This window comes from Streptococcus sp. SO4, from assembly GCF_030440055.1.
GTDB lineage: Bacteria > Bacillota > Bacilli > Lactobacillales > Streptococcaceae > Streptococcus > Streptococcus nidrosiense.
Map to the genome: position 1 here is coordinate 57672 of NZ_JAQFJI010000003.1, position 57410 is coordinate 115081.

Here is a 57410-nt window from a genome sequence, read left to right on the forward strand (position 1 = left end):
AGATAAGAAAGAATATTCTTTTCAGTCATCGCTCCAATGGAGAATTTACTAAATTCTCTGTCCAATCCAGCTTGACCAGCTAAAACTTCCGAGCCTGTAACTTCTGCAATTTCTGCGAACGTTAATTTCTCAATAGCTACTTTTTTTGACTTTACACGTACTGTTCCACTTCGAGGACGTGTTTCAACAAGTCCCCTATTTTCAGCTTCTTTGATAGCCCGATATGCCGTACCATCACTTACTCCCAGCCGATTTGAAATACTACGAACACTGACACGCTTCCCAACTGGTAATTCTTCCAAGTAGGCTAATATTTCTTGGTGTTTACTCATTTAGATTTCCTTTTGTATAACGGAATTCTAGATAATCCCGCATCTTTCGGGTATAACGATCGCTACCTTTAAAACGACGATAAAGAACAAAATCTGATTTTTCTGCTACTTTCTGACTAGCAACATTTTCTAGATGTGTCACAATCGAAAGTTGCTTCAATGCAAACTCGTTCATGGATAAATCTCGTAATTTGGTAACTGCTTCAGTCATATAACCCTGAGACCAATAGTCTTTCTTTAAAAAATAGCCAATTTCTGCTTCTTTCTTAATTTCATCAAGTTTTTCAAACTTGATAGCTCCAATCATTCGTTGCTCTTTTTTATCACAAATAGCCCAAATTCCCAAAGGTGATTTCATAAAATAATTGGCAAGAGCATACTGACTTTCTTCAATACTTGCTTGTGCAGGAAAGATAAATTGAAGATTTTCAGGATCTGATGCAAGTTGATGAAAATCATCTACATCTGTAAAAAAGAAGGGACGGAAATATAAACGTTCCGTCTCATAGAAAGAAAATTTTGCTAATTTAGTCCAGATATTCATTGCAATCCTCAAAGTGCTAATCTTCGATTAGCTCAATATCTGCTCCAAGATTACGCAATTTTTCGATAATATTCGAGTAGCCTCGAAGGATGAATTCAACATTGGTAATCTCTGTTTTTCCTTCAGCCATCAAGCCAGCAATAACCAAGGCAGCTCCAGCACGTAGGTCTGTCGCCTTAACTTTTGCACCCTGCAAAGGATTTCCACCCTTATAAAGGATGTGGTCGTTTGTTGTTGAAATATCTGCGTTCATTTTGGCTAATTCAAAAACATGGTTGACACGTTTTTCATAGATTGTATCAATCAATGTGCCACGACCTTCTGCTTTTAATAGCAAAGGAGTAATAGGCTGTTGAAGATCTGTTGCGAAACCTGGATAAGGAGCTGTCTTGATATTAACAGCCTTTAGATTTGTTTGCTCTTCTACGAAAATACTGTCTTCAGAAACAGTCATGTGAACACCCATTTCTTCAAGTTTAGCAATAAATCCTTCTAAATGCTCATAAAGTACATTATTAATTCGAATTCCATGGCCTACTGCAGCAGCCATTGAAATATAAGTACCTGCTTCAATACGGTCTGGGATGACTTGGTGACGTGTTCCATGAAGGCTATCTACACCATCAATAGTAATCATATCAGTACCTGCGCCACGAATGTGAGCTCCCATATTGTTTAATAATGTAGCCACATCAATGATTTCAGGTTCGCGAGCAGCATTTTCAATAACTGTTCGACCTTTGGCTTTTACTGCTGCTAGCATCGTATTGATTGTCGCACCAACACTAACAGTATCCATATAGATATGCGCACCATGTAGACTTGATCCTTGGGTTGAGAGGTTCATATTATCTCCCTCGTAGGTTGTCTTAGCTCCCATAGCTTCAAATGCTTTTAAATGCAAATCAATCGGACGTGGTCCTAGGTCACACCCTCCAGGCAAACCTACAGTTGCTTCACCAAAACGTCCTAGAAGACTACCGTAGAAATAATATGACGCACGCAAGCTATTAATTTTACCATAAGGCATTGGTTTATTTTGAACACCACGAGGATCAATTTCAAGAACATCGTCATAACGCTTGACACTAGCTCCCATGATCTCCATAATCTCAATAAGACTAGCTACATCAGAGATGTCTGGAACACAATCCAAAATCACAACATCATCTGATAAAATAATGGCAGGAATCAAGGCAACGACACTATTTTTAGCGCCACTAATCGTAATTTCACCTTTCAATGGTCTCCCACCGTTAATGACAATTTTTTTCATTTTATACTCTTTCACTATTTATTAAGAAGGTCTCACCCTATATTATACCATATTTCTTACTAATAGCCAATCCTATAAAATAATTAAGCCTAGAACTATCTTGATATTAAAGACGATAACTTTGGTTATATCAGTTAGAATTATCATACTTATCAAAGCTAGTAAAAATCTTCCTCACCTGTATTTTTAAAGCTTGTAATAAAATAATTACTGCACATTTTTAGTTAGTGATTTGTTAAAGAAAGAATGGCTTTATAAGTATATGCGATAGTATATACACTTTTATAAAATAAGAAATTAATACTCTTCGAAAATCAAATTCAAACCGCGCCAACGTCGCCTTGCCGTACTCAAGTACAGCCTGCGGCTAGTTTCCTAGTTTGCTCTTTGATTTTTATTGAGTATAAACCGATGATATTGTACAAAAATTTTACATAAAAATCATTCTGGGTACCAAAATGGGTATCAAAACAAAAAAATAGGCTCTCCGAAAACTCAGAAAGCCTTATTTAATGCTACTTAGAGCGATTATTTTGCGATTGGGTAAACAGAAACTTGTTTTTTATCGCGACCTTTACGTTCAAAGCGTACTACGCCTTCAACTTTAGCGAACAAAGTATCGTCTCCACCACGTCCAACGTTTACACCTGGATAGATGTGTGTACCACGTTGACGGTAAAGGATTGATCCACCTGTTACAGTTTGTCCGTCAGCTGCTTTAGCTCCAAGACGTTTTGCTTGTGAATCGCGTCCGTTTGATGTAGAACCTCCACCTTTTTTGTGGGCGAAAAGTTGCAAGTTGTTAAGAGTCATTTTTAACATAATGTTTTCCTCCGTGTTAGTTTTCTGTGATAACTCTGGTTTGGACGAACTCAGAAGAGTCCTCCGATAAGGTTGCCATACCCAAGAAAAATGATTCAAAAAATAACTGCGTCATTTCTCTCTGGTGTGAAGGAAGGTCTCTAGGAATTTCAACCATCAGATAGCCACCTTCATCTTCGTTTAATTCTAAGATTGGTTCATAGCCTGCAAATTTCTCAATCGAATTGATAAAGTTAATGGCAAGCGTAGAAACCGATGCACACACGACATCAAAGCCGTATTCGCCACTCTCGGCGTGTCCAGTAATTTCCGCACTCCTCAGCTCGCCATCTTCGGCTCTCTCAAAGACTGCTTGTATCATGTGTTCTCCTTAAAATTAAGCGTTGATTGCGTTGATGACAACTTTTGTATATGGTTGACGGTGACCTTGTTTACGGTGGCTACCTTTTTTAGGTTTGTACTTGTAAGTAACAACTTTCTTTTGTTTTCCTTGTTTTTCAACAGTTCCAACTACAGTAGCTCCAGCAACAAGTGGAGTTCCGACAACAGTGTTTTCACCACCAACAAGAACAACTTCGTTAAAAGTAACTTCTTGACCAGCTTCAACGTTCAATTTTTCAACGTAGATTGCTTGACCAACTTCAACTTTAACTTGTTTTCCGCCAGTTTTGATAATTGCGTATGTGCTCATTATGCACCTCCTATGATTTTTTGGGGTTTCCCCGTATTTTTGTGAAGACTCGCCTAGCATCGTGGGACGAACCACTTAAAAGAAGAGCTCTAAGTATAACAAAGAATAAACTAGGAATTGAGCCAAAGACATAACTTATGTTAGGCAAGGCGATAATGACGAAGTTTAAATTTGTTATACGACGAGCAACGATGTTCGTGCGGTTGCACAGGACTGTGCATAGTCAACTCTTCAAGTATAGCATGATTCCTAGTTTTTGACAAGTATTTATCATCGAATTTAAACTTTTTCTCTTATTTTTTTCCTCCAAGATGCAAAAAGCATACTTAGATAAAAAAAACTCATCATGATTGGAATCCCTAAAATTGTTTTTTCTTCATAAAAAATACTCAGATAAGCTGATACAACAACCCCAAGCACAAAACTCGACAGCAAGCTAACAAAGATGAGACCTTCTCTTAAAAAAGGTGTATGTTTTGTGCGAACATATTCGCCAAATGCTAACATAGTTCGTTTGATATTTCCAGTCATAAAAGCATTGTTGTATGCAATTCCTGAAACTTCTCCGAAAGCTGTTGTTACAAGTCCCATACAAAATGCTAACGGTGGCACTATGTATATATTATCAACCGTCAAGGGAACAAATCCTATAATCAAAGATAAAATTGCTAGTGGAATAAGGGATAGAATTGGTTTTCTTACAATCCTCAACTTTTCTTTATAGACTGTCAAGAGGAAAACACCTACCATAAAGGAAATCAAGGTCATTACCTTTGCACTGGCATCTGAAACATTGTCTTGAATGAGACCAACGGAAAGGAAAACGACATTCCCCGTTTGGCCTGCAACTAGAGTATTCCCACGTATGATAAAGGTATAGGCATCTACATAACCCGCACAAAAAGTCAAAAAAAGCGCCAATCTTTTTGAATGACGAGAAATTTTTCTCATAGGTAATAATCTCATACTACACTCCTATTTTTTCTGAATCTATTGTACCATTTTTTGAGGAAAATTCGAAGTGTCAAATAAAAGAATTGTCTCCCTTTGGCTAGTTTAGTCTATCTGTGATATAATGAAAGCAGTCATTACTTGTAGAAAAGGAGATTTCATGCTTAAACTCGGTATTATCGGTACTGGTGCAATCAGTCACCACTTTATAGAAGCTGCTCATACTAGTCAGGAATTCCAGTTAGTGGCTGTTTATTCAAGAAAGCTCACGACTGCTCAGCAATTTGCTAGTTCCTATACAGATGTTAGTCTATTTGATAATTTAGAGGATTTCTTCCAGTCTGATTTTGATATTGTCTATATCGCAAGTCCCAATTCTCTGCATTATACTCAAGCCAAGCTTGCTCTAGCATCAGCTAAACATGTTATCCTTGAAAAACCAGCGGTGACTCAACCACAAGAATGGCAGGATTTAGTTGAAATAGCTCAAGAAAATCAATGTTTTATCTTTGAAGCAGCAAGAAACTATCATGAGGAAGCCTTCACCGTTATTAAAAACTTCTTAGCAGACAAACAAGTTTTAGGTGCAGACCTCAACTATGCCAAGTATTCTTCTAAGATGCCAGCCCTTCTTTCCGGAAACACTCCGAATGTATTTTCAGACCGTTTTGCTGGTGGGGCTCTCATGGACTTGGGAATTTATCCGATCTATGCTGCGGTTCGCTTGTTTGGAAAGGCACTTGATGCGACCTATCAAGCTCAGCAACTATACAACACCATTGATTTAAATGGAGATGGTATCTTATCTTATCTTGAATATCAAGTTCACATCAAGGCTGGTAAAAACATTACTTCTAATCTGCCTTGTGAAATATATACAACAGATGGAACATTGACGCTCAACACTATTGAACATGTTCGATCAGCTATTTTTACAGATCATCAAGGTAATGAAACACATCTACCTATTCAGCAAGCACCTCATACCATGACTGAGGAGGTCGCTGCTTTTGCTAACATGATCAAACAGCCAAACCCAGAACTTTACCAAGCTTGGTTAGAGGATGCGTCACACGTCCATAACCTAATTTACACTATGCGCCAGACTGCTGGCATTAGATTTGAGGCAGAAAAATGAAAACCAAACTACCTACAGAATGGCTAGAGCTAACCGAACAACTCGGCTTTCAAGAATTCACCCCCATTCAAACTCAGCTTTTTGATCCGATTTTAGACGGTCAAACCCTCCTTGGAGTCAGTCCAACTGGTACAGGAAAAACTTTAGCTTATCTCCTACCAAGTCTTCTCCGTCTCCAAAAGAAAAAAGCGCAGCAACTATTGATTTTAGCACCAAATACTGAACTGGCTGGTCAGATTTTTGAGGTAACTAAAACTTGGGGTGAAGCAATTGGCTTGACTGCTCAACTATTCCTTTCTGGTTCGAGTCAGAAACGTCAAATCGAACGACTAAAAAAAGGCCCAGAAATCCTTATTGGAACTCCTGGTCGTATCTTTGAATTGATCAAATTGAAAAAAATCAAGATGATGAATGTGGAAACGATCATTCTTGACGAGTTCGATCAGTTGCTAGATGATTCTCAAATTCACTTTGTTGAGAAAATCACTCACTACGCACCTCGTGACCACCAACTCATCTATATGAGTGCCACTACCAAGTTTGACCGAGATAAGATTGCGCCCAACACGCGCACCATTGACCTTTCAGATCAAAAGCTAGACAACATTCAACACTTCTACATGCAAGTAGAGCAACGACACAGAGTAGATATGCTTCGTAAACTGGCACATGTCGAGGATTTCCGTGGCCTAGTCTTCTTTAACAGCTTGTCAGACCTTGGAAGTGCAGAAGAGAAATTACAGTATCGCGATGTTTTAGCTGTTTCACTAGCTAGCGATGTCAACGTTAAGTTCAGAAAAGTTATTCTCGAAAAATTCAAAGACAAGCAACTAACACTGCTTCTTGCAACAGATCTTCTAGCTCGTGGTATCGACATTGATAGCTTGGAATGCGTGGTTAACTTTGACGTTCCTAGAGATATGGAAACTTACACTCACCGCGCTGGCCGTACTGGACGTATGGGCAAAGAGGGCTATGTAATCACGCTTGTAACACATCCCGAAGACATCAAAAAGCTGAAGAAATTTGCAAGTGTACGTGAAATTGTCTTGAAAAATCAAGAACTCTATATCAAATAGAGGCTGGGACAAAAATCCCAACCTCATTTTTTATTAGCAAAAAAACTTTGACCTGCTAGTTGATTTGGAACTTCGAAATCGAAACTTTATCTACTGATTTCTCCTCCACCGGCTTTCTTATCCCCAGGTAATTTCTAAGCGATAGTTTGCAAATGGAGTTCCTTCTTTGTTTTGTAGTTGATAGGCTAGTTCAATCTTTTGTTGTTCAACTTGATAATGGCTTGTTTGAATGATAAACTCCTGTATCCCCATTGGTGTAGGAATATAGGCTAAACTATCAGCTTCCTTCAGAAAACGCATGATGGTCTTAGGGTTGGAAAATCGAGACATCACCAACTCTGTATCATTAAACTTGAGTACCACTTTTTCCTTCTCTTCATTGTAAAAAAGGAGATAGGAAAAATCACCTTTCTCGCGTAACTCAACGTCATAAAGTTGGTCGATCACTTCCAATTGTTCATCAAATTGGATGGTATTTCTCATTCGAATCTTCACTTCAAGTCCTCTTTCTACACTCTTATCCTACTATTTTACCAAAAACTGTAGCTTTTTGCTATAATGGTTTTATGAATGAAAAAGTATTTCGTGACCCTGTTCACAATTATATCCATGTTGATAATCAGATTATCTATGACTTAATCAATACCAAAGAATTTCAACGGCTTCGTCGTATCAAGCAGCTCGGCACATCTAGTTATACCTTTCATGGTGGAGAACATAGTCGTTTCTCTCACTGTCTGGGTGTTTACGAGATTGCACGTCGCATCACCGAGATTTTTGAGGAAAAGTATCCTAAGGAATGGGATCCTTCGGAGTCCCTCCTAACCATGACTGCAGCACTCCTTCATGACCTAGGACATGGTGCCTATTCGCATACTTTTGAAAATCTCTTTGATACCGATCATGAGGCGATTACGCAGGAAATTATCCAAAGCCCCGAAACAGAGATTCACCAGGTTCTTTTACAGGTAGCTCCAGATTTCCCCAAAAAGGTAGCTAGTGTTATAGACCATACTTATCCAAATAAGCAGGTGGTCCAACTGATTTCGAGTCAAATCGATGCAGATCGTATGGACTATCTCTTACGTGACTCCTATTTTACAGGGGCTTCTTATGGGGAATTTGACCTAACACGTATCTTACGAGTTATTCGCCCTATCGAAAACGGAATTGCCTTTCAACGAAACGGGATGCATGCCATCGAAGACTATGTTCTTAGTCGCTATCAAATGTATATGCAGGTTTATTTCCATCCTGCTACACGTGCTATGGAAGTCCTTCTGCAGAATCTTTTGAAACGTGCTAAAGAACTTTATCCAGATAATAAGGACTTCTTTACACTGACATCCCCGCATCTACTGCCATTTTTCGAAAAGAATGTGACCTTGACTGACTATCTGGCTCTGGATGATGGTGTGATGAATACCTATTTCCAGCTCTGGATGACTAGTCCTGACAAGATACTAGCAGACCTGTCACAACGTTTTGTCAATCGCAAGGTCTTTAAATCCATTACCTTTTCACAAGAAGATCAAGAACAGCTTGCATCTATGAGAAAACTGGTTGAAGATATCGGCTTTGATCCAGACTACTACACAGCTATTCATAAGAACTTTGACCTTCCTTATGATATCTATCGTCCTGAATCTGAAAATCCACGAACGCAGATTGAGATTATACAAAAAAATGGAGAACTAGCAGAACTCTCTAGCCTGTCTCCTATCGTTCAATCCCTTGCTGGCAGTCGCCACGGAGATAATCGTTTTTATTTTCCGAAAGAAATGTTAGACCAAAACAGCATCTTCGCAAGCATTACCCAGCAATTTTTACACTTGATTGAAAATGATCATTTTACACCAAATAAAAGCTAAAAGAGGAAATTTATGAGTATTAAACTAATCGCTGTCGATATCGACGGAACCCTTGTCAACAGTAAGAAGGAAATCACTCCTGAAGTATTTGCCGCTATTCAAGATGCCAAAAAAGCTGGTGTCAAAGTTATGATTGCAACTGGACGTCCTATCGCAGGAGTTGCCAAACTTCTAGATGACTTGAAATTAAGAGATGAAGGTGACTATGTAGTGACCTTCAACGGTGCCCTTGTTCAAGAAACTGCTACAGGACATGAAATTATCAGCGAATCCTTGACTTATGAAGATTATCTAGATATGGAATTTCTCAGTCGCAAGCTCGGTGTCCATATGCACGCTATTACCAAGGACGGCATCTATACTGCTAATCGCAATATCGGAAAATATACCGTTCACGAATCAACCCTTGTCAGCATGCCAATCTTCTATCGTACACCTGAAGAAATGTCTGATAAGGAAATCGTCAAATGTATGTTTATCGATGAGCCTGAAATTCTGGATGCCGCTATTGAAAAGATTCCTGCAGAATTTTATGAGCGCTACTCCATCAACAAATCTGCTCCTTTCTACCTTGAGCTCCTTAAAAAGAATGTAGACAAGGGGTCAGCTATTACTCACTTGGCTGAGAAACTAGGATTGACCAAAGATGAAACCATGGCTATCGGAGACGAAGAAAATGACCGTGCCATGCTCGAAGTCGTAGGTAACCCAGTTGTTATGGAAAACGGAAACCCAGAACTCAAAAAAATCGCCAAATACATCACCAAATCTAATGACGAATCTGGCGTTGCTCATGCCATTCGAACTTGGGTGTTGTAGAAAGAATAGACAGAATAGACAAAAACCGCTCTGCTGAGCGGTTTTTACTATGTTAGAACTCAATTTCAAGTATTGGTTGTACAGTTACTTAAATTTTGAGAGTAGAAAAACTGTATTTGATGGGAGAATTAACACTACTATAAATCAAAGACATTTTCATGATCCATTTTATTCCATAGTCATTGACCAAAATATAATTTTTGGTCAAAATTTGGTCATGTTTTGGTCAAAAAGACAAAAAATACTAAATTATTTTTAAAAATGAATGTAAAATATGGGCAAGCTTCTTTATTAGATTGCTTCAAAAAAACAAAAACAGAGCCAGCAGCTATTTCTAGTTGCTGGCTCTTTCATTTTATTTTACAGTTGCTAACTTCACTTTAGGGACAAGGAAATATAGTGGAATGATATTCAAGATAAATACTCCAATAAAGAGTGCCACATCTTTGACATCAATACTCGTTGAAGAACTTAGAGCATTCACGATATTGGTGTAATAGTACCCTGGGAAAATCATTTGAGCTTTACTAATAAATTCCATGAATCCTCCTTCGGCACCAAGAGATGCAAATGGAATAATTGTCATAGAAGCTAAAATAATTACTGGGAAGCTAACCGTATCAATAATTTTCTCATCGAGTCTAACTCCAATTACAAAACCAATAATACTAAAATAAATCCCCATAACGCTTAGCAAGAAAAATTGAACGACTAATTGACTATTTAGCGGAAGGCTAAAAAAGATAACGCCAACCGCTAATACCACAACAAAAATTAAGGTGTTTAGCACCAATTGTAAGAGAGTTTGGTCAAGTAAATAATTTTTTACGGTATATTTAGAAAACTTTGATTCGAATGAGTAAAAATCGATATTTGACGAAATCCGTTTGCTAAAGGTAGCGAGACTATTCCCGATAATCCCAATAAACACTGCAATCCCCAGCATTATATTGGGTGTGATTCCTTGTTGAATATTGTATAGAAATACATACCATGCCACTGGAATAAAAATTGTAAATAATAAAAATCTTTTATTATCAAGGACTTGTTTTAATTGAATGAGTTTCATAATCATTATCCCTCCATTTTCACTTGTTCTCTATAGAACTGTTCGATTGTTTGGCCATTGTGGTGAATATCCTCTACACTTTTCTGTGCAGCAATACGACCATCCTTTAAAATCAGGACTTTTGTAAAGAAATGATCAATTTGGTTAAAGTCGTGAGTGACGACCACCGACGTAAAGTTTTGCTCTTCTAAAAGATGCCAGAAATTATCAACAGACTCTAAATCCATACCGGTAGTTGGTTCATCAAGAAAGATTAGTCGAGGTTCATTTAAAATTGTTAATAATAATGAGAGCCGTCTCTTTTGTCCGCCAGAAAGCCCCAACACATATTGATTCTTAAATTCCGCTAATTCCACCATTTTCAGTAATGCATCGATATCGATATTTTCTAATTGATTCATATAGCATTTGAGCAATACTAAATCTCCCACTTTCAAATCATCAATCAAAATATCTCCTTGTGGCATCATGCCGATTTCCGTTTGAAAATCAAGGGGTGTTTCGATGCACCCTGCATTTGCTTCTAGTTGACCTGCTATAATCTTTAGTAGTGTACTTTTTCCTGCTCCGTTATTTCCAAGTAAGGCAACTTTATCTCCCTCTTCTATCGTGAAGGAAACACCTTTTAAAACCTCTTTATTTTTAAATGATTTTTTGATTTCTGATACTTTAAACATATAAGCCTCCAGGCGTTTGTATTATTTATGAATTTAGTTTACTATATCTGCTTCCACAGAAAATCAAATTATCAAAAACGGTCACTGAAATGTCACAAACGGTATTTTTTATCATGAAAGCACAAAAAAACTAAATAGCAATCACTATTTAGTTTAGATAAATTCTTTTATTGAATAAAAGTAATTGTTTGAGAAAATTGGTAGTTTGCACTTTTAGTGCTGATTGAACATTTTGGATAACGTTCCATGATTTGTTGTACATTATAGAGTCCAAGACCACGTTCGTCTCCTTTTGTGGATACACCGCGTTCAAACAAATGGGTCACATCCACCTTCTCAGCATCAGTCGTATTTTCAACCACCAAAATCAATGCCATCTCACTCTTAATTAATGCAACGGAAAGTTTAGCGTGTTTAACATTCTGACTAGCTTCAATCGCATTATCACAAAGAATGGATAAAATCGTTATGAAATCTAAAATTTCTATTTGGAAATCATCTAGCGGTTCTTCCACCTCAACGGTTATATCTATTCCTTTATTTTGCGCCTCTAATAACTTCGCAGACAATACACTTTTAACAGCATCATTCTTAATATTACTTAGTCGTGCGATATCAAATTTCTTATCGTAAAATGACTTTCCACTCTCTTTCAGAACATCCTCATAAATACGTTGAATTGAATTCAAGTCTTGATTTTCAATCCCTAGTTTCAAACTCGTTAAAATATTTAGATAGTCATGTCTAAAACTGCGAATTTCACTGTAAAGAGATTCCACATGATGACTATAATTCGATAATTCTTTTAACTGGCGGTCCTTCTGCGCTACAATTTCTTGTTCGAGTTTTTCTTTCGAACTTGCATTGACATATAAGAGCATAATGAAAAATAAAATAATATATAGATTATTAAGCTGTCCTCTCCACATATCTGCATCTGACAATTGATTTCTTAAAATAACAAACAAAGAAACCAGTATGATATAGAGTATCATCGATAGATTAATAATCAGTAAAATCGTATTAAAATATTGACGTTTAAATCCTTCTTTTAAATCTTTAAAGTCAATCTTTAACGAATGAATAATGAGTAGATATGCTGGGAAAATGAGCAATTCAATCAGAATATCATATCCGCTAATCGTCGCTTCATTAAATACTGTAATTCCTAACATCGGAAACACATTATAGCCTAGCATACGTCCAAATAGACTTTCCACAATAACTGGATACAATCCATAAAACAGATTCATCATCCGATTCTGACCTTTATTAATATAAAAGCAATAGGCAATATACATAATAAAAGAACCAAAATAAGCGATTGGTGGCACTACGATAAAGAGACCAACAAAGGCCACTGGTATTATCAAGAACCATTTCCATTTGATTGGAAATTCACTAATCTGTTTAAAAATCAACATCTGTGCCAGTATTTTTAAATAAACATTCGCTACATTTAAAAATAATTCCATAAAATCATCCTAACAATTTAGTGTCTTTACTTTTTCAAGCAGTCCTTTATATTTCATACGGGAGATCAAACAACTATCATTATTTTCGAAAAAAGCAATCTTTTCTTCTTTATCGATTTTTACAATATTAGCCGGATTTACCACAAAAGACCGGTGACAACGATATAAGCGTGGATCTGTTTTCTCTATCTCCGTAATTGTTGCATAGAACTCTAATCGCTCATCTTTTGTATGTAAAATCACCTTATGAATCGTTGGTGAAGTCTCAAAGTATAAAATATTGTTGAACGGTACTTGAACATGAGCCATCGCAGTCTCGAAAGTAAAAGCATCTTCAGAAACTGTTGTTCCAGCTTTTTCAATCGTATATTCGATAGCGGAACAAATACGCTCTGCAAATTCTTCTTCCGAAAGTGATTTATCAATAAAATCAAGTGCGGCTACCTTGTACTTGAAGGTAATTGGCATAAACTCTGAATGAGTCGTGACAAACACGATTGTCGCATTTGGATCTTTCTTTCGAATTTCTTTTGCGATATCCAGGCCTTTCTTTTCTTCCCCTTTAATTTCAATGTCTAGGAAGAATATTTGATGTGATCCTCTTTCAGTGATTGCTTCCACTAATTGATGAGGTTTGCCAAAAATCTTCGGAGGTTTACATTGTAATGATTTTTGAGCAATCAGTTCTTGAATCACATTCTCGATACGAGATTGCTGCAACAACTCATCTTCTAATACGAAAATACTTAACATTAGCTTTCCTCCTTTAGGACAGATGCCGAATACGACAGATTTCTATCCTTTTATGACATTTTCAAAATGAATACTTTCACTCCATGTACAATAAATTCGATTGGAGGAAAAATATGATTCAATGGATACAATATTATTGGTTACTTCTGGTTCTGAAAAAATATATCAGACAACATAAACTACCTGTAACCATTCATTCTACATTCCCAATGATACAACTTCACACCAAAAGGAATTGGTTTTATTTTATCACAATTACTGCTCCTTGTAAGTTGTCAACCACGGTAAATCGAATTCGACGACAGCATCTTCATGCAAAAATTATTCTAGTTGCTCCCAACGTTAACTACTCTGAAATCTTCAAAGCTCATCTAGAACTATTTGGAATTGTGGATACAAAACAACCACTATTTATGGTGATTGATGAATTGAATGAGTATTTAGAGTTTTTATTTCAACCTAAATTTGATTAAATTCTTGAAAAAATCATGGGGAATCTAAACTCTTTTCTAAAGACTTTTCACTTTTTAGGTATTAAAAAAAATTGAGGAACATTGATAAATCAACATTTCTCAACTTTAAAAGCAACAAAAAATGCCCCCTGCCGGAATCGAACCAGCAACTACTCCTTAGGAGGGAGTTGTTATATCCATTGAACTAAGGGAGCTAGAGAAAAACTCTGCCGAATGAGCAGAGTTTTTTGGTCGAATTAACGACGGATTTCTTTGATACGAGCTGCTTTACCTTGAAGAGCACGCAAGTAGTACAATTTCGCACGACGTACTTTACCGTAACGAACAACTTCGATCTTCTCAACACGTGGAGTGTGGATTGGGAAGATACGTTCAACACCTACACCGTTAGAGATTTTACGAACTGTGTAGTTTTCTGAGATGCCAGCACCTTTACGTGCAATAACAACACCTTCAAAAATCTGGATACGTTCACGGTTACCTTCGACAACTTTCGCGTGTACACGAACAGTGTCACCAGGACGGAATGATGGGATATCTGTACGAAGTTGACCTTCTGTCAAGCTTTGGATTAATGGATTCATTTTATTCTCCTATCTTTGTCAATCTTGAGGAAGCTTCCTCAGCGGATAAACTGTATTTTTGTGCGTCCATTACACACAAGATACAGTTTACCAAATTTCTTAAAAAAAGTAAAGAAATTTACAGTAAAATTCCTAAAAAAATAACAAGCAAACCACCTAAGTAGGTCAAGAGAAAATAACTGTAAAAGACCTTCTTATCAGCCAAGAGTTTTTGGAGTTCATCATTCAAGGTTGAAAAAGTGGTTAGACCTCCACAAAATCCTGTGGCAAGGATAAGATAGACTTCTTTAGACTCCACATGATTGTAAAATAATCCGATCAAAAAACAGCCCAGTAGATTAGCTATAAGAGTTCCTAGAGGCAGTACTGAACCCTGATTATAACGTGAAAAGAAATAACGCACGAGAGCACCTAATCCACAAGCAAGTGCTAGATATAATACTACCATTTCTTCCTCCCTAAACAATAAGCCAATAAAAGTCCACCACCAATGCTCAGAACTAGATAGACTACTATACTTAGGTAAGAACCTCTATCCAGCAATTTCACGCCATCTAACATGAGGCTTGAAAAAGTCGTTAAACCCCCACAGAAGCCAGTTCCAAGCGCTAAAATGACACCTTTACTGCTTCCCTTATAAACCAAATAACCTTTGACAAGATAGACTAAGCAGAAAATTCCTAGATAGTTAGCAAAGAGAGTTCCCCATGGAAAATCTGGGCTAGCTGGCAACCATCTCGAAATCTGATATCGGACAAGTCCTCCTAGCATGGCAGCTAGAAAGATTCCTAATGGGTAAAATTGTTCTTTTTTCATTTGATGTTTTTATCCTGATAATCGCGCGAACGTTTGAGAATATCAGAAAAAGTCTCAACGATTGTCTCTTCGTATTTTTTATTGCTGACACGATTTCTGACCTTCTCAAAGATAGCTTCTTCTCTTTTAGTATCTAGAATAGCTTTTCCTGAAGCTTTTTTATAAGCAACTACCCCCTCAACTAGATGCATTCTTTCTTCTAAGAGTTTTACAATTTGGTCATCAATTTGATCGATTTCTCGTCTAATAATATCTAAATCCATAGAGTCTCCTTCATTATTTGAATGATTGTATCAAAAAGCTTCTAAATGGGCTAGTACATTCCTAAGGACAACTAACAAAAACTGCACTGACAACTTTCATCAGTGCAACTTCATGCTTATCCTACTTTAGCAGCCAATTCTTCTGCAAATTGTTCCAAGCGTTCAATATCTTCTTCTTCTGCAGAGAGGTCCACTTTGACACACTCTGATCCCTTTTCAGCTCCTGTTGCCACAAATACACGATCAAAGTCATCAACAGCTTTACAGAACTCATCGTAGAAAGTATCGCCTGATCCTACCACACCGTAGATTTTGCCACTCAAATTAAGATCTGCTAGGTCTTCGTAGAAGTCCATCATCTCATCTGGTAACTCTCCATCACCGTAAGTGTAGGTTGCAACGATTGCGATATCTGCTTCAAGAAAGTCAGATGCGTCAACAGTTGTACACTCATCAACATCCACCTCTAAGCCCAATTCACGCAATTTATCTGCTACAATATCTGCAATTTCTTCGGTATTACCGGTCATACTGGCAAATACAATTTTTGCTAATGCCATATCGTCCTCCTCCATTTATCTTTCTCCATTATATCACATCTTTTTCATTTTAAAAATAAAAACTCTTGTGCTACAATGAAATAAGAAAGAATTGAGGTCACTTATGGAAATTTGCCATCAAATTTTAGAAAAAATTAAAACATATGATACCATTATCATTCACCGTCATATGAAACCGGATCCTGATGCCTTAGGAAGTCAGGTTGGACTCAAAGCCCTTCTGGAACACCATTTCCCAGAAAAAACTATCAAGGTAGTCGGTTATGATGAGCCAACCCTAACATGGCTTACAAAGATGGATCAGGTAGAAGACAAGGATTATCAAGGGGCGCTTGCTATCATCTGTGATACAGCAAATACCGCTCGTATCGATGATAAACGTTATACTAATGCTGAAACCATTATTAAAATTGATCACCATCCAAATGACGAAGTCTATGGAGATCTTGTTTGGGTAGATACCAACTCTAGCAGTGCCAGTGAGATGATTGCTCTCTTTGCTGAAGCAACTAACCTAGAATTATCCGACTACGCTGCTAAAATGCTCTGTGCTGGAATTATTGGCGATACCGGCCGTTTCCTTTATCCATCAACTTCTGCACGTACCCTTCGAATTGCTAGTAAACTAAGAGAACATAACTTTGACTATGCTGAATTAACACGTAAAATGGACACTATGAGCTTTAAAATTGCTAAACTTCAAGGTTATGTCTATGATCACCTAGAAGTTGATGAAAATGGTGTCGCACGTGTCATACTGACTCAAGAAATTCTAAAAACATATCAAGTAACAGATGCAGAAACAGCAGCCATTGTTGGAGCTCCAGGCCGTATCGATACAGTTAATCTTTGGGGAATCTTTGTCGAACAAGCAGATGGCCACTACCGCGTACGTCTTCGCAGTAAATTCGTTCCAATCAATGGTGTTGCTAAAGAACATGATGGTGGAGGTCACCCACTTGCAAGTGGTGCTAACTCCTATAGCCTAGAGGAAAATGAAGTCATCTATCAAAAATTAAAAAACTTACTGAAAAAATAGATAAAAAGCTTGCCAAACTTATCAGAATCTGATAGACTAGTATGGTAACAATCTATGGCTCGCAAAGAGACCATGGCAGAAAGGAAATATTGCAAAATGAAAAAAGATATCCATCCAGAATATCGCCCAGTTGTCTTCATGGACACAACTACTGGTTACCAATTCCTTAGCGGTTCAACAAAACGCTCTAACGAAACTGTTGAGTTCGAAGGCGAAACTTACCCATTGATCCGTGTGGAAATTTCATCAGACTCACACCCATTCTACACTGGACGTCAAAAGTTCACTCAAGCAGATGGACGCGTGGATCGTTTCAACAAAAAATACGGTCTCAAATAATCATAAAAAGAACAGTTCCGACTGTTCTTTTTTTGTTTCTTCAAATTAGGAGTCAATCACAACTGCTGTACCACTACAAGTGACCATCAGCATACCATTTTCAGCACCTAAAGTTTCATAGTCCATTTTTATACCTATAATAGCATTTGCTCCACGTTCACTTGCACGCTCCATCATTTCTGCTAGAGCTTCTTCTCTTGCTTGAGTCAACTCTCCTTCATAACTACTAGCTCGTCCTCCAAAAACATTACGGAAGCCAGCAGCCATATCTTTGAACATATTAACGCCAGCAATCACTTCACCAAAGACGATTCCTTTGTAGGCTAGGATTTTCTTGCCTTCAATTCCCGTAGTTGAAATAATCATCTTCCTTTCCTCCTAATTTCTTTTAGATAATTGTAATCCCTTTCACTAACTCTGTCAAGAAATTCTATAAAGGGCTCAGTGGTTGAAAGGAAACTCTTCTCACCATCCTTGTTTGCTATCAATTTATTGCCAATTGTATGAATGGTGGCCTAAATCTTTTCTTTGCAAGCCTAACTTGAGATAAGCTTCTCAGCCTCACTATTCTTACCAAGAGTAGAGCTTAAAATCTATGACTGATATAGAAAATACTGTTCTTTCCTGCCCCTTTTTTGCCCCAAAACTACAAAAAAAGTCTATTGACCAAGCTAGAAAGCTTGATACAATAGGCTTTTTCTAAATTCATTATTTAACAGCGTCTTTAAGAGCTTTACCAGCTTTGAATGCTGGAACTTTTGAAGCTGCGATAGTGATTTCTTTACCAGTTTGTGGGTTGCGACCTTTACGTGCTGCACGCTCACGAACTTCGAAATTACCAAAACCGATCAATTGAACTTTTTCACCAGCTGCAAGGTAATCAGCTACTGCTGCAAATACAGCATCAACTGCTGCTGCTGAGTCTTTCTTTGTCAATTCTGTAGCTTCTGCTACTTTAGCGATCAAATCTTGTTTGTTTGCCATGTTAATAATTCCTCCAAATATTTTCTAATTAACAATTACAATCATATCCTAAATTCTCTTGTAGGTCAAGTCAAAAACGCTATTTCTTGCTATTTTCTTTATTTTTTTAGGACTCGTATCTGACCAAAATAGCCCAAGCATTTTCACCTGTATGGGTCTGAATAATAGAACCTGTTTCAAGTACAGAGATTGGTTTTTCAACGAATGGTTGTAAGATTTCTTTCATCTCTTCTGCCCAGTCCCGAGTTCCAGAATAGGAAATACCAATTTCTGCAACAGAACGCTCTGACAGTTTTGCAACTAGTTCATCCAGCCATTTCTTAAAGGTTTTAGCTCCACGTCCTTTAACGATTGGTTGCAATTCATCATCTTTCATCTGCATGACTACGCGGATATTTAATAGAGAGCTTAAAAGACCTGTCACTCGGCCAATACGACCACCTTTAACAAGGTTTTCCAAGGTAGAAACACCAATATAAAGCTCTGTGTTCTTCTTTACTTCTTCAACATGAGCCACAATTGTCTCAATGTCTTGTCCTTCTTGAGCTAACTTAGCTGCTTCAACTACTTGAAATTTTAGGGCTTGATCAGTAAAGGAACTATCCAATACGGTCACATTAGCCGTTGATAAACTTGCACCTTGCCGAGCTGCTTCGACAGTTCCTGATAAGGCATGAGACATATGAATGGCTAAAATTTGACTACCGTCTTTACTCAACTCATCAAAGATCTCAGCAAAGAGTCCAACAGGAGGTTGACTTGTTTTAGGCAGATTTTTACTCTCTTTCATCAAGCGAAGAAATTCCCCTTCTTCAAGATCAGCATCCGAATAAAGAACACTATCAATCATTACAGAGAGCGGAACGACGGTAATATTTAATTCTTTGACCACTTCTGGTTCAATGGTAACAGAAGAGTCTGTTACGATTTTTACTTGTGTCATAATTCAAATCTTTCTATGTTTCACTTTTTGAGTGAGTTTTTTCAATTTAACTATAACAATTATATCAAAAAAAAGCTAAAAATTCATACTGTATTTATTCATTTTTATGATGGAATTTATAGATTTTTAAATCTTTATTTTTATCAAAATAGTCGCCTGCTAAGACGACTACTGTTCATTTATCATAAACGTTCATACAATTCCTGCATCTGTATGTCATCAGGAACCAACTTGAGATAGTGTTGAATCTGTTCTTTTGCTTCTTCAAACCTTCCAAGTTCGCGTAATAGATGAATGTATTGCTCTAAAAACTCAGGATTTTCCTTGAGTTCTGGAACCAATGCCTGATAAGATTCATAGGCAGCATCCAAATCTTCAGTTTCTTGGTAACTCCGTGCAATCATCCACTTAGTCAAGAGATTTTCTGGCTCATATTCTTCTAAGGCTAGAATATCCTCATACCGTTCTTGCTCCTGATACATGGTTGCTAGTCGCAAGAGGATTTCTTCTTGGTCTTCCGCATCTTCTTGGGCTTGAAGAAGATAAGCTTCTGCCTGTTCAGGTTGATGCAATTCGTAAGATAATTGTGAAGCAAGGAGTAGTAAACGTGTTTCGAATGGATTTTTTTCCAAACCTTGTTGAGCTATCAGTAAGGCTTGCTCAGTCTGATGTTCCTTATGTAGAGCCTGACTATAACCATATTCATACCCTTCAAAATCTGGAGAAATAGTATCCAGCTGTTTAAAATATAAAACTGCCTTTTGATATTCCTCTTGATCAAAGTAAAGACTTGCTAATTCAAATGCAGTCTGATCTTCATACTCTAACTCTAAAGCTTTTTCTAAAAACTCTATGGCTGATTCAAACTTTCCAAGTCGAGCATAGGCAGTTCCAATTCGTTGATAGGTCGAAATCCCTGTCTGCTCATATATTTCACGATTATCCAGTTGAGCATAGCCCTTAATCGCTTCTAAATCATTTCCAAGTTCACTATCTAACTCTGCTAGTCCAAAAATCAATAAAGGATCATCAGAGTAATTAAGAGCTTCTAATAGCTTCTCACGAGCTACATCCGTCAATCCTTCCATTTGATAGAAATCAGCCTTTAAAACAAGCGCAGATACATAAGAATCGCTATTGGGTTGAATTTCTTCTAGATAGGCAAACGATTCTTCAATTTGTCCATCTTCGCTTGCGATACTAGCTAGATTGAGATTTACTTCTGGAAATGTTGGAGCTAGTTTTTCATAGATTTGACGAGCTTGTGGATAAAAACCAATGCCTTCAAGATAATAAGCCAGTTCCAGAAGAAGATCATCCGAGTCTTCTACCAAGGCTTTTTGAAAATAGTGATCAGCTCTTGTTAAATCTTTCTGATCCAAAGCTTCAAGCATTTCTTGACTATTGCTCACCTTCAACCTCCTCTTCTAACTCATACAGACCACTAACTTTTTTATACCATTCAAAAATCGCTGAAATAACAACTTTTGCTGAAGCATAAACAGGAATTCCTAGTAGGACTCCCCAAACACCAAACATAGAACCAGACGTCAACAAAACAAATAGAATCGTGATTGGATGGATGTTTAATTGACTACCTAGAATCAATGGAGATACAAAACGACCTTCAATCGTCTGCTCTACGATAAAAACGATAATAACTTTCAAGAGCATAACTGGTCCAGCAATTAAACCCAAGACCAGAGCTGGTAGCATGGCAAGGAAACTTCCAAGATAAGGGATAAGATTTAAAACCCCTGCAGTAATTCCAAGAGTCACTGCATATCTCAAACCAATAATCTTAAAGAAGATGATAAACATAATTGCTACGATAACAGCAACAGTAATTTGTCCTCTAACATAGTTAGAAAGTTGTTGGTTCACATCCGTTAGAACCTTACCTACTGGTTCTCTCAATTTATTTGGTAAGAATTGAGTGATATGATCTCTCAAACCTTTTCCATCTCTAAGGAGATAAAAGAGCATAAAGGGCATGATAATCAAAGCAACAATGACTTGTGACGTTCCACTAATAAGAGCACTCACCCAGTTCACAGCTTTTGATGAAATATTACTTGCCCAAGCAGTTGCTTGTGTTGAGAATTGAGCCAGAACCTGTTCTAGTTGAGGTCTAAAGTCATCTGGTAACCGCTTAGTTACAAGATCATCAATAACTCTGTCAGCATCTTCGAGATAATTTGGTACATTTTGCGCAAAAATAACTACTTGACGTTGAAGATTTGGAATCGCAACTGCCAGACCAATAATCAAGAGTATGGCAATAATGACAAAGATAATACTAATGGCTAAGACACGATTTATCTTATACTTCTCCATCAAATCCACCAGTGGATTTAAGAGATAAAAAAGTAATCCTGATAAAATAACAGGCAACATAACCACTGATAAAAAATCAACGACAGGGATAAATAAAAAACTAATCTTACTTAAAATAAAAATATTCAGACCTAGTAACAAGGCTACCAAAAAAACTGTAACAGCCTTATTATCTAAAAACCATTTAAAAAACCAAGATAAATTAAAATGTTTCTCTTTTTGTTCCATATCTACTTCCTTTCCTTTGTCTTTTCATTATACCATTTTTACAGGGAATAAACTGTTTTTAAAGTGTTGAGGTGACGATTGAAAACTCAAAAAATCAATCTTGCATTTTACTAATTTTATACTTAGAAGTTTCATTCTTTTCCCTACCATTATCTTCAGTTATCCCAATTTATGATATAATAGAAACATCTTTATTTAGAGGTATAGATATGATTGAAACAATTTATTTCGGAACCTACACTCGTCGCTTATCCCAAGGGATTTATCAAGCTGATTTTGATACAGAGACTGGACAATTATCAAATCTTAAACTATTTGCTACTGAACCAAGTCCTACCTATCTTGCATTTGATCAAGAAAATCACCTCTACACAGTCGGTAGCAAAGACGGACAAGGGGGAATTGCTGCCTATCAAACTGATGGTACTTTGCTTAACCATGTTGTAACAGAAGGTGCCCCTCACTGTTATGTTGCTGTTGATGAAAAACGTGGCCTAGTATACGGTGCTAACTATCATAAGGGACAAGTTCTGGTCTATAAACGAAAAAAAGATGGTAGTCTTGAATTGACTGATACAGTTCAACATAGCGGTCATGGTCCTCATGAAAATCAAACTACTCCACATGTACACTTTACAGATTTAACACCAGATCAGTATTTAGTGACTTGCGACTTGGGCACTGATGAGGTTACTACTTATGATGTCAATCCAGAAGGAAAACTAAATAAGCTAGCTACTTACAACTGTAGCCCTGGTGCTGGTGCACGTCACCTTGTTTTTCATAACCACTACAAGATTGCTTATCTCATCTGTGAGCTCAATAGTACGATTGAAGTATTGATTTATGATGGTGTTGGTGCATTTGAAAAAATGCAAGTTATTTCTACACTCCCTGAAGGATTTAATGACTTTAATGGAACTGCTGCAATTCGTCTCTCAAAAGATGGAAAATATCTTTACGCATCAAACCGTGGTCACGATTCTATTGTAGTCTACACTATTCTAGCTGATGGCAGTTTAGAATTGTTGGAATTCGTTCCTACAAACGGAAAAACTCCTCGAGATTTTATTCTCTCACCAGACCAAGAATTTCTCATCGCTGTTCATCAGGATTCTGATAATGCAACAGTATTTAAACGCAATCCAGAAACTGGTCGTCTTGCAGAACTTTCCAATGACTTTCACGTACCTGAAGCGGTTTGCGTCACTTTTTAAACATAGAAAAATGGCGGTAGGACAGAAATCGATAGACAAAGTCTCGATTTTGTAGTCCCAGCCCCGCGAGAATGATTAGGAGCTTTTTGGAGTCTAAAAGACGAACAAAAAGTTCAATCAGCTATCGCGTCAAAGTTTGATTGCTAATAAAAAGTGAGGTCGGGATCTTTTTGTCCCAACCTCATTTTTTTATAGTTTATTTCCGACATTGATTCGGTTAATAGCACGTTGTAATGCAATCTTAGCACGACGCTCTTGGTCAATCAAGTGTTTGTCTTGTGCTTCTTCAATTTCACGTTCTGCACGAAGTTTGGCACGTTCTGCACGGCTAATATCGATATCACGAGCACGCTCAGCTGAGTCTGCAATGATAGTAATCACATCATTTGCAATCTCGATGATTCCTCCATTTACTGCTATCCAGTTGACATGAGAATCATCATCAATACGTTTGACTTTAACTTCATCAACTGCTAATACCGCAATCATATTTTGATGTCGTGGCAAGATCCCCATCTCACCATCCAGAGTTCGAACTGATACAAAGCTGGCATGGTGATCATAGACGAGGCCATCTGGTGTCACGATCTGGACAGTTAACTGAGCCATAGATCACCTCTTAAAATCCCATTTTTTCAGCCTTAGCAATAACATCTTCGATTGAACCTACTCCACGGAAGGCATCTTCTGGGAGATGATCGTGTTTTCCATCAAGAATTTCCTTAAATCCACGAACTGTTTCCGCTACTGGAACATAAGAACCTGGTTGACCAGTAAATTGTTCCGCAACGTTGAAGTTTTGTGAAAGGAAGAACTGAATACGACGGGCACGAGCAACCAAAGTTTTTTCTTCATCAGAAAGTTCATCCATACCAAGGATCGCAATGATATCTTGCAACTCATGGTAACGTTGAAGAACACGTTTAACTTCAGCAGCTACTGCATAATGCTCTTCTCCAACGATTTCAGGCGCTAAAGCACGAGAGCTCGAAGCAAGTGGATCAACGGCTGGGTAGATACCCAATTGAACCAATTTACGTTCCAAGTTGGTAGTTGAATCCAAGTGGGCGAAGGCTGTTGCTGGCGCTGGGTCAGTATAGTCATCCGCTGGCACGTAGATAGCCTGGATAGAGGTTACAGAACCTTTCTTAGTTGAAGTGATACGTTCTTGCAATTGACCCATTTCTGTTGCGAGGGTTGGTTGGTAACCAACGGCTGATGGCATACGACCCAAAAGGGCAGATACTTCTGAACCAGCTTGTGTGAAACGGAAGATGTTGTCAATGAAGAGAAGAACGTCTTGGCCTTCTACATCACGGAAGTATTCAGCGATTGTCAAACCAGTAAGGGCAACACGCATACGTGCTCCTGGTGGTTCATTCATCTGACCAAATACCATGGCTGTTTTCTCAATAACGCCTGATTCCTTCATTTCCCAATATAAGTCGTTCCCTTCACGAGTACGTTCCCCAACACCAGTAAATACTGAAATACCACCGTGTTCTTGGGCAATGTTGTGAATCAACTCTTGAATCAAGACAGTCTTACCAACTCCGGCACCACCGAAGAGCCCGACCTTACCACCTTTAAGATATGGGGCAAGAAGGTCGATAACCTTAATCCCTGTTTCTAAAATTTCTGAAGAGGTAGACAACTCATCAAAAGTAGGTGCTTTTTTATGAATTGGCTGACGCTCTGCATCTTCTCCAAAAGGAGCTTCCAAGTCAATAGTGTCTCCCAAAACGTTGAAGACACGTCCCAAGGTTTCTTTACCTACTGGTACAGAGATCGGACGACCTGTGTCCAATACTTCCATTCCACGAGTCAAACCATCTGTTGATTCCATGGCGATGGTACGAATCATACCATCCCCCAACTCTAAGGCTACTTCAAGGACGATTTTTGTTTTCTTTTCGTCATTTTTGTAGACGACAAGTGCATTGTTAATCTCAGGTAGTTTTTCTCCAGCTGCAAACAAAACGTCTACAACGGGTCCGATAACCTGAGCAATTTTACCTGAACTCATCTCCTTCTCCTATTCTATATAAGATACTATCGGTTCCTAGTTTTGCTAGGTCCTAATACTCTTCGAAGCTAAAATTCAAACCACGTCAGCGTCGCCTTACCGTACTCAAGTACAGCCTACGGCTAGCTTCCTAGTTTGCTCTTTGATTTTCATTGAGTATAAGTTCATTTTCATACGAGCTGGACTAGAGCCTATTCTAAAGCACTAGCTCCTGCCACAATTTCTGTGATTTCTTGTGTAATCGCCGCCTGTCTGGCACGGTTATACTGGATTGTCAAATCATTAATCACTTTTTTGGCATTATCAGTCGCTGTTTGCATGGCTGTCATACCAGCAGCATTTTCAGCTGTCTTGGCATCAATAATAGCACCATAAATCATACTTTCTGCAAACTGTGGCAGCAATTGATCCAAGATTTCTTCACGACTTGTTTCAAGGTCAAAAGTTAAGCTATAGTTATCATCTGCTTCATTTGGATCCAAGTCCACGATTGGAAGCATCTGTTCTACACGCATTTGACTTGTCAATGTATTCACGTGGTGGTTGTAGCAAACGTAGAGCTCATCAAAAAGTTCATTTTGATACATTTCAATCGTTTTAGAGATAATCTTACGAACTTCATCAAAGCTCGGTTGACTCGCAAGTCCACGCAATTCATAGATTGGTTGAATACCGCGTGATTTGAAGAAATCTGCTCCCATACCACCAATACAGATGACCTCAAAGTCATCACCTGAAGGATGGTATTCTTGCTGAATTTCCATGACTGCTTTCAAGATGGAAGAATTATATCCTCCAACAAGACCACGATCAGATGTAATGACGATATAGCCTGTTTTCTTGACAGGGCGACTAATCAACATTGGGTTAGTTGATCCGGCGGCACCATCACCATGAAGAATATCTGTAACCAGCTTTCGCACTTTTTGTGCATAAACTTGGAAGTTACGAGCCGCTTCTTCAGAACGACCTAATTTAGCTGCAGAAACCATCTGCATCGCGTTAGTGATTTGACTAGTATTTTTTGTTGAGGCGATTTTTGTTTTAATATCATTTAGAGATACTGCCATCTGACACCTCTATTCTTATTGGAAGCTTGATTGATTGAGAAACTCAGTAATCGCAGCATCCAAGACTGCTTCATCTGGCAAGTCTTTTGTTTCACGAATGGTTTCCAAAATCTCAGGATGTTGAGCATCAAAGAACATATGGAACTCTTCTTCGAAACGAACGATATCGTCTACAGGAATTGTATCCAAGAAACCATGTGTCAAAGCATAGAGAATAGTTACTTGTTTCTCAACAGGTAATGGTTTGTGAACAGGTTGTTTCAATACTTCTACAGTACGACGACCACGGTTCAATTTAGCCTGAGTAGCTGCATCCAAGTCCGAACCAAATTTAGTGAAGGCTTCCAACTCACGGTATGAAGCAAGGTCGATACGGAGTGTACCAGCAACTTTCTTCATGGCTTTAATCTGAGCAGAACCACCAACACGAGATACAGAAGAACCCGCATCAATAGCCGGACGGATACCAGCATTAAAGAGACTATCGCTTAAGAAGATTTGTCCATCTGTAATAGAGATTACGTTTGTAGCGATATAGGCTGAAATATCTCCTGCTTGTGTTTCGATAAATGGAAGAGCTGTGATAGATCCACCACCAAGTTCATCAGAAACTTTAGCAGAACGTTCAAGCAGACGACTGTGAAGGTAGAATACATCCCCTGGGAAGGCTTCACGACCTGGTGGACGACGGAGCAAGAGAGAAAGTTCACGATAAGCTACCGCTTGTTTAGATAAGTCATCATAAACGATCAAGACATGCTTACCTTGGTACATAAATTCTTCGGCCATAGCAACCCCTGCATAAGGTGCAAGGAAAAGCAATGGAGAAGGTTGTGAAGCTGACGCTGTCACAACGATTGTGTAATCCAAGGCTCCGTACTGACGAAGTGTTTCTACTTGTGTACGAACTGTTGATTCTTTTTGACCAATCGCTACATAGATACAAATCATATCTTGACCTTTTTGATTCAAGATTGCATCGATAGCAATGGTAGTTTTCCCTGTTTGACGGTCACCGATGATCAACTCACGTTGTCCACGACCGATTGGAACAAGGGCATCAATAGCTTTCAAACCAGTTTGCAATGGTTGTGATACTGATTTACGTTGCATAACCCCAGGAGCTGGCGCTTCAACTGGACGAGTTTTGTTTGTGTCGATTGGACCAAGCCCATCTACTGGACGACCAAGTGGATCCACGACACGTCCAATTAAGCTATCACCAACTGGAACTTCCATGATTTTTCCTGTACGACGAATAGTATCGCCTTCGCGGATATCTGTAAAGTCTCCAAGGATAATAATACCAACATCAGTTGATTCTAAGTTTTGCGCCATACCATAAGAGCCGTTTTCAAAAATCAACAACTCTCCACTCATGGCATTTTCTAGGCCATGAGCACGCGCAATTCCGTCACCGATGTAGGTTACAACACCAGTTTCAGTCACATCAAAATTGGGTTTGAAATTTTCAATTTGTTGCTTAATTAAAGCGCTGATTTCTTGTGCGTTAATTGCCAAAAGAACACCACTTTCTATTTCAAATTTTCCTTAACAACTTTAAGTTGTTGTTTAATACTAACATCAATTGTCTTGTGATTGGCGATAATAACAAAACCACCGATTAAACTATCGTCGATTTCTTCTTTAATGCTACGCACTTTTAAAGACATCTTTTTCTCTATAATTGGAAGCAAACGTTCTTTTTGTTCATCTGTTAGAGGATGAGCAGACATAATCGTTACTTCAAAACGATTCGTTTCTCTCTCAAGACTGTTTAAACAATCTACAATCACATCATAAAAAAGATTTGATCGATGATTGTACAACAGAACTTGAATGAAGTTTTGTAATAATGGCGATGCAGAATCTTGGAAATAACTGACTGTTTTTTCCTTGTCAGACTCATCCACATCCACCTGAGCCAAAAAAGAAGGCAAGTCTGTTTCTTCAGCAACTTGCTTAATTTGGGTCAAGTCTGAGAAGATAGAATCTTCTTCTCCTTTTTCAATCACCAATTGGACAAAAGGCATGCTGTATTTTTCAATTACCTTTACTGTCTTTTTGTCCATTAAGCTTCTCCTAGCTGATCAATATACTGATCAATGAGTTCTTTGTGGGCATGACCGTCAAGGTTTTGTGAGATAATTTTTCCAGCTAGACTAACTGTCAAATCTGCTACCTCACCTTTAACGCTTTGTAAAGCCTCTGCTTTGTTTTGCGCAATTTCTTGGTTAGCTTTTTCTTTCAAGCGACCAGCTTCTAGCTTAGCTTCAGCCAGAATATCTGATTTGCTCTTTTCAGCTGTTTCCTTTGCATTCTCGATAATCGTTTTAGCTTCGGTACGGCTACCTGCTAGCTCAGCCTCTCGCTTACTTGCTAGTTCCTCAGCCTTTTTACGAGCTTCCTCAGCACCATCAATATCTGAAGAAATCTTTTCAGCACGTTGATCCAAAATACTGGTAATATTTCCCCAAGCATATTTCTTAACTAAAAAAATTAATAAAAGGAAGGAACCAGCGATAAGAATAAAGTCACCGATAATGGTACTAATAGTTAAATCCATCTTCTAATCCTCCTCTACTTACTCTTCCTCACCATTTACCTTTTTACCAATGTACATAGAAGACAACATGGTAAATACATACGCTTGAATACATGAAATGAAAATTGAAAAGGCTGTCCATAACATGTTTGCAATAAAGGCAAAAGGATACCAATAAAAGGCATATTGTGACAAGGCTAATAACAATCCTGCCAAGACCTCACCGGCGAAAATATTTCCGTAAATCCGAATCGCCAAGGAGGCAAAATTGGTGAACTCTTCTAAAACGTTCATCGGAGTCATAAAGCCAGGAGTAACAAATGCTCTCAAATATTCTTTAACGCCTCTACGACGAATTCCTTCTACATGGGCGATCAAAGTGATCAATAAGGAGAGGGATAAATCGTATCCAAGGTTGGCTGTTGGGGAAGTCCACAAGTTATAACCGTTTGTTGTTTGTACTTTTGCCATTAAGCCAATATTGTTGGCAACCAAGATAAACAGAAATAGAGAGAACAAGAACAAGGAATAATCCTTGATATATGAATCTCCAATGTTTGGTTTTGTAAAACCAATCACAAAGTCATAAATCATCTCAAGAGCATTCTGTTTGCCCTTTGGACGGATGGCCATTTTACGACTTGCCCAGTAGACAAAGGCAAAAACCATCAAAACAGTTACAAGAGACATGGCAAGCAGGGTCAAATCAAAGGATATTGGTCCAATATTAACGGTTGGATTCAAACTTTCTTCCATGGTTTGACACCTCCATTTCTAAATAGAGTTGTCTATTTGATAACGAATGACATCGCCAAGGTTACAAAGAAAGTTCCTTCGATAAAGGCAATCCCCATGATCATCAAACTACGCAATTGTGGAATGATATCTGGTTGGCGTGCTGCAGATTTGAACAAACCGTTCATCAAAAATCCTTCTGCAAGAGATACACCCATACAGGCAAGACATAGACCGAAAAATGTTAAATTCATGACGAATTCTCCTTTTTTAAATTAAATTTACTTCCCTAGTTTAGTCCTAAAATTTGCTTTTGTCAACTCTTTACTAGCATTGAAAGCGTTTCAAATCATTTATTTCTAATTTTACGATTTTCAAGACAATCATATAGAAAATTTTAATGTCTTTTCAGGTTATTTTCCTTATCTTTCCTATTTTTCTGAAAAGAAAAATCCAAGTTTTACAACTTGGATTTATCGTTTCTTATTTAAAATAATATAAATGGTGGCTCTGGCAAGCTGGATTGAATGCAGCTTTACAGTGAGGACAGTTTCCTTTCTCTGTATATTCCTCATAAGTTAGGGTCGTCTTACAGGAACCACATAAGATAGGTTTATTCTGTTTAAGTCTTAAAGGATAGGGAGAAAATGTGTGCTCCTCTAGCGTATTGTGACACTGATAACAGGCATAGTATTTCTTACACTCATTACACTGGAGCGCTACGATATCTTTATCACTATGGTAATGAACACATCTGCTTTCATCATCTACTAGTAATCCATGAGCTTGAACCATTGACTTTCCTTATCTAGGCACGAACTGTAACGCTTGTTCCATCTTCTTTGTAAAGATTAATCAAACCTTCTTTCAAAGCACGGACCATATCACCTGCTTGTACTGGTTGTGGAACCTTGATAGTTAAAAGTTCCATTGGATTTGGTGCACGGTCAATCTTGTTACCTTTGGCATCATGAAGGTCTTCGATATAAGTTTCAAAATGGCGGAAACCTGGGCCATAAAACTCAACTTGGTCTCCTTCGTTGATAACGTTACGTTGGCGAATAGTTGCTGTTTGCGTTGCATCATCATAAGCTACTACTTCAGCAACAAACTTGTATTCTGGAATCTTACGACGAGCACCGAATAGTTGTTCGTTTTCAGATGGTGTTCCGTAATAGAAACCTGTAGCCAATTCACGTTGGGCAACCTTCCACATTTCATCAATCAAGTCTTGCTTGATAGCTTCAAACTTTTCAGGACTTTCAAGGTAGGCATCAACGGCAGCTTTGTAGCAGTTTGTCACTGTTGAAACATAGTGGATAGACTTCATACGACCTTCAATTTTAAGACTGTCCACACCATTTTCAATCATATCTGGAATATGGTCAATCATAGACATATCAACCGCAGACATGGAGAATTCTTCAGGAATTTCTCCCTTGAGGCTCTTACGTTCTTTACCAAATGGCATATCGTAAAGGTCATATTTCCAACGGCAAGATTGTGAACATCCACCACGGTTAGCGTCACGCATACTCATATGGTTAGAAAGGGTACAACGACCAGAGTAGGATATACACATAGCTCCATGTACGAAGGCTTCAATTTCTACATCTGTACGTTTACGAATTTCTGCCAACTCTTCCATAGAAACCTCACGCGCCAACACGACGCGAGTCAATCCAAGTTCTTTCCAGAATTCTAGGGTTTCGTAGTTAGTTGCACTGGCTTGTGTTGAAAGGTGGATTTCGAGTCCTGGTGCTTCTGTTGCTGCAATCATGATTAAGGCAGGGTCAGAAACGATAACCGCTGCAATACCAATATCACGCAACTTACGGAACCATTCTCCGGCACCTTCTTCATTTCCTTCGTGCATAACCATATTAGCAGCCACATATACCTTAGCGCCATACTTAGCCGCAAACTGAACTCCTTCTTCCATTTGTTCGAAAGTGAAGTTACCAGCACGGCTACGTAGACCATAGGCCTGACCACCGATAAAGACAGCATCTGCTCCGTATTGAACAGCTACTTTTAGTTTTTCAAGAGTTCCTGCAGGTGATAGAACCTCAGGACGTTTCAAAGTTTTTGTCATTTTTTCTCCTATTTGCAATATAAAAGTTTGACACCAATCTTAACTATTTTATAGTAAACAGGGTTCAAAATCAAGCATTGAATGATTGTTTAGACAATTTTAATGTTATTCTCACTCATGAGTTCAGCGAACTGTTTCTATTTGCCAAGAACGCCAACCTTTAAAACGAATAGCTCCCTTTTGGTCCGTTTGGTAAATCGAATTCTCAAGTTCTCGGTTACTTTCCCCATTTTTTTCTTTGAATTTTTTCTTCTTGTCTACCGAAATGACCGTGATTTTAGGGTGTACATTTTTGAAGATTTCGATATCTGTCTTTTTCTTCGATGCTTGCTGATGAGTTATCACTACATCTGCTTGAAGTTTTGGATAATGACTCGTTAAAAACTTCTCCTCTATATTTCCAGTAACTAGAAAGGTTTGGTTTAGTAACTTTCCATACAAGACCATTGAGTCCTTTTCATCGCTATTTTGGCTAGTGATTGCTTCCAAACTACTCCCAAAAATAAACAACTGCTGTCCTGTTTTGATAGCCCCTACCTTGACTTTGCTCTCCTTCAGCTTATCCATAAATTCTCTCTTAGATAAAGTTTCTTCAGTTACTAGAATCTCTCCAAGATCGAAGGCTTTACTGATTTCGAATACATGATCTAACTGCTTAGTATCACTAGTCGTCAGAACCAGCTGATCAATCTTTGCCACTCCTCGACTTTTCAGATAAGGAATTAAACTACGTTTGGCATTACTGGTAATAACTTTCTCCTGCCAGACTTCTTTCTTTTCAACTGCTAGCTTTTCACCAACATCCAGCAGTATGGTCTTTCCTGTCATGTCTCTTAGGAAAATGCTTCGTCCCTGTTCCATATCTAGGACTGTGATTTCATTTTCTAGTGGATGCTTGGTTACTAAAAAGAGTGAGATGGCAACTATGACAAGCATAGATATTTTTTTCAAATTCTTTCGATAGTCGTAGATGAGAGCTAAAGTAATCAAAAGAAGGATTAAATTCCAAAGACTCGGCTGACCAAAAACAAGGGGCCTCGTAGATAGCTGAGAAATATAGCGTATGATGTTTTCTAGCCATTCAAAGAGAAAGTTGAACTGGGTAATGGGATATATAAATGACAGACAGAAAAGAATCGATAAGAGTGGTAACAGAACCATATCAAATAAGAATGAAAAAGCAAAGGTCAAGAGAATGGACCACGGTTGAAATTCTGAAAAATAAAATGATAGAATTGGCAGAATTCCCAAGGAAATAATGCAACTCTCTCTAACCAGACCTTTTATCCCTGCTACTTCCTCACCAGTCATAGTCAAGATAAAGGCATAAGCACAGGAAAGAACTCCCCCAGCAGTTAAGAAAAAGTTCGGCATGATTAAAAATAGAATAAGAATCGTCAAAGCAAAATTATCCAGTGACTTAAAGCCATGCTGGGCCAATAACTTTTGTAGAAGACTACGAATAACTGAAGCTGAAAATCCTGTCAAGCCTGCATAAAACAAAGAAAAGGGATAAGCTAGCCATTTGAACTTCTCTTGTGTCAAGCCCAATCGCAAGAGTGACTTTTTAAAAGCATTCATGAAAAATCCGACCTGCATTCCAGACAAAGCAAAAAGATGAATAATCCCTAGGCTGGAATAAAGTTCATTCATTTCCTCAAAGTCTGTATCTAAATGTCCCAATAAAAGACCTGTCATATAATTGCGTATGGGATCGGGAAAATTCCTTTTTATCCAGACGACTGCTTTTCTCCTCAAGCTTGATAGATTTTCTCCGATATCCCAACTGGAAATTTGCTTTAATTCCACAATTTCGGATATAGTCAAGGTCTGATAAATTCCTTGTGTTTTGAGATAATTTCGATAATCGAAACCCGCAAAATTACTGGCTCTTTGAGGACTAGATAGCTTTCCTTTCATTACAATCTCATGTAGTTCAGACAACTGCTGAAAATTTTCCTTTTCAACTTCTGACTGGAGTTTATAATAGACCTGAAAGAGTCTGCCCTCAGCCTTGCCACGAAAAGATAAGCTATCACCATTTACTTTGATGGTATCTGGTAATATTCTCACTGTATCAACCGTGTCTACAAGATTCCAACTGGCTTCTTCTTGCTGCCATTTTTGAAAAATAAACCAACTCCCAAAAAGTCCACAAATCAAGAGGACCTTGGTCACAGTTTTCCATGGAAATTGGAAAAAGAGGCAAACCAGTAAAAAGACAAAGCCCAAAAGTGCTAAGACACTCGCTGAAAAGATAGCATAGTAGAGCCATAGCAAAAGAAAACTGAGATAGATTTTTGGAATTGGAAAGCGACTAATCCACTGTAACATAATCTTTTAACTTTTCTATCGTTTTTGCGCCAATACCAGAAACCTTTTTGAGCTCATCAACTGACTTAAACTTACCGTTGGTATCACGATGGTCGATAATATCTTGAGCACGTTTAGCACCTAATCCTTTGACTTGTTTAAGCTCCTCTAAACTGGCTTTATTGAGATTGACTTTCTTATTTTCCTTGCTGTTAGAAGCATTTGATTGTGTTGCTTGACTAGTATCTTCTCCCTTAGTTGGAACATAGACAAGTGATTCGTCACTAATTTTCTGAGCAAGATTGATAGACTTACTATCGGCATTATCTGTCAGTCCACCAGCTTTCTGGACAGCATCATTGATACGACTTCCAACTGGCAAATCGTAAATCCCTGGTGTTTTGACAGCCCCTTTGACATCGACAGTAATCAGATCTTGATCCATCACTTCTTCCTTCTGATTTTTATCATCCTTTTCATCCGTCGAATCCTTTGAAACAGCTGTAACTTCAGACTGCAAATTACTTTCCTTAGCAGGTGTTTGAGCGACTGGTTTTAGGAGTAAAAATCCCCCCAAGACCAAACCCAAACTAACACAGATAACAATGATTTTATATTCTTTGATTTTCTCAATAAGTTCTTCCATATTTTCTCCTCTCTTAGCTAATTCGTAAGAGAAAGAAAAAAACAGCTGAAAAATCTTTTCAACTGCTTACTTATTTGCAAAATAATCTTCCTTGGTTAAGACATAATGGACATCTGTTACGAATCTTCCAGGTTCATTTTTATCCATTCTAGCATAAGGTTCTTCGTGAGAAAAGCGCATGCCTGATTTCTCCATAACCTTTCCTGATGCAGGATTATCCTTATCATGAAAAGCCGTCAACTTATTCATTCCTATCTTTTCAAAAGCTAGTTCAATCACGGCTCGATTGGCTTCAGTTGTCAAACCTTGATTCCAATATTTTTGATTGATAATGTAACCAATGGCTGCCTTCTTAAGAACAGTATCCATCTTGTGCAGGTCAATAGTTCCGATAAACTCTCCAGTACTTTTTAGTTCAATTCCCCATCGGCCCAATGGATTAGCTAGATAAAATTGAGCAATGTTGTTCTTAGTTTCCTCTAGACTTTGATTGGTTGGAAAAGTAAATCGCGTATTTTCCTTGTCTGAAGCATATTCAAACATGGCTTCTGCATCATCAAGTGTTACAGGTCTAAGTACTAAGCGTTCTGTTTCGATAATTGGATACTTCGCTAGTTTGATAAATAGTGATTCCATGATTGCACCTCCCAAAATAGGTTGCTAAAAGAATAACATAAAAGAAATAGGTTTACAAGTTTTTCTTGCAATTTAAAGCGGTTTCATATACAATAAAGTCATCACAAAAACTCTGAAGAATGATGTGATACATAAATCGAAGCAGCTTAATAGAAAGTGAGTTATCTCTATGCTAATTGGAATTCCAAAGGAAATTAAAAATAATGAAAATCGTGTTGCTCTGACACCTGCTGGTGTACAAAGTCTAGTTGGTCGTGGCCACCGTGTCCTCATCGAAACGAATGCTGGACTTGGATCTGGTTTTACTGATGCTGACTATGAAAAGCAAGGAGCTGAAATTGTCGCAACTGCTGCTGAAGCCTGGGCTGCAGAATTAGTTGTTAAAGTCAAGGAACCGCTTGCTAGTGAATATCAATTCTTGCGTGAAGACTTACTTCTCTTCACCTACTTGCACATGGCGGCTGCTCCAGAATTGGCTGATGCTATGCTTGCAGCTAAAACAACGGGTGTTGCTTATGAGACAGTCCGTGATACTCAAGGACAACTTCCACTTCTCGTTCCAATGAGTGAGGTTGCAGGTCGTATGGCTGTCCAAATCGGAGCCCACTTCTTGACGAAACAAGCTGGTGGTTCAGGAGTTCTACTCGGTGGTGTTCCTGGTGTTCCTAAAGGAAAAGTAACCATCATCGGTGGTGGTGTGGTTGGTACTCACGCAGCTCGTATCGCTCTTGGTTTGGGAGCTCAAGTAACTATTCTTGATATCAGCGCCAAACGCCTAGCAGTCCTAGAAGACGTCTTTGGTCACCAAATCCAAACTCTGATGTCTAACCCATTTAATATCGAAGCAAGTGTTCGTGAAGCAGATGTTGTGATCGGTGCTGTCTTGATTCCTGGTGCCAAAGCACCAAAATTGGTAACAGATGACATGGTTCAACAAATGCGTCCTGGTTCTGTCATCGTTGACGTTGCTGTAGACCAAGGTGGCGTTATCGCTACAGCTGACCGTGTAACAACTCACGATGAACCTGTCTATGAAAAACACGGTGTTCTTCACTATGCCGTTGCTAATATTCCTGGAGCAGTTGCTCGTACATCTACGATTGCCCTTACAAATGTGACTCTTCCATATATCGAAGCCTTGGCAGGAAAAGGATTTAAGAAAGCTATCCTTGAAGACGCAGGCTTGCTTGAAGGTGTAACAACCTATCAAGGTATCCTCACTAGCCAACCAGTTGCAGAAGGCTTGGATCGTGACTTCACTTCAATCAGTGAACTTGTTTAAAATGATTTATAAATTTAAACTACAAAAATAAGAGCAGCTTTTCAACTGCTCTTTTTTACTATTCTGTTTCTTCTTCACTTTCTTCAGCTTTGACAGGTAGGGGTTCATAGGCTCTGATAATTTGAGCTACAACTGGGTGGCGAACCACATCCTTAGCTGAAAAATGAACAAAGTCAATCTGATGAATGTTCTTGAGTTTCTCTTGAGCGTCAATCAAACCGGATTTGACATTCCGTGGCAAGTCAATCTGACTGATATCTCCATTGACAATCATTTTAGAATTAAAGCCTAAACGAGTCAAGAACATCTTCATCTGCATGATGGTTGTATTTTGTGCTTCATCCAGGATAACAAAGGCATCATCCAAGGTACGCCCACGCATATAGGCTAGAGGAGCAATTTCAATAATTTCACGTTCCATGAGACGGGTTGTTTGATCCTTCCCAAGAATCTGGTACAAGGCATCGTAAACAGGACGAAGGTAAGGATCTACCTTTTCCTTCAAATCACCTGGAAGAAATCCTAGACTCTCGCCCGCTTCCACTGCAGGTCGAGTCAAGATAATACGCTTGACTTGTCCACGCTTGAGGGCTGTTACGGCCAAAGTCACTGCTAAGAAGGTCTTACCTGTTCCTGCCGGCCCAATCCCAAAGGTCACATCGTGTTGCTTGACACTATCCACATAAAGCTTTTGACCCAAGGTTTTAACACGGATAGGCTTACCTGTATTATCCTTGATAATCTCTTCTTCATAGAGGGCGACAAACTTATCGATTTCATTATTCTTAACCATGGTAATGGCTGTCACCACATCCGGAGTTCCAACAGTCATTCCACGATTAACCAAAACCATTAAGGCTTGAATAACTTGGCGGGCTTCCTCACAAGCTGACTCCTCTCCCAAAACTTGTACAATCTCTGTACGAGCATGGATGATGACACCTAACTCATCCTCCATCAATCGAAGGTGGCGCTCATTGGATCCAAAAAGATGAAATAGGTCATCTGGATGACTTAGTTGAATATCTATTGAATGTTCCTTCAAACAAAGAACCTCTCTAATTCTCTTATTTCGTTTTATCATTTTTGTTTTCTTTTAAGTATGAAATAACTTCCAAAAATCCTATCACTCTGACAATTCGTAATGGTAAACGATACTTGCCAAAATAAGGAAAATCCTCATAAAAGATAACTGAATGACTATATTATAGCAAAGAGGCTGAGAAATTACTATCCCAAACCTCATCTAGTAGCCTTAATGTTCTAAATATTCCTGCCAGATACGATCGAACTCTCCCATATTAAAGGAAAAGCTAGCATGTTCCTCTAAAAAACGACTCACTTGATCGAAATCATCTGTATGTTTCGGAAAGGCGGACTCCTCAAAAGCCAGATCCGCTAAAATTGCTTTGGGACTATTGCTTTTAGGGTTGCGCTCGGTCATGAGCCAAGTATAAAATGATTTTCTCATAAGCCTCCTAAAGCAACTCTGTGCCGAACTGATCTTGCTTGATTTTGCCAGCCTTCATCAAACCACCGAGTGCCTTTTTAAATTGACCTTTTGAAATACCGAAAGTAGCCTTGATATCTTCTGGTGATGACTTATCATTCAAAGTCATGAAGCCACCATTGCTTTCCAAATAAGTCAAGATCATCTGCGCATCATTTTTCAACATCTCAAAAGAGCGTGGTTTTAAAGAGAGATTAAGCGTTTGGTCAACCTCACGGAAACCAATGACACGCGCATCTAGCACTTGCCCCAAACGTGGTTCTGCATAGCGCTCACTTGGATGGATAAATCCAAGCATGTTGTTCTCTGGTAGATAGACAAAAGTTCCTGATAATTTGAGACGGTAAACAATGGCAGGCCAATTTTGATTCTGCATGTTATTGTAGGCAGGACGTGCCAATCGTTGGAAATCTTCCTGATAAGCTAAGATTCCCCAGATACGGTCCTTCTTATCCACTTCTAGACGAATATAAAGTCGATCACCTTTCTTTGGCCAGAGTTCTTTAAGTTCAGGGAGAATATCTAGTGACACAACGATTTCCTTGTCTGGTAATCCTGTATCAACAAAAACCCCAAGGTCCTTACGAACCTCTGTTACAGTTCCCCAACCAAATTGTTCCTGAGTTGCAGTCACTTCTGTAGTAGTGAGGCGCAATTTTTGCTTCATATCTGTGTAAGCAAAACCTTTGACCGTATCACCAACTGTATGCTGACCTTCTTCTTTAGCTAGGGCATATGTTTGACCATCCTTTTGAACAAAGTAAAAACGGTCATTTTCATCGATGATGAGTCCAACGATAAAACTTGCAAGATTTGTATTCATATTTCCTTCTTTCGAATAAAACTCAGCCAGCAATGCCAACTGAGTTTTTCTGTTTATTTCTTAGACTTCCAAGATTTCTTTTTCTTTGTTGGCAGTCATTTCGTCGATGTGTTTAACAGCATCGTCTGTTGCTTTTTGAATATCTTTTTCAAGAGTCTTCAATTCGTCTTCAGTGATTTCTTTTGCTTTTTCTTGTTTCTTAGCCTCGTCCATAGCATCACGACGGATATTACGGATAGCAACTTTAGCATTTTCACCGACTTTTTTCACTTCTTTAGCAAGGTCGCGACGAGTTTCTTCTGTAAGAGCTGGGATTACCAAGCGAATAACAGAACCATCGTTAGCTGGTGTAATACCTAGGTCTGAAGCATTCAAAGCACGTTCGATATCTTTCAAAGATGATTTGTCAAATGGTGTTACCAACAAGACACGCGCTTCTGGGATTGTGATAGAAGCAATTTGGTTAAGTGGTGTTTCAACACCATAGTACTCAACGTGGATGCGGTCAAGCAAGCTAGCATTAGCACGGCCAGCACGAATACTTCCAAACTCACGAGCAAGTGAGTGGTGAGATTGGGTCATTCTCTCTTTTGCTTTTTCTACGATTGCGTTTGCCATAATGATTTCTTATTCCTTTTCTTCGATATTATTTGAAACTGTAGTTCCGATATTTTCACCAAATACAACACGTTTAATATTTCCTGGTTGGTTCATGTTGAAAACAACCAAGTCAATATCATTGTCCATTGAAAGTGTTGAAGCTGTTGAGTCCATGATACGGAGACCTTTATTGATCACGTCACGGTGAGTCAACTCTTCAAATTTAACAGCTGTCTTATCCTTTTTAGGATCAGCATTGTAGACACCATCAACCCCATTCTTAGCCATCAAGATAGCGTCCGCTTCAATCTCAGCTGCACGAAGGGCTGCTGTTGTATCTGTTGAGAAGTATGGTGAACCAATTCCCGCACCAAAGATAACTATGCGTCCTTTTTCAAGATGACGAAGGGCACGACCACGAACGTAAGGTTCTGCTACTTGTTGCATGGCAATGGCTGTTTGAACACGTGTATCCACACCAACTTGTTGCAATGAATCTGCCATCACAAGAGCATTCATAACGGTTCCAAGCATTCCTGTATAGTCTGCTTGTACACGATCCATTCCAGCTTCTGCAGCAGGTTCTCCACGCCAGAGATTTCCTCCACCAATAACGAGGGCAATCTCAATACCTAAGTTATGTACTTCTTGAATTTCTTGAGCCATTGCTTGAACTGTTTTGATATCAATTCCGACACCACGTTCGCCAGCAAGGGCCTCACCTGATAACTTAATCAAAATACGTTTATATTTGGGTTCCACCTGACTTCGCTCCTTTATTTTATTCAAACTATTTTATCACATTTTTTGAGAATTTTATAGTCTCATGAGTTATTCTTTTGAAAATTTTAAACGGATAAAAAGTTTTCCAAATCAGCCAAGGCACGCTCTGCAATTTTTTCATAACGAGCCTTCTTATCACGAATGCGGTCGCCTTCCAATTCCTTGATAATTCCGAAATTGACGTTCATGGGTTGGAAGTGTTTACTATCAGCATGGGTGATGTAATGAGCTAGACTTCCAATTGCTGTTGTCTCTGGGAAAATAGCCTCGCTTTCGCCCTTGAAAAGACGCGCTGCGTTAATACCAGCTACTAGACCTGATGCAGCAGATTCAACATAGCCTTCCACACCCGTCATCTGACCAGCAAAGAATAGATTTGGCTGTTTCTTAGAACGATAGGTCTGCTCAAGAAGATTTGGTGAATCCATATAAGAATTACGGTGCATAACACCATAGCGAACAAATTCAGCATTTTCAAGTCCTGGAATCATTTGGAAGACACGCTTCTGCTCTCCCCATTTAAGGTGAGTTTGGAAACCAACGATATTGTAAAGACTACCTGCCGCATTATCCTGACGAAGTTGAACGACTGCATAAGGTGTTTTAAAGTCACCATCACGTGGTCCTTTGTAATCATCTGGATACTCTAGGCCAACTGGTTTCATTGGTCCATAAAGCATGGTTTTGATGCCTCGTTTAGCCATAACTTCGATTGGCATACATCCTTCGAAGTATTTTTCTTTTTCGAAAGAATTTAACGGAGCCTCTTCTGCATTGACCAAGGCTTCATGGAAATCCATAAACTCTTGCTTGGTCATCGGAGCATTGAGATAGGCTGCTTCTCCCTTATCATAACGAGATTTGAGATAAACCTTGTTCATATCAATGGTATTAACATCCACAATAGGCGCAGCAGCATCGTAGAAATAAAAACCGTCACCGCCATTAAGAGCGTGAATTTTCTCAGCAAGGGCATCACTAGTCAAGGGACCAGTCGCAACAACTGTAATAGCATCTGTTGGCAATTCTGTGATTTCGTCACGTACCACTTCAATCAAGGGATGGTTGGCAATCTTTTCAGTAACCATTTGAGAGAAACCATCACGGTCAACCGCGAGAGCACCACCAGCAGGAACACGTGTTGCTTCTGCTGATTCCAAGATAAGAGAACCTAGGCGACGCATTTCTTCTTTGAGGAGGCCGACAGCATTTGTAAGAGCATCTCCACGCAAGGAATTAGAACACACTAATTCTGCAAAATTGTCAGTTTTATGCTGAGGTGTTGACTTGACACCACGCATTTCATAAAGTTTAACTGGAATACCACGCTCTGCGATTTGGTAGGCTGCTTCAGAACCTGCCAAGCCCGCACCGATAACATTGATATAAGATTGAGACACGACACTAATACCTCTTTGGGAGTGTGAATTTCCTGAATCGGGTTAAAAAAGTTCAACGAACTTGCTTCGCTTTCGAATTTTTTAGCTCAGGCTGAAAAAGTCCACAGGACTTACTTCGCTTTCGAGTTTTCAGGCTCAGGCTGAAAAAGTCCCCCGGACTTTTTCACTCCCACAAATCTTTCTATTTTTTTCTTCTTCTAGTATAACAAAAAAAGGGAAGAAGGCAAACTTCCCTGTTTAGTCATTGGATTGATTGTCTTCCCATTCGTGATAAGCTGCGTAGAGCTGGCTTTTGTTCCACTGATAAATCTTCGCAACTTCCTTAATGGCTTGATTTTTCTTAATGCCTTGCTGGATACGTTCTTGGATTTCTGAGAACAAATCCTCTTCATCCTTATCCTCTACTTCTTGACTAGCACCCTCTACAATGAGAAGACACTCGCCCTTAAGTGGTGTTTCAGAAATACTTTCTAGTAACTCTGTAATCTTACCTCGTTGGTATTCTTCATAAATCTTGGTCAATTCGCGAACCAGAACTACTGGACGGTCACCATAAACTTCTAGCATATTCTCCAGTGTATCTGCTACACGGTGGGGCGATTCATAGAAAATCTGAGTTTCTGGATAAGCTTTTTTTGCTTCGAAAAATTGCTTTTGCTGACCTGACTTTCGTGGTAGAAAACCATAAAAGATGTGGGGTTGTGGTGCCAAGCCACTGGCAATCAAGGCAGAAATCCCTGCACTAGCTCCTGGAACTGTGACAACTGCGATATCTTCTTCAATGGCAGCCTTAACCAAATCATGCCCCGGGTCAGAAATACTAGGCATCCCTGCATCAGATACTTGGGCAAGATTTTGACCTTGTTTCAACAAACCAATCAAATCAGGAATTTTTTCCTTGGCGTTATGTTCGTGAAAACTAATTTGCTTGGTTGAGATCTCAAAATGCTTGAGCAAAAGTCCAGTATTACGAGTATCTTCTGCCGCGATCCAGTCGACCTCTTTCAAGGTCTGAATGGCGCGAAAAGTCATATCATCTAGATTACCGATTGGCGTTGCGACTAGATAAAGCTTGCCATAGGGAGATTGTCCCTTAAAACTCTTTTGAATCTGCATACTTACTCCCTAAACAACAACTCATCACAAAACATACATTCTGCATCTTGCTCTCGACGTTGACCATAAAAGTCACGGCAAACATGAAAACCATCCTCATAAATGCGACGGACATTTTCCCTTACATGTTTCGTTTTGGCTGGAGCTGTCTCTTCCACTTCTCCTAATCGTTCTCTCAGTTTATCATTTTCTAAACGAAGAGCTGTATTTTCCTCTACTAGACTCTTGAGATTTTTCTTGATAGCTTCGACGTCTGCCAAGGTTACCAACAATTGCTGTGAAAAGTCATCTAAAGCATCAAATAATTCTTTTTTATTCATTACAGCCCTTTCTATAATCTATCTTTACTTTAAATTTTTTTGTAAAACCAGGTATTCCAAAGCGTTTTGAAAGCTAACATTGGCCCGCCACATTTTACGAGTTTGGACGAGATTTTGCAAAATATTCCGAGCTGAAACACTGAGAATCTCTTGACCAGCTAGTACCTCTAAAATCCTGAGCACGTAATCTTGCTTTTCTTTATCATCAGCCAGACTCGTTAGTTTCGCAACCTGCAAATAGGATTCTTTTTTATGGGCCAAAAGCCAAGAAAAGAGGCGTTCACTTTCATCTACTAGTGTCCAAAATCCTACTTGATGCACTAGCTTATCAGCCTCCGCCTGAGATTGACTAAACTGAGCCAATAGCTTAGCTTTATTTTTTACTAAACCAGCCTCTTCAAGCTGTGACATTAAAGTAGAGACTTGTTTCTTAAATTGGAAAATCTGTGTCCGACTTCGAATCGTTGGTAACATCTGTTCCTCATCATCGGTCAAAAAGAAAATATAAATCTCACTTTGTGGCTCTTCAATAACCTTCAAGAGTGAATTTGCAGCATTCACATGCATTTTTTCCGCTTGCTCGATAATAAAGACCTGACGTTGATTTTCAATACCAGACTGGGAAAATTGACCAACTAATTCTCGAATACGTTCCGTCTTAATGACTTGATTCAGAGGTTTAATGATGGTCACATCAGGAAACTCTTCCTGCTCAATCAATTTACAATTCCGACATTTTTCACAAGGAAAAATACCAGTTTTCTCACTACAAAAGAGACTTTTAGACAAGAAAAGGGCCATCTCTAAACTTCCAAAATTACCTGAAAAGAGATAGGCGTGATTGAGTTGCCCTTGCTCCAAGATATGAACAAAACGTTCAAATTGTAGAGGTTGACAAGCTCTTAATTGCTCTTGTTTCATCTCCTTAATCCCATCCTGTCAAAAAGTAGTTGCTGCGTATTTTCAATCACTTGATCAAGAGGTAGACTAGCATCAATTTTTACAATGCGGTCTGTTTCCTTTTCCAAAAGAGATAGATAACCCTGACGAACTTTTCGGTGTAGATCCAGACCTTCCATGTCCAAACGATTGACTTCCCGATTACTGTTGGCAGCAATACGTGCCAGTCCCTCTTCGACCTCAATATCAAAATAAAGAGTCAAATCAGGTTTCAGTCCATCTGTTGCAAACTGATTAAGCCAATCAATGGCATCGATATCTAAACCACGCCCAAAGCCCTGATAAGCAACAGAACTATCGATAAAGCGATCCATGATAACCAGTTTTCCAGCTGCAAGTGCTGGTAAGACCTTTTCCACCAAGTGTTGTCGACGACTAGCAATATAGAGGAGAAGCTCAGTCTTAGGATCCATTTCAGTATGACTAGGATCTAGGATAACTTCGCGAATTTTTTCTCCAATTAAGACCCCACCTGGTTCGCGCGTTGTTAAAACTTCTACTCCCCTATTCTCTAATACAGGGATTAGGGCTTCAAGAACGCTTGTTTTTCCTGCTCCCTCTGGTCCCTCAAGAGAGACTAAAAATCCTTTTGACATGTCTGACTCATTTCTATTTTTCTCTCTTCTATTCTATCAAAAAAATGGGGATTTGTGAAAAGCTTTTTTCATTTCCTTCTTTGTAAGAAAAAAAGAGTGTGAGTTTTAACGCTCACCTCTTATTTGCCTAATTCTTGAGTTTTTTTGTAGGCTTGGTTGACAGCATCCATAACGGTTCCTCTAAAAGCATGTTCTTCTAGACTTGCTACACCAGCAATGGTTGAACCACCTGGACTGCAAACTTGGTCTTTCAAGACTCCAGGATGTTGCTGACTTTCTAGGACCATTTGACCTGCACCAACTACTGTTTTAGCCGCCATTTTCAATGCCGTTTCTCTTGGCAATCCTGTTTGAACTCCTGCATCTGCCAAAGCTTCGATAAATAGATAGACAAAGGCTGGTCCACAGCCTGCAAGCCCTGTCGCAGCATCTATTAAAGCATCGCTTAATTCAACTAACTGGCCAGCCTTGGCTAACAGTTGACAAAATAGTTCATTGTCTTCTGGATGACAATTTGCAGACAAGGCATAACTAATCACTCCTTGCCCAATAGCAACAGGTGTATTGGGCATCATACGAATAATTCTGTGTTGATTTGGAAGAAGACTAGCCAGTTTTTCTAAGGTCAAACCAGCTGCCATGGAAATCAAAAGAAGACTTTCTCGTTTCTCAAGGATTGATTGATATTGAGTAAGCAGTTCAGAGAATTGAGCTGGTTTAACTCCTAGAAAAATCACATCTGCTTCTGCAAAGATTTCGTCATTGCTAGAAGCCAGACCACCATAATTGGCAATAAAAGCATCCACCTTTGCTTGACTACGATTAGCAAGGAGAATCTGATGACTCGTTTTTGCCTGCAAGACAGCCTTAGCCAAACTGGAACCCATATTCCCCAAGCCTATAAATCCAATCTTCATCTCTTACTCCCTTATCTGTCCATCACCAGTAACCACATATTTGTAGCTAGTCAATTCCTTCAAGCCCATTGGACCACGCGCATGTAATTTCTGAGTAGAAATCCCCATTTCACAACCAAGACCAAATTGTCCACCATCTGTGAAACGAGTCGAAGCATTGACATAAACCGCTGCCGAGTCCACTTGACCTGTAAAGTAAGCTATAGCATCAGCATTTTCAGTCACAATCGCATCCGAATGATGGGTGCTGTGGGCTTCGATATGCTCTACAGCTTCCTCAAGACTAGAAACTACTTTAACAGCTAAGACATAGTCTAAAAACTCAGTGTCAAAGTCTTGAGCCACTGCTGCTTGTCCAGAAATATATTGACTAGCTTTCTCATCTAGACGCAATTGAATCGATTCCAGTCCAGCTTCTTTTCGATCGGCAACCAGAACTTGCTCCAAGCGAGGAAGGAAGCTTGCCGCCTTGTCTTGATGAACAAGCAGCACTTCCATGGCATTACAGACTGAAGGACGACTAGTTTTAGCGTTATTGATAATAGACAGTGCCTTGTCTTCATTCGCATCTTTGTCAACGTAGACATGAACAATCCCTGTACCTGTTTCGATAACTGGCACAATAGCATTCTCAACGACAGCATTGATCAAACCGACACCTCCGCGAGGAATGAGAAGATCTAGATAACCCTTAGCCTTCATCATGGCATAACTACTTTCACGACTGGTATCTTCTACTAATTGAATGACGTCTGGATGAATGGTGGTAGTCTCCAAACCCTTCTTCAAGGCTGTAACAATAGCATGAGCTGTTTGGTAGGCATCCTTACCGCTACGAAGAACAACCGCATTTCCACTCTTGAGAGCAAGGGCAGCTGCATCAGAAGTCACATTAGGACGACTTTCATAGATAATGCCAATAACACCCATAGCCACACGCTTCTTAGTAATGACCAAACCATTTTCAAGCTGACTTCTTTCTAGGACTTCACCGATTGGATCTGGTAAAGCAACCACATCACGAATGCCTGTTGCCATCGCTTGGATACGACTTGCATCCAAATAAAGACGATCGAGCATAACATCTGATATTTTACCCTTTGCTGCTTCCATATCAAGGACATTAGCCGCTAAAATCTCCTCAGTAGCTGTCAATAAGTGATCGGCCATAGCTAGCAAGGCTTGGTTTTTTACTGTTTCACTAGCTGTGTTAATCGACTTTTTAACAGCCTGTACCTGTTCAAATTGTTCTTGTGTACTTACCATAGTTTACCTCTAAAATTCTGTAAAGAGTAGTTGGATTTCAGGAGTGATAGAAATCCAGTCATCACGATGAATCAGGACTCCCTTGGCTTTTTGAGAACGAAGGACATCTTTGAGCCCCGATGCACCTAGTTGCACTCTACCTTTTCCGAGTGATTTTCCAGTTTCCTTATCAAATACCGTTACAATATCACCATAAGAAAAATTGCTCTCAACATCTACAACCCCTGATAAAAGGAGACTCTTTCCATGTTGAGAGAGGGCTTCTGCCGCCCCTTTATCAACCCAAATTGCTCCCTGACTTTTGGCATAAAAGGCTAGCCATTGTTTCTGGGTACGAAGTCCCTTTTCTTGTGCAACAAAGAAAGAACCATCCTTGGTCTTCTCTGCCGCCTCCATCATAGCATCAGCTTTCAAGGATGAACAGATATAAACCGGCACTCCTGACTCTGTCGCAATGGTCGCTGCCTTTATCTTAGTCAGCATGCCCCCAGTTCCATTTGATGATCCTGCCCCACCAGCCATATCGATAATTTCTCGATTGATGGTCTCAATTCTCTCTAACCGCTTCGCACTTGAATCCGAGTTAGGATTACCAGTATAAAGACCGTCTACATCTGTTAAGAGGACCAAAAGATCTGCCTGCACCATTGCTGCAACCTGGGCACTAAGTGTATCATTATCTCCGACCTTGAGCTCATCAATAACGACACTGTCATTTTCATTGATAATAGGAATCGCGCCACGATTGAGAAGGACAGATAAAGCTTGATGGGCATTTTTATAACGTCGCTTATCGACAAAATCATCCTGAGTTAGCAAGATTTGCGCTGAAACAATCTGTCTTAAGAGCAAATTTGTTGTATATTCTTCCAGAAGCAATCCTTGACCAACCGCCGCTGAAGCTTGCTTATCCGCAATCTTGGTCGGTCGTTTTTTAAATCCTAAGGCTCCAAAACCTGCTGCAACAGCCCCAGAAGACACCAAAATCAGCTCATGACCTGCTTCATGCAGCATTGCAAGCTGTTGTGTGATAGCTTTTACTTTACTGCGAGATAAACTTCCATCTTTATGTGTCAGCGATGAAGTTCCCACTTTAAATACGATACGCTTGTACTTCATATTTTTCTCCAAATTTAATATTTAACCATTTTACCATGATTTTATGAAATTGTAAAAAAGGAACTCTCTCACTTTTGATCGCAAAAAAAGAACCTTGCATAGCAAGATTCTTTTAGTGTCTGACTTAAATAATTGTTCTTCTGGGAACTAAATCGAATTAAGCTTCGATTTCTGTAACCATACCTGAACCAACAGTACGTCCACCCTCACGGATAGAGAATGTAGTACCTTGTTCTACGGCGATTGGGTGGATCAACTCAACGTCGATTGTCACGTTATCACCTGGCATTACCATTTCAGTACCTGCTGGAAGTTCGATTGAACCTGTAACGTCAGTAGTACGGAAGTAGAATTGTGGACGGTAGTTGTTGAAGAATGGAGTGTGACGTCCACCTTCTTCTTTAGTAAGGATGTAAACTTCACCTTTGAATTTAGTGTGTGGGTTGATTGAACCTGGTTTAGCGATAACTTGTCCACGTTCGATTTCGTCACGTTGAACACCACGAAGAAGGACACCTACGTTATCTCCTGCAAGACCTTCGTCAAGTTGTTTACGGAACATTTCAACACCAGTAACAACTGCTTTTTTAGTTTCTTCTTTGATACCAACGATTTCGATTTCGTCGTTGACACGAACAGTACCACGGTCGATACGTCCTGAAGCAACTGTACCACGTCCAGTGATTGAGAATACGTCTTCGACTGGAAGAAGCAATGGTTTGTCAGTGTCACGTTCTGGTTCTGGAATGTACTCATCAACAGTGTTCATCAATTCCATGATGATGTCTTCGTATTTAGAGTCACCTTCAAGAGCTTTAAGAGCTGAACCTTGGATAACTGGAAGATCGTCACCTGGGAAGTCGTATTCTGAAAGAAGGTCACGGATTTCCATTTCAACCAATTCAAGCAATTCTTCGTCGTCAACCAAGTCGATCTTGTTCATGAAGACAATAAGGTGTTTAACACCAACCTGACGTGAAAGAAGGATGTGCTCACGAGTTTGTGGCATTGGTCCGTCAGTTGAAGCTACTACAAGGATAGCTCCGTCCATTTGAGCGGCACCAGTGATCATGTTTTTAACGTAGTCCGCGTGTCCTGGAGCGTCGATGTGAGCGTAGTGACGTTTTTCAGTTTCGTACTCAACGTGCGCAGTGTTGATTGTGATACCGCGTTCGCGTTCTTCTGGAGCAGCATCGATAGACGCATAGTCTTTAGGTTGGTTAACTGCTGAAGGCAAGCGACGTGCCAAAACAGTTGTGATAGCTGCAGTTAGGGTAGTTTTACCGTGGTCAACGTGTCCGATAGTACCAATGTTAACGTGTGGTTTACTACGATCGTATTTTTCTTTTGCCATTTGAGTAAAAGCCTCCAATAAAATATATTTTATAGATAGACAGTAGGCAATACAGTCTAACTTTCCTTACTATTTTATCAAATTTCAGCTAAATTGCAAGTGTTTTACAAAGTTTTTGTGAATTATTCTTATTCTTGCTCAACTTCCTCTATCAATTTATTTAAAATAGCTATAAATAGGCTTATTTTAGCAAAAGGCGATAGATCATCAATCGATAACCCAAGTCTGAATTTCCTATTTTCAGCCCCGAAAGACTTCAATCATTCAGTTGTTTGTAAAAATTATGTATAAAAAATTAAAGTTTCATCATATGAGATTAGAGAGTTTAAAACCATTAAAAAGTTCAATCAACTACAGCGCCAAAGATACTATGATCAAAAAAAGGTCGGGATTTTTTATCCCGACATCTTTATTCTGATTGATGCTTTTCAACTTCTTGCGCTTCCTTATGATTTTCATACAGTCGCGCTAAGAATTTAGCAATCTCTTTTAAAATGGAATAGGTTGGAACAGCAACAATCATCCCAATCACACCATAAATATTACTTGATAATAAAAGCAAGACTAAAATAGTAATCGGGTGAACCTTCATAACTCCACCCACGATACGTGGATATAAAATATTTCCATCAACTTGCTGAATAATCAACATATAAATGACAGCAATAATCATTTTATGAGGATCGGTGAAGAGATTTGAGATGATCATTGGAATCAAGCCAATGCTTGGTCCTACATACGGAATCAAATTAGCCAATCCAGAAAAAATGGCGAAGACCAAGGCGTATCTTAGACCAATCACACTATAACCAATAAAAGCTAAACATCCAATAATAACTGCATCTATAGACACTCCACTAATGTAACGAGAAATAGTTGTATTTAGGTTTGTCAATAAACCAGATATGTTCAATTTATCTCGTTTTAATACAGTTCTTTCTAACATCGGTAAAAATTTATGCCCATCAAGTAATAAGTAAATCAAGAAAACTGGTGTCATGATGATAATCAATACAGTGCTTACGAGTGCAGATAGAACACTTCCAACACTATTTGTCACACTGTTCAAAATATTTTGCAAAATATCAACATAGGAGAGGTTCAGTTGCTGAATAGTTTGTTGGATATCTAGATTTTGCAGGGCTGGATGTTTTGATAACTCAATGACTAAATCTTGAAGACGACCGTAAATGTTTTGACTCGAGTAAATTAAGCTACTTAACTGATTAATCAAAATCGGCAGCAGATAAACAAAACTAAGTACGAGTGCACAAACTAAGGCACAAAGAGTTAACAAAATCCCAATGATTCGATTGATTTTGCATTCCTTCTCTAAAAAGATAACAATTGGGTTGGTTAGATAATACAAAAATCCTCCCAATAAAAAAGGAATCATGATTGTATTTGCAACACTGACAAAGGGTGTAATAATAGCACCCATTTCTTTCCATAGATAGAAAATTAAGGTTATTAGTAGAATTTCAGTTGTCCAGAAGAATAGTTTGTTTCTCCGAAACATAGGCCACCTCCTCTTTTCCCTATTTTACCATATTTCAAAAAAGATTGATAACTTTCATCACAAAAACAAGAATATCTTTTGTCTTTGTGATAGAATAAAGTTACTATGAAGAAATTATTTTTAACCTTATTAACCCTCTTTTCATTCGCTTCAGCAACAACTGTTGCTGCCCAAGATTTTGATGTAGCAGCAAAACATGCCATTGCTGTTGAAGCTAATAGCGGTAAGATTTTATACGAAAAGGATGCTACTCAACCTGTTGAAATTGCTTCTATTAGCAAATTGCTTACCGTATATCTCGTTTACGAAGCCTTGGAACAGGGGAAAATCTCTCTTTCCACTCCTGTAGAAATTTCTGATTACCCCTACCAGTTGACAACTAATTCTGCGGCTAGTAATGTGCCCATGGAAGCTAGAAATTACACTGTTGAAGAGTTATTAGAAGCTACTTTAGTATCTAGTGCGAACAGTGCTGCTATCGCTTTAGCTGAAAAAATTGCCGGTTCTGAGAAGGACTTTGTAGATATGATGAAGGCCAAACTACAAGAATGGGGAATTCAAGATGCTACACTCGTCAATACAACAGGGCTCAATAATGAAACTCTTGGAAATAATATCTATCCAGGATCTAAAAAAGATGATGAAAACAAATTGAGCGCTTATGATGTTGCTATCGTAGCTCGTAATCTCATCCTCAAGTATCCTCAAGTCTTAGAAATCACAAAGAAACCTTCTTCTACTTTTGCAGGGATGACAATTCATTCTACCAACTATATGTTGGAAGGAATGCCTGCCTACCGTGGTGGTGTTGATGGACTTAAGACTGGTACGACTGATAAGGCTGGAGCATCCTTTGTAGGTACTACAGTCGAAAAAGGAATGCGCATCATTACTGTTGTTTTAAACGCTAACAACCAAGATACCAATCCATATGCACGCTTTACAGCTACTTCTTCTCTTTTAGATTACATCTCATCAAACTTTACTCTTCAGACAATCGTCAAACAAGGAGAAAGTTATGAAGATAGTAAAAGTCCTGTCTTAGATGGTAAAGATGATAGTGTTACAGCGGTCGCAAAAGAAGATATCAAGATCGTACAACGTCTGGGCAGTCGAGCTCAATCAACTATTACTTACACAGCGGACACGACTGAACACACTGCTCCACTAGATGCAGGAACTGTCGTTGGACATTTGACTTATGAAGACAAGGATCTAGTTGGTCAAGGATACATTACAACTGACAAACCTAGTTTTGAGATGGTCGCAGAAAAAAATGTCGAAAAAGCCTTCTTCTTAAAAGTTTGGTGGAATCGCTTCGTTCGTTTTGTTAACGAGAAGTTATAAAAAATCGAAAAATCGCGAAATTCGCGATTTTTTTCTTTATTCATTTTTAGCTACAGTCGAATGGTTATATCCATAAACAAAGTAAATAATAACTCCTATTAATAAAGCTAGTCCAAATGCCATCCATGTTTCAAGGGTATATTGAAGCATAAATGAAAGGCAGATTAGAATAGACAAGATTGGTAAAAAAGGTACCAGGGGAGTTTTAAATTCTCCCTCTTTGGGCATACCCTTATCTTTTCTCAGTTTGATAATGCCGTAGGCTAGGAGAATAAGATAGGCTAAGGTGCAGATATTGAGAAAGGCTGCGATACTTGCCAGTGGGAAAATTCCCGCTGCAATCGCTGAAACAACACCTGTTAAAATGGTCGCATTCTTAGGGACACGACTGATCTTAGTCACTTGTTTGAAACTCTGAGGCATGAGCCCATCACGTGCCAAACTATAAATCATTCGAGACAAGGCGTAAGTCATGGAAATACATACCGTAATCAAAGTAAAAATTGCAACGAGTGAAACATAATTAGCTGCCCAACCAATACCGATACTTCTCAGAGCAAAAGCCACTGCATCATCAACATTGAGCTTGCTATAGTGAATGATACCTGTCAATATCAAGGTAACCAAGGCATACAGAATGGTTACAATGGTTAAGGATAAAACAATCCCACGTGGGATATTCTTTTGTGGACTTTGAATTTCATCAACTGCCATAGAAATGGATTCAAAACCTAAGAATCCAAAAAACATTAGTGAAGCACCTGCCATAATTCCAGTGCTTCCACCATAAATTTGACCAAAACCAAATGGTGCAAAATCTGACCAATTTTCAGGTTTAATGTACCAAATTCCAACTAGGATAAATAAGGCAAGGGCAGAAAATTTTAAAACAACAAGAATAGAATTAAAACGAAGAGCTGCTTTCGAATTTAAAAGTACAACGCCTGTAACAAGTAGAATTACTAAAATTGGTAAAAGATCAATGTAAGTACCATGTTCAGGATTAAAAGTTCCATTCAAGGCTTGTGGCAAGGAAATTCCATAATGGCTAAGCAAACCCTTAAAATAGGCCGCCCAACCTGAAGCGACACCAGAAACAGCTGTCATAAATTCCATGATAGTCAGCCAACCTGCAATCCAGGCTGGAAATTCTCCTAAAATTGCATATAAATAACTATATGCTCCACCCGTTGCAGGAACACGAGAAGCAAATTCTGCAAAAAATAGTGCAGATAAGGACACGCAGATAGCAGAAATTACAATCGATACCACAAGGGCAGGTCCTGCTAATGTTGCTGCAGCAGTTCCTGTAATCGTAAAAATACCTGTTCCCACCATAGCACCAATGCCCAAGAGAATTAAGTCCCATAGTTTTAAATGGCGATGCATTTCTGTTTTACCTAGACTAACGTCTTTGGTTCTAAAAATATTCATCATTCATCTCCCAATTTATAAGATTGTATTATTTTATCATATATAAGGATTTTTGTGAATATTTATTAGCATCTTTCATCAAAAAAACTGAGAGTGGGACAGAAATCGGTAATTCGTTAGAATACGATTTCGTCGTCCCACCTCCGCACAGTTGAGTAGGGCTGTAAAAGCTGATGAAATCAGCGTAGTAGAGCCCACTCAACCACTGCGTCTTGCTCAACAATCCAAAGACAATTGAGAGGCTAGGACTTTTGTCCCAGCCTCAGTTTCTGTTCATAAAGTTTATCCGACTGATCCTTCCATCTCATAGCTAATCAAGCGGTTGAGCTCAACTGCGTATTCCATTGGAAGTTCTTTGGTGAAGGGCTCGACAAATCCCATGACAATCATTTCAGTTGCTTCAGATTCTGACAGACCACGACTCATGAGATAATAGAGTTGTTCTTCTGAAATCTTAGATACTTTGGCTTCGTGTTCCAAAGCTACTTGTGAGTTGTGGATTTCATTAAACGGAATGGTATCTGATGCTGACAAGTCATCCATGATAATAGTGTCACACTCGATGTGAGAGACAGATTTCTTAGAGTTCTTGTTGAAGGTCACTTGTCCACGGTAGTCAACCTTTCCTCCGCCTTTAGCGATGGATTTAGACACAATGGACGAGCTTGTATGTGGAGCATTGTGGATCATCTTAGCACCAGTGTCTTGGTGTTGTCCAGCATTGGCAAAGGCAATCGAAAGCATGGTCCCACGCGCCCCTTCTCCATCCAGGTAAACAGATGGGTATTTCATGGTTGTTTTGGCACCTAAGTTTCCATCAATCCACTCAACAGTCGCATCTTTCAAGGCTTTTGCACGTTTGGTTACCAAGTTATAGACGTTATCAGACCAGTTTTGGATGGTTGTATAACGCATGTAAGCTCCATCCAAAGCAAAGATTTCTACAATGGCAGCATGCAAACTGTTACTTGAATAAGTTGGCGCAGTACATCCTTCTACATAGTGGACACTTGCTCCCTCATCAACGATAATCAAGGTACGTTCAAACTGACCAGTATTTTCGTTGTTGATACGGAAGTAAGTTTGAAGTGGAATATCTACCTTGACACCTTTTGGTACGTAAATAAAGGTTCCACCTGACCATACTGCTGAGTTGAGGGCTGCCAACTTGTTATCAGTCGGTGGCACCAACTTAGCAAAGTATTGTTTAAACAAGTCTGGGTACTCTTTGAGGGCAGAATCTGTATCAGTAAAGATAATACCTAACTTCTCAAATTCTTCCTTCATGTTGTGGTAAACCACTTCTGACTCATACTGGGCAGAAGCTCCAGCAAGATAAGCACGCTCAGCTTCAGGAATCCCAATACGTTCAAAGGTTTCTTTGATTTTTTCAGGAACTTCATCCCAAGAACGGGCTGGTTTATCAGATGGTTTTTGGTAGTAAATCAAGTCATCAAAATCAATCTCTGACAAGTCTGCTCCCCAGGTTTGCATTGGCATTTTTTTGAAGGTTTCATAAGATTTCAAACGGAATTCTAACATCCACTCAGGCTCTCCCTTAGCAGCTGATAGTTCACGAATGACATCTTCATTCAATCCTTTTCCTGTCGATAGGACAGGCTCTACATCGTCATGGAAACCAAATTTATATTCACCAAGGTCAATTGGTTTTGGTTCTACTCTTTCTTCAGCCATAATATCCTTTCTTTCATTCTTTATTTCTATGATTTATAAGACAAAGAAAGCTTGTCTTATTTATTATCTTGATTTTCAATTGTTTTCTTAAGGGCGTTCCAAGCTAGGGTTGCGCATTTGATTCGTTGAGGAAATTTGGCAACTCCTGACAAGAAAGCTGCATCTCCAAGTTGATCTTGACGCTCATCATTTTGACCTTGCACCATTTCAGAAAAGATGGTTGCAAGCTCTAGGATTTCTTGCTTGGTCTTTCCTAAGACTGCATCTGTCATCATACTAGCAGAGGCAGTTGAAATGGTACAACCAGAGTTTAGAAAAGCGATATCTTCCAAACGATCATCTGCATCAAACTTAACAGAGAGATTAATCACATCACCACAAGTTGGATTGTTAAGACTGATTTGTTCAGCATCTTCTAGCTTCCCTTGGTGATGGGGATTTTTCGAATGGTCCGCTACCACTGCCATATAAAGACTATCTAGTTTAGAAAGTGCCATTGAAAAACTCCTTTGTCTTTTGTAAAGCATCGACTAACTTGTCGCAATCTGCCTTGGTATTGTAAATATAAAAACTTGCACGAGCTGTTGCTGGAACATCCATATATTGAAGCAAAGGTTGAGCGCAATGGTGACCGGCACGAACTGCGACTCCTTCATAATCCAGAGCAGTCGCAAGGTCATGAGGATGAAGATCACCAAGATTAAAGGCAATGACACCTGAACGTTGAGCCAAGTCCTGCGAACCATAAATGGTCAATCCTTCAATTTCCTGCAATTTTGGAAAGACATATGCAATCAGTTCTTGTTCATGGGCTTCAATGGCATCCATGCCAATGTTTTCAAGATAATCCACGGCTGCTGCAAGTCCAATAGCACCTGCCATATTGGGAGTTCCTGCCTCGAATTTCCAAGGTAACTCCTTCCAGCTAGCAGATTGCTCATAGACGAAATCAATCATCTCGCCACCAAATTCAACTGGTGACATTTGCTCCAGATATTTTTCTTTACCGTAAAGAACACCAATACCAGTCGGACCAGCCATCTTGTGACCTGAAAAGGCAAATAAGTCCACATCCAAGTCCTGCACATCAATCTTAATATGAGGTGTAGACTGAGCACCATCCACCACCATGATGGCTCCAACTTCGTGAGCCATTTGTGTGATTTCTTTGATAGGATTAACCACTCCAAGAACGTTTGATGCGTGAGCTAGGGAGACAAATTTCACCTTGTCCGTCAATTTAGCCCGCAGGTCATCCATATCCAGAGCTCCGTCCTTGAGATAGACATAAACAAGCTCAGCTCCGGTATTTCGACAAGCTTCCTGCCAAGGAATGATGTTGGAATGGTGTTCCATGACAGAAATCAAAACTTGATCCCCCTCAGTCAAGAATTCCTCAGCGAAACGTGCCACCCAGTTCAGACTGGTTGTCGTTCCTCTAGTAAAGAGGACTTCCTTTGTCGAACCTGCATTGATGAACTTACGAATGGTTTCACGAGCAGCCTCATAGGAAGCTGTCGCACGCTCCGCCAAGGTATGAACCCCACGATGAACATTGGCATTGTCCTGCTCATAATAGCGGTTAATCGTTTCCAGAACTGCTAGTGGTTTTTGTGTCGTCGCAGCATTATCCAGATAGACCAGAGGTTCATCGTTAACATTCTGGTCTAAAATTGGAAAATCCTTGCGAATCGCTTCTACATCTAACATAGGCTTCCCCTTAGCGTTTTGACAATTTTTCTTCGATCGTTGCAATCATCTCATCGCGAACTTCTTTGACTGGAATCTCAACGATAACAGATCCAAGGAAACCACGAACAACTAAGCGCTCTGCAGTTGCCTTGTCCAAGCCACGGCTCATGAGGTAGTACATATCTTCTGGATCCACTTGACCGATAGAGGCTGCGTGACCTGCAGTAACATCATTTTCATCAATCAAGAGAATTGGGTTGGCATCTGAACGCGCTTGGTCAGAAAGCATGAGAACACGGCTCTCTTGTTGGGCATCTGCTCCCTTGGCACC

Annotated in this window: 65 protein-coding genes, 1 tRNA gene and 1 other annotated feature (2 of these 67 cut by a window edge); of the genes, 10 read left to right on the plus strand and 56 right to left on the minus strand. The window is 39.1% G+C overall.

The window, feature by feature from the left end:
• The 7 genes from spxR to PCY08_RS02390 all read right to left on the minus strand — a co-directional run.
• Positions 1-332, minus strand: partial view of a CBS-HotDog domain-containing transcription factor SpxR gene (gene spxR, locus PCY08_RS02360; RefSeq protein ID WP_223141092.1) — the start only. It extends 946 nt beyond the left edge of the window; the window shows 332 of its 1278 coding nt (coding positions 1-332); the start codon lies at positions 330-332; its stop codon lies off the left edge, out of view.
• Positions 325-876, minus strand: coding sequence for a GNAT family N-acetyltransferase (locus PCY08_RS02365; RefSeq protein WP_049525843.1), 552 nt, complete (start codon positions 874-876; stop codon positions 325-327). The genes spxR and PCY08_RS02365 overlap by 8 nt, the downstream gene beginning before the upstream one ends.
• 16 nt (positions 877-892) lie before the next feature.
• A complete protein-coding gene (locus tag PCY08_RS02370) occupies positions 893-2152 on the minus strand; it encodes a UDP-N-acetylglucosamine 1-carboxyvinyltransferase (protein ID WP_045763439.1) in 1260 nt (419 codons plus the stop codon).
• Between the two features lie 528 nt (positions 2153-2680).
• Positions 2681-2974 carry a 50S ribosomal protein L27 gene (rpmA, locus tag PCY08_RS02375; protein WP_000916509.1) on the minus strand — a complete coding sequence of 98 codons (294 nt, stop codon included), beginning with the start codon at positions 2972-2974 and terminating at the stop codon, positions 2681-2683.
• Positions 2975-2990: 16 nt separating this feature from the next.
• Positions 2991-3335 carry a ribosomal-processing cysteine protease Prp gene (locus tag PCY08_RS02380; RefSeq protein ID WP_000613695.1) on the minus strand — a complete coding sequence of 115 codons (345 nt, stop codon included), beginning with the start codon at positions 3333-3335 and terminating at the stop codon, positions 2991-2993.
• Positions 3336-3350: 15 nt separating this feature from the next.
• Complete coding sequence (gene rplU, locus PCY08_RS02385; protein WP_000109137.1) at positions 3351-3665, minus strand: 50S ribosomal protein L21; 315 nt, start codon at positions 3663-3665, stop codon at positions 3351-3353.
• 35 nt (positions 3666-3700) lie between these two features.
• Positions 3701-3880 (minus strand) — a sequence feature (ribosomal protein L21 leader region).
• Positions 3881-3944: 64 nt separating this feature from the next.
• Positions 3945-4631 (minus strand): YoaK family protein, encoded by a 687-nt coding sequence (locus PCY08_RS02390; protein WP_301559300.1) that lies wholly within the window; start codon positions 4629-4631, stop codon positions 3945-3947.
• A gap of 145 nt (positions 4632-4776) precedes the next feature.
• Between PCY08_RS02390 and PCY08_RS02395 the strand changes: the two genes are divergently transcribed.
• Both PCY08_RS02395 and PCY08_RS02400 read left to right on the plus strand, forming a co-directional pair.
• Positions 4777-5754 carry a Gfo/Idh/MocA family protein gene (locus PCY08_RS02395; RefSeq protein ID WP_301559301.1) on the plus strand — a complete coding sequence of 326 codons (978 nt, stop codon included), beginning with the start codon at positions 4777-4779 and terminating at the stop codon, positions 5752-5754.
• Positions 5751-6833, plus strand: a complete 1083-nt coding sequence (locus PCY08_RS02400) for a DEAD/DEAH box helicase (protein WP_301559302.1) — start codon at positions 5751-5753, stop codon at positions 6831-6833. Before PCY08_RS02395 ends, PCY08_RS02400 begins: the two co-directional genes overlap by 4 nt.
• A gap of 117 nt (positions 6834-6950) precedes the next feature.
• On the opposite strand, the gene PCY08_RS02405 is transcribed toward PCY08_RS02400, so the two are convergent.
• On the minus strand, positions 6951-7328 hold the full coding sequence (locus PCY08_RS02405; RefSeq protein ID WP_301559303.1) for a DUF1934 domain-containing protein: 378 nt from the start codon (positions 7326-7328) through the stop codon (positions 6951-6953).
• A gap of 71 nt (positions 7329-7399) precedes the next feature.
• Here PCY08_RS02405 and PCY08_RS02410 point away from each other — a divergent pair, with 71 nt between their 5' ends.
• Positions 7400-8704, plus strand: a complete 1305-nt coding sequence (locus PCY08_RS02410; RefSeq protein WP_001003468.1) for an HD domain-containing protein — start codon at positions 7400-7402, stop codon at positions 8702-8704.
• A 12-nt stretch (positions 8705-8716) separates the two neighbouring features.
• Complete coding sequence (gene yidA / locus PCY08_RS02415) at positions 8717-9523, plus strand: sugar-phosphatase (RefSeq protein WP_301559304.1); 807 nt, start codon at positions 8717-8719, stop codon at positions 9521-9523.
• A gap of 355 nt (positions 9524-9878) precedes the next feature.
• Here the strand turns inward: yidA and PCY08_RS02420 are convergent, their stop codons facing one another.
• The 4 genes from PCY08_RS02420 to PCY08_RS02435 all read right to left on the minus strand — a co-directional run bounded on the left by PCY08_RS02420 (position 9879) and on the right by PCY08_RS02435 (position 13497).
• A complete protein-coding gene (locus PCY08_RS02420) occupies positions 9879-10592 on the minus strand; it encodes an ABC transporter (protein WP_301559305.1) in 714 nt (237 codons plus the stop codon).
• Between the two features lie 5 nt (positions 10593-10597).
• Positions 10598-11269, minus strand: coding sequence for an ABC transporter ATP-binding protein (locus PCY08_RS02425; RefSeq protein ID WP_301559306.1), 672 nt, complete (start codon positions 11267-11269; stop codon positions 10598-10600).
• A 167-nt stretch (positions 11270-11436) separates the two neighbouring features.
• The gene (locus PCY08_RS02430; RefSeq protein WP_301559307.1) at positions 11437-12744 is read right to left on the minus strand and encodes a sensor histidine kinase; all 1308 of its coding nucleotides are present in this window, start codon (positions 12742-12744) and stop codon (positions 11437-11439) included.
• 9 nt (positions 12745-12753) lie between these two features.
• Complete coding sequence (locus PCY08_RS02435; RefSeq protein ID WP_301559308.1) at positions 12754-13497, minus strand: response regulator transcription factor; 744 nt, start codon at positions 13495-13497, stop codon at positions 12754-12756.
• Between the two features lie 113 nt (positions 13498-13610).
• On the opposite strand from PCY08_RS02435, the gene PCY08_RS02440 reads away from it, so the two are divergent.
• Positions 13611-13970, plus strand: a complete 360-nt coding sequence (locus tag PCY08_RS02440) for a hypothetical protein (protein WP_301559309.1) — start codon at positions 13611-13613, stop codon at positions 13968-13970.
• Positions 13971-14092: 122 nt separating this feature from the next.
• Here the strand turns inward: PCY08_RS02440 and PCY08_RS02445 are convergent.
• The 6 genes from PCY08_RS02445 to PCY08_RS02470 form a co-directional block, all read right to left on the minus strand.
• Positions 14093-14164: transfer RNA gene (locus PCY08_RS02445), tRNA-Arg, on the minus strand.
• 42 nt (positions 14165-14206) lie between these two features.
• Entirely contained in the window at positions 14207-14554 is a 348-nt protein-coding gene (gene rplS, locus PCY08_RS02450) for a 50S ribosomal protein L19 (RefSeq protein ID WP_001068669.1), read from the minus strand.
• Positions 14555-14672: 118 nt separating this feature from the next.
• A complete protein-coding gene (crcB, locus tag PCY08_RS02455; RefSeq protein ID WP_281334922.1) occupies positions 14673-15002 on the minus strand; it encodes a fluoride efflux transporter CrcB in 330 nt (109 codons plus the stop codon).
• On the minus strand, positions 14996-15370 hold the full coding sequence (gene crcB / locus PCY08_RS02460) for a fluoride efflux transporter CrcB (RefSeq protein WP_301559310.1): 375 nt from the start codon (positions 15368-15370) through the stop codon (positions 14996-14998). The genes crcB (PCY08_RS02455) and crcB (PCY08_RS02460) overlap by 7 nt, the downstream gene beginning before the upstream one ends.
• Complete coding sequence (locus tag PCY08_RS02465) at positions 15367-15633, minus strand: chorismate mutase (protein WP_301559311.1); 267 nt, start codon at positions 15631-15633, stop codon at positions 15367-15369. Before PCY08_RS02465 ends, crcB (PCY08_RS02460) begins: the two co-directional genes overlap by 4 nt.
• A 116-nt stretch (positions 15634-15749) precedes the next feature.
• Positions 15750-16193 (minus strand): flavodoxin, encoded by a 444-nt coding sequence (locus PCY08_RS02470; protein ID WP_001162134.1) that lies wholly within the window; start codon positions 16191-16193, stop codon positions 15750-15752.
• 103 nt (positions 16194-16296) lie between these two features.
• Between PCY08_RS02470 and PCY08_RS02475 the strand changes: the two genes are divergently transcribed.
• Together PCY08_RS02475 and PCY08_RS02480 are read left to right on the plus strand one after the other, a co-directional pair.
• Entirely contained in the window at positions 16297-17232 is a 936-nt protein-coding gene (locus tag PCY08_RS02475) for a bifunctional oligoribonuclease/PAP phosphatase NrnA (RefSeq protein ID WP_301559312.1), read from the plus strand.
• A gap of 96 nt (positions 17233-17328) precedes the next feature.
• Positions 17329-17571, plus strand: a complete 243-nt coding sequence (locus tag PCY08_RS02480; RefSeq protein WP_000710764.1) for a type B 50S ribosomal protein L31 — start codon at positions 17329-17331, stop codon at positions 17569-17571.
• A 45-nt stretch (positions 17572-17616) separates the two neighbouring features.
• Here PCY08_RS02480 and PCY08_RS02485 read toward each other — a convergent pair whose 3' ends face one another.
• From PCY08_RS02485 to PCY08_RS02505, 5 genes are all read right to left on the minus strand, one after another.
• Entirely contained in the window at positions 17617-17937 is a 321-nt protein-coding gene (locus tag PCY08_RS02485) for a heavy metal-binding domain-containing protein (protein ID WP_301559313.1), read from the minus strand.
• Positions 17938-18279: 342 nt separating this feature from the next.
• Positions 18280-18555 carry an HU family DNA-binding protein gene (locus tag PCY08_RS02490; RefSeq protein ID WP_001284633.1) on the minus strand — a complete coding sequence of 92 codons (276 nt, stop codon included), beginning with the start codon at positions 18553-18555 and terminating at the stop codon, positions 18280-18282.
• Between the two features lie 106 nt (positions 18556-18661).
• A complete protein-coding gene (locus PCY08_RS02495; RefSeq protein ID WP_061863182.1) occupies positions 18662-19498 on the minus strand; it encodes a DegV family protein in 837 nt (278 codons plus the stop codon).
• 182 nt (positions 19499-19680) lie between these two features.
• Positions 19681-20910: a tetratricopeptide repeat protein gene (locus tag PCY08_RS02500; protein WP_301559314.1), complete on the minus strand. Its 1230-nt coding sequence runs from the start codon at positions 20908-20910 to the stop codon at positions 19681-19683.
• Positions 20900-22063: an AI-2E family transporter gene (locus PCY08_RS02505; protein WP_301559315.1), complete on the minus strand. Its 1164-nt coding sequence runs from the start codon at positions 22061-22063 to the stop codon at positions 20900-20902. Before PCY08_RS02505 ends, PCY08_RS02500 begins: the two co-directional genes overlap by 11 nt.
• Positions 22064-22272: 209 nt before the next feature.
• On the opposite strand from PCY08_RS02505, the gene PCY08_RS02510 reads away from it, so the two are divergent.
• A complete protein-coding gene (locus PCY08_RS02510) occupies positions 22273-23280 on the plus strand; it encodes a lactonase family protein (protein ID WP_301559316.1) in 1008 nt (335 codons plus the stop codon).
• Between the two features lie 189 nt (positions 23281-23469).
• Here PCY08_RS02510 and PCY08_RS02515 read toward each other — a convergent pair whose 3' ends face one another.
• The 13 genes from PCY08_RS02515 to PCY08_RS02575 all read right to left on the minus strand — a co-directional run bounded on the left by PCY08_RS02515 (position 23470) and on the right by PCY08_RS02575 (position 35346).
• Positions 23470-23889, minus strand: a complete 420-nt coding sequence (locus PCY08_RS02515; RefSeq protein ID WP_049503620.1) for a F0F1 ATP synthase subunit epsilon — start codon at positions 23887-23889, stop codon at positions 23470-23472.
• 10 nt (positions 23890-23899) lie between these two features.
• Entirely contained in the window at positions 23900-25306 is a 1407-nt protein-coding gene (atpD, locus tag PCY08_RS02520) for a F0F1 ATP synthase subunit beta (protein WP_000094353.1), read from the minus strand.
• A gap of 191 nt (positions 25307-25497) precedes the next feature.
• Complete coding sequence (locus PCY08_RS02525) at positions 25498-26376, minus strand: F0F1 ATP synthase subunit gamma (protein ID WP_301559317.1); 879 nt, start codon at positions 26374-26376, stop codon at positions 25498-25500.
• Positions 26377-26391: 15 nt separating this feature from the next.
• Positions 26392-27897 (minus strand): F0F1 ATP synthase subunit alpha, encoded by a 1506-nt coding sequence (gene atpA, locus PCY08_RS02530; protein ID WP_049503616.1) that lies wholly within the window; start codon positions 27895-27897, stop codon positions 26392-26394.
• Between the two features lie 14 nt (positions 27898-27911).
• Entirely contained in the window at positions 27912-28448 is a 537-nt protein-coding gene (locus tag PCY08_RS02535) for a F0F1 ATP synthase subunit delta (RefSeq protein ID WP_049509479.1), read from the minus strand.
• The gene (gene atpF / locus PCY08_RS02540; RefSeq protein WP_000366310.1) at positions 28448-28942 is read right to left on the minus strand and encodes a F0F1 ATP synthase subunit B; all 495 of its coding nucleotides are present in this window, start codon (positions 28940-28942) and stop codon (positions 28448-28450) included. Before atpF ends, PCY08_RS02535 begins: the two co-directional genes overlap by 1 nt.
• Before the next feature lie 18 nt (positions 28943-28960).
• Positions 28961-29677: a F0F1 ATP synthase subunit A gene (atpB, locus tag PCY08_RS02545; RefSeq protein ID WP_000392935.1), complete on the minus strand. Its 717-nt coding sequence runs from the start codon at positions 29675-29677 to the stop codon at positions 28961-28963.
• Between the two features lie 32 nt (positions 29678-29709).
• Entirely contained in the window at positions 29710-29910 is a 201-nt protein-coding gene (locus PCY08_RS02550; RefSeq protein WP_001054551.1) for a F0F1 ATP synthase subunit C, read from the minus strand.
• A gap of 229 nt (positions 29911-30139) precedes the next feature.
• A complete protein-coding gene (locus tag PCY08_RS02555; protein ID WP_006148664.1) occupies positions 30140-30451 on the minus strand; it encodes a CHY zinc finger protein in 312 nt (103 codons plus the stop codon).
• 13 nt (positions 30452-30464) lie between these two features.
• A complete protein-coding gene (locus tag PCY08_RS02560; RefSeq protein ID WP_000169115.1) occupies positions 30465-31751 on the minus strand; it encodes a U32 family peptidase C-terminal domain-containing protein in 1287 nt (428 codons plus the stop codon).
• 123 nt (positions 31752-31874) lie between these two features.
• On the minus strand, positions 31875-34085 hold the full coding sequence (locus PCY08_RS02565) for a ComEC/Rec2 family competence protein (RefSeq protein WP_301559318.1): 2211 nt from the start codon (positions 34083-34085) through the stop codon (positions 31875-31877).
• Positions 34069-34710, minus strand: coding sequence for a helix-hairpin-helix domain-containing protein (locus PCY08_RS02570; protein WP_301559319.1), 642 nt, complete (start codon positions 34708-34710; stop codon positions 34069-34071). Before PCY08_RS02570 ends, PCY08_RS02565 begins: the two co-directional genes overlap by 17 nt.
• A gap of 66 nt (positions 34711-34776) precedes the next feature.
• The gene (locus tag PCY08_RS02575) at positions 34777-35346 is read right to left on the minus strand and encodes a GNAT family N-acetyltransferase (protein ID WP_301559320.1); all 570 of its coding nucleotides are present in this window, start codon (positions 35344-35346) and stop codon (positions 34777-34779) included.
• Between the two features lie 169 nt (positions 35347-35515).
• Here PCY08_RS02575 and ald point away from each other — a divergent pair, with 169 nt between their 5' ends.
• Entirely contained in the window at positions 35516-36628 is a 1113-nt protein-coding gene (gene ald, locus PCY08_RS02580; RefSeq protein WP_301559321.1) for an alanine dehydrogenase, read from the plus strand.
• Between the two features lie 58 nt (positions 36629-36686).
• On the opposite strand, the gene PCY08_RS02585 is transcribed toward ald, so the two are convergent.
• From PCY08_RS02585 to PCY08_RS02655, 15 genes are all read right to left on the minus strand, one after another.
• Positions 36687-37673 (minus strand): PhoH family protein, encoded by a 987-nt coding sequence (locus PCY08_RS02585; RefSeq protein WP_301559387.1) that lies wholly within the window; start codon positions 37671-37673, stop codon positions 36687-36689.
• A 210-nt stretch (positions 37674-37883) separates the two neighbouring features.
• Positions 37884-38099, minus strand: a complete 216-nt coding sequence (locus PCY08_RS02590) for a YozE family protein (protein ID WP_301559322.1) — start codon at positions 38097-38099, stop codon at positions 37884-37886.
• Positions 38100-38106: 7 nt separating this feature from the next.
• Positions 38107-38961 (minus strand): RNA-binding virulence regulatory protein CvfB, encoded by an 855-nt coding sequence (gene cvfB / locus PCY08_RS02595; protein ID WP_301559323.1) that lies wholly within the window; start codon positions 38959-38961, stop codon positions 38107-38109.
• 60 nt (positions 38962-39021) lie between these two features.
• Positions 39022-39579 carry a ribosome recycling factor gene (frr, locus tag PCY08_RS02600; protein ID WP_001262232.1) on the minus strand — a complete coding sequence of 186 codons (558 nt, stop codon included), beginning with the start codon at positions 39577-39579 and terminating at the stop codon, positions 39022-39024.
• A 9-nt stretch (positions 39580-39588) separates the two neighbouring features.
• On the minus strand, positions 39589-40323 hold the full coding sequence (gene pyrH / locus PCY08_RS02605; protein ID WP_000433488.1) for a UMP kinase: 735 nt from the start codon (positions 40321-40323) through the stop codon (positions 39589-39591).
• A gap of 86 nt (positions 40324-40409) precedes the next feature.
• Positions 40410-41744: a methylenetetrahydrofolate--tRNA-(uracil(54)-C(5))-methyltransferase (FADH(2)-oxidizing) TrmFO gene (gene trmFO, locus PCY08_RS02610; protein WP_049549315.1), complete on the minus strand. Its 1335-nt coding sequence runs from the start codon at positions 41742-41744 to the stop codon at positions 40410-40412.
• A 237-nt stretch (positions 41745-41981) separates the two neighbouring features.
• Entirely contained in the window at positions 41982-42860 is an 879-nt protein-coding gene (gene rsmI / locus PCY08_RS02615; protein ID WP_301559324.1) for a 16S rRNA (cytidine(1402)-2'-O)-methyltransferase, read from the minus strand.
• Between the two features lie 2 nt (positions 42861-42862).
• Positions 42863-43180 (minus strand): DNA replication initiation control protein YabA, encoded by a 318-nt coding sequence (yabA, locus tag PCY08_RS02620; protein WP_001034369.1) that lies wholly within the window; start codon positions 43178-43180, stop codon positions 42863-42865.
• Between the two features lie 24 nt (positions 43181-43204).
• Positions 43205-44101: a DNA polymerase III subunit delta' gene (locus tag PCY08_RS02625; RefSeq protein WP_301559325.1), complete on the minus strand. Its 897-nt coding sequence runs from the start codon at positions 44099-44101 to the stop codon at positions 43205-43207.
• Positions 44098-44736 carry a dTMP kinase gene (tmk, locus tag PCY08_RS02630; RefSeq protein ID WP_301559326.1) on the minus strand — a complete coding sequence of 213 codons (639 nt, stop codon included), beginning with the start codon at positions 44734-44736 and terminating at the stop codon, positions 44098-44100. The genes PCY08_RS02625 and tmk overlap by 4 nt, the downstream gene beginning before the upstream one ends.
• Positions 44737-44855: 119 nt before the next feature.
• Complete coding sequence (gene proC, locus PCY08_RS02635) at positions 44856-45653, minus strand: pyrroline-5-carboxylate reductase (protein WP_301559327.1); 798 nt, start codon at positions 45651-45653, stop codon at positions 44856-44858.
• 3 nt (positions 45654-45656) lie between these two features.
• The gene (locus tag PCY08_RS02640; protein WP_301559328.1) at positions 45657-46919 is read right to left on the minus strand and encodes a glutamate-5-semialdehyde dehydrogenase; all 1263 of its coding nucleotides are present in this window, start codon (positions 46917-46919) and stop codon (positions 45657-45659) included.
• Between the two features lie 9 nt (positions 46920-46928).
• Positions 46929-48038, minus strand: coding sequence for a glutamate 5-kinase (gene proB / locus PCY08_RS02645; protein WP_301559329.1), 1110 nt, complete (start codon positions 48036-48038; stop codon positions 46929-46931).
• Between the two features lie 157 nt (positions 48039-48195).
• Entirely contained in the window at positions 48196-49392 is a 1197-nt protein-coding gene (tuf, locus tag PCY08_RS02650; RefSeq protein ID WP_001040718.1) for an elongation factor Tu, read from the minus strand.
• A 409-nt stretch (positions 49393-49801) separates the two neighbouring features.
• Positions 49802-50911, minus strand: coding sequence for an AI-2E family transporter (locus tag PCY08_RS02655; protein WP_301559330.1), 1110 nt, complete (start codon positions 50909-50911; stop codon positions 49802-49804).
• Positions 50912-51016: 105 nt separating this feature from the next.
• Between PCY08_RS02655 and pbp3 the strand changes: the two genes are divergently transcribed.
• A complete protein-coding gene (gene pbp3 / locus PCY08_RS02660) occupies positions 51017-52258 on the plus strand; it encodes a D-alanyl-D-alanine carboxypeptidase PBP3 (protein ID WP_301559331.1) in 1242 nt (413 codons plus the stop codon).
• Positions 52259-52294: 36 nt separating this feature from the next.
• Here the strand turns inward: pbp3 and PCY08_RS02665 are convergent, their stop codons facing one another.
• From PCY08_RS02665 to sufD, 5 genes are all read right to left on the minus strand, one after another.
• Positions 52295-53692: an APC family permease gene (locus PCY08_RS02665; RefSeq protein WP_301559332.1), complete on the minus strand. Its 1398-nt coding sequence runs from the start codon at positions 53690-53692 to the stop codon at positions 52295-52297.
• 282 nt (positions 53693-53974) lie between these two features.
• Entirely contained in the window at positions 53975-55387 is a 1413-nt protein-coding gene (sufB, locus tag PCY08_RS02670) for a Fe-S cluster assembly protein SufB (RefSeq protein ID WP_006151262.1), read from the minus strand.
• Positions 55388-55443: 56 nt separating this feature from the next.
• On the minus strand, positions 55444-55884 hold the full coding sequence (gene sufU / locus PCY08_RS02675) for a Fe-S cluster assembly sulfur transfer protein SufU (RefSeq protein ID WP_045763724.1): 441 nt from the start codon (positions 55882-55884) through the stop codon (positions 55444-55446).
• Complete coding sequence (locus tag PCY08_RS02680) at positions 55871-57097, minus strand: cysteine desulfurase (protein ID WP_301559333.1); 1227 nt, start codon at positions 57095-57097, stop codon at positions 55871-55873. The genes sufU and PCY08_RS02680 overlap by 14 nt, the downstream gene beginning before the upstream one ends.
• 10 nt (positions 57098-57107) lie before the next feature.
• On the minus strand, positions 57108-57410 hold the 3' portion of the coding sequence (gene sufD, locus PCY08_RS02685; protein WP_301559334.1) for a Fe-S cluster assembly protein SufD. 960 nt of this gene lie beyond the right edge of the window; the window shows 303 of its 1263 coding nt (coding positions 961-1263); its start codon lies off the right edge, out of view; the stop codon is at positions 57108-57110.

Bases quoted from the DNA above. Each gene is read 5' to 3' on its own strand.
- PCY08_RS02365 (WP_049525843.1), bottom strand. From the start codon at position 876: ATGAATATCTGGACTAAATTAGCAAAATTTTCTTTCTATGAGACGGAA.
- PCY08_RS02370 (WP_045763439.1), bottom strand. From the start codon at position 2,152: ATGAAAAAAATTGTCATTAACGGTGGGAGACCATTGAAAGGTGAAATT.
- rpmA (WP_000916509.1), bottom strand. From the start codon at position 2,974: ATGTTAAAAATGACTCTTAACAACTTGCAACTTTTCGCCCACAAAAAA.
- PCY08_RS02380 (WP_000613695.1), bottom strand. From the start codon at position 3,335: ATGATACAAGCAGTCTTTGAGAGAGCCGAAGATGGCGAGCTGAGGAGT.
- rplU (WP_000109137.1), bottom strand. From the start codon at position 3,665: ATGAGCACATACGCAATTATCAAAACTGGCGGAAAACAAGTTAAAGTT.
- PCY08_RS02390 (WP_301559300.1), bottom strand. From the start codon at position 4,631: ATGAGATTATTACCTATGAGAAAAATTTCTCGTCATTCAAAAAGATTG.
- PCY08_RS02395 (WP_301559301.1), top strand. From the start codon at position 4,777: ATGCTTAAACTCGGTATTATCGGTACTGGTGCAATCAGTCACCACTTT.
- PCY08_RS02400 (WP_301559302.1), top strand. From the start codon at position 5,751: ATGAAAACCAAACTACCTACAGAATGGCTAGAGCTAACCGAACAACTC.
- PCY08_RS02410 (WP_001003468.1), top strand. From the start codon at position 7,400: ATGAATGAAAAAGTATTTCGTGACCCTGTTCACAATTATATCCATGTT.
- yidA (WP_301559304.1), top strand. From the start codon at position 8,717: ATGAGTATTAAACTAATCGCTGTCGATATCGACGGAACCCTTGTCAAC.
- PCY08_RS02420 (WP_301559305.1), bottom strand. From the start codon at position 10,592: ATGAAACTCATTCAATTAAAACAAGTCCTTGATAATAAAAGATTTTTA.
- PCY08_RS02425 (WP_301559306.1), bottom strand. From the start codon at position 11,269: ATGTTTAAAGTATCAGAAATCAAAAAATCATTTAAAAATAAAGAGGTT.
- PCY08_RS02430 (WP_301559307.1), bottom strand. From the start codon at position 12,744: ATGGAATTATTTTTAAATGTAGCGAATGTTTATTTAAAAATACTGGCA.
- PCY08_RS02435 (WP_301559308.1), bottom strand. From the start codon at position 13,497: ATGTTAAGTATTTTCGTATTAGAAGATGAGTTGTTGCAGCAATCTCGT.
- PCY08_RS02440 (WP_301559309.1), top strand. From the start codon at position 13,611: ATGATTCAATGGATACAATATTATTGGTTACTTCTGGTTCTGAAAAAA.
- rplS (WP_001068669.1), bottom strand. From the start codon at position 14,554: ATGAATCCATTAATCCAAAGCTTGACAGAAGGTCAACTTCGTACAGAT.
- crcB (WP_281334922.1), bottom strand. From the start codon at position 15,002: ATGGTAGTATTATATCTAGCACTTGCTTGTGGATTAGGTGCTCTCGTG.
- crcB (WP_301559310.1), bottom strand. From the start codon at position 15,370: ATGAAAAAAGAACAATTTTACCCATTAGGAATCTTTCTAGCTGCCATG.
- PCY08_RS02465 (WP_301559311.1), bottom strand. From the start codon at position 15,633: ATGGATTTAGATATTATTAGACGAGAAATCGATCAAATTGATGACCAA.
- PCY08_RS02470 (WP_001162134.1), bottom strand. From the start codon at position 16,193: ATGGCATTAGCAAAAATTGTATTTGCCAGTATGACCGGTAATACCGAA.
- PCY08_RS02475 (WP_301559312.1), top strand. From the start codon at position 16,297: ATGGAAATTTGCCATCAAATTTTAGAAAAAATTAAAACATATGATACC.
- PCY08_RS02480 (WP_000710764.1), top strand. From the start codon at position 17,329: ATGAAAAAAGATATCCATCCAGAATATCGCCCAGTTGTCTTCATGGAC.
- PCY08_RS02485 (WP_301559313.1), bottom strand. From the start codon at position 17,937: ATGATTATTTCAACTACGGGAATTGAAGGCAAGAAAATCCTAGCCTAC.
- PCY08_RS02490 (WP_001284633.1), bottom strand. From the start codon at position 18,555: ATGGCAAACAAACAAGATTTGATCGCTAAAGTAGCAGAAGCTACAGAA.
- PCY08_RS02495 (WP_061863182.1), bottom strand. From the start codon at position 19,498: ATGACACAAGTAAAAATCGTAACAGACTCTTCTGTTACCATTGAACCA.
- PCY08_RS02505 (WP_301559315.1), bottom strand. From the start codon at position 22,063: ATGGAACAAAAAGAGAAACATTTTAATTTATCTTGGTTTTTTAAATGG.
- PCY08_RS02510 (WP_301559316.1), top strand. From the start codon at position 22,273: ATGATTGAAACAATTTATTTCGGAACCTACACTCGTCGCTTATCCCAA.
- PCY08_RS02515 (WP_049503620.1), bottom strand. From the start codon at position 23,889: ATGGCTCAGTTAACTGTCCAGATCGTGACACCAGATGGCCTCGTCTAT.
- atpD (WP_000094353.1), bottom strand. From the start codon at position 25,306: ATGAGTTCAGGTAAAATTGCTCAGGTTATCGGACCCGTTGTAGACGTT.
- PCY08_RS02525 (WP_301559317.1), bottom strand. From the start codon at position 26,376: ATGGCAGTATCTCTAAATGATATTAAAACAAAAATCGCCTCAACAAAA.
- PCY08_RS02535 (WP_049509479.1), bottom strand. From the start codon at position 28,448: ATGGACAAAAAGACAGTAAAGGTAATTGAAAAATACAGCATGCCTTTT.
- atpF (WP_000366310.1), bottom strand. From the start codon at position 28,942: ATGGATTTAACTATTAGTACCATTATCGGTGACTTTATTCTTATCGCT.
- atpB (WP_000392935.1), bottom strand. From the start codon at position 29,677: ATGGAAGAAAGTTTGAATCCAACCGTTAATATTGGACCAATATCCTTT.
- PCY08_RS02550 (WP_001054551.1), bottom strand. From the start codon at position 29,910: ATGAATTTAACATTTTTCGGTCTATGTCTTGCCTGTATGGGTGTATCT.
- PCY08_RS02555 (WP_006148664.1), bottom strand. From the start codon at position 30,451: ATGGTTCAAGCTCATGGATTACTAGTAGATGATGAAAGCAGATGTGTT.
- PCY08_RS02560 (WP_000169115.1), bottom strand. From the start codon at position 31,751: ATGACAAAAACTTTGAAACGTCCTGAGGTTCTATCACCTGCAGGAACT.
- PCY08_RS02565 (WP_301559318.1), bottom strand. From the start codon at position 34,085: ATGTTACAGTGGATTAGTCGCTTTCCAATTCCAAAAATCTATCTCAGT.
- PCY08_RS02570 (WP_301559319.1), bottom strand. From the start codon at position 34,710: ATGGAAGAACTTATTGAGAAAATCAAAGAATATAAAATCATTGTTATC.
- PCY08_RS02575 (WP_301559320.1), bottom strand. From the start codon at position 35,346: ATGGAATCACTATTTATCAAACTAGCGAAGTATCCAATTATCGAAACA.
- ald (WP_301559321.1), top strand. From the start codon at position 35,516: ATGCTAATTGGAATTCCAAAGGAAATTAAAAATAATGAAAATCGTGTT.
- PCY08_RS02590 (WP_301559322.1), bottom strand. From the start codon at position 38,099: ATGAGAAAATCATTTTATACTTGGCTCATGACCGAGCGCAACCCTAAA.
- cvfB (WP_301559323.1), bottom strand. From the start codon at position 38,961: ATGAATACAAATCTTGCAAGTTTTATCGTTGGACTCATCATCGATGAA.
- frr (WP_001262232.1), bottom strand. From the start codon at position 39,579: ATGGCAAACGCAATCGTAGAAAAAGCAAAAGAGAGAATGACCCAATCT.
- rsmI (WP_301559324.1), bottom strand. From the start codon at position 42,860: ATGCAGATTCAAAAGAGTTTTAAGGGACAATCTCCCTATGGCAAGCTT.
- yabA (WP_001034369.1), bottom strand. From the start codon at position 43,180: ATGAATAAAAAAGAATTATTTGATGCTTTAGATGACTTTTCACAGCAA.
- PCY08_RS02625 (WP_301559325.1), bottom strand. From the start codon at position 44,101: ATGAAACAAGAGCAATTAAGAGCTTGTCAACCTCTACAATTTGAACGT.
- tmk (WP_301559326.1), bottom strand. From the start codon at position 44,736: ATGTCAAAAGGATTTTTAGTCTCTCTTGAGGGACCAGAGGGAGCAGGA.
- proC (WP_301559327.1), bottom strand. From the start codon at position 45,653: ATGAAGATTGGATTTATAGGCTTGGGGAATATGGGTTCCAGTTTGGCT.
- PCY08_RS02640 (WP_301559328.1), bottom strand. From the start codon at position 46,919: ATGGTAAGTACACAAGAACAATTTGAACAGGTACAGGCTGTTAAAAAG.
- proB (WP_301559329.1), bottom strand. From the start codon at position 48,038: ATGAAGTACAAGCGTATCGTATTTAAAGTGGGAACTTCATCGCTGACA.
- tuf (WP_001040718.1), bottom strand. From the start codon at position 49,392: ATGGCAAAAGAAAAATACGATCGTAGTAAACCACACGTTAACATTGGT.
- PCY08_RS02655 (WP_301559330.1), bottom strand. From the start codon at position 50,911: ATGTTTCGGAGAAACAAACTATTCTTCTGGACAACTGAAATTCTACTA.
- pbp3 (WP_301559331.1), top strand. From the start codon at position 51,017: ATGAAGAAATTATTTTTAACCTTATTAACCCTCTTTTCATTCGCTTCA.
- PCY08_RS02665 (WP_301559332.1), bottom strand. From the start codon at position 53,692: ATGAATATTTTTAGAACCAAAGACGTTAGTCTAGGTAAAACAGAAATG.
- sufB (WP_006151262.1), bottom strand. From the start codon at position 55,387: ATGGCTGAAGAAAGAGTAGAACCAAAACCAATTGACCTTGGTGAATAT.
- sufU (WP_045763724.1), bottom strand. From the start codon at position 55,884: ATGGCACTTTCTAAACTAGATAGTCTTTATATGGCAGTGGTAGCGGAC.
- PCY08_RS02680 (WP_301559333.1), bottom strand. From the start codon at position 57,097: ATGTTAGATGTAGAAGCGATTCGCAAGGATTTTCCAATTTTAGACCAG.